The sequence below is a fragment of the Myxococcota bacterium genome, from assembly GCA_039030075.1.
Taxonomy (GTDB): Bacteria; Myxococcota_A; UBA9160; order UBA9160; family SMWR01; genus JAHEJV01.
On sequence record JBCCEW010000033.1, the window covers coordinates 1 to 55468 of the forward strand.

Sequence of the window (55468 nt, forward strand, 5' to 3'; positions counted from 1 at the left end):
CTCACCCCATCCGCGTCCGGGTCGGTGTCGAGCAGGTCGATCCGCATGGGGCTGGGGAACACCAGCTGGAGGATCCCGACCGGATCGCTCGGCACCAGGACGAGCGGCGGAAAGAGGAACGCAGGGTCGTTGAACGTGCCGCGCGTGGCCCGACAGACCCGATCGCCGTTGGGGCGGGTTTCGCATTCGGGCACGGCGAACTTCGACACGCTTTGCGCGGCGGTCGCATCCGTCGCGAGCACCAGCACTGCAGCGAGAAAACCCGCCAATCTGAATCTCGCGTCACACCGCATACGCGCTCCTTACCGAGGAACCGAGAGCCTTCGCCACTCGCCGGACCAGATCGTCAGGCTACGGCGTCGCAGGTAGCCGCTCGCGAGCAACACCGTCAGGCTCACGAGCAGCAGCAGCCCCGTGAACCCATACGACTCGACGACCGGTGACACGACGTAAGTTCGCAGCATCTCGCCCCCCGGGAGCGTTCCTACGACACCATCGAGCAAGCGGCCGAGCCAGCGAAAGACGCCGGAGATCATCCCGGTTCCGAGGATCTGCGACTCCGCGAACGCTCGGACCGGGACGCAAAGCGCGTCCGCCCAGCGCTTCCCGAGCTCGGCGAGGGGGATCAGCAGTCGCTCGATCCCACACAGCTCGAGCTTCAACACACGTCCCCGGTTCGCGCCGAGCAGGGTGATCAGGAGACCCACATAGAAGCTGTGCTGCACGACCTGGCGCCAGAAGGAAAGCCGCCGCGCCTTAGGGAACAGACTCCCCGACTCGGACCGCTGCAACACGATGTCGCCGAGCGCGGGCGCGTCTGCGGGCAATGGGCCCTCGTTGCGCGTCCCTACCACCTCGAAGCACCGCGGTAGGTTTCCCGGAGCGTAGGCGCGGGGGCGCAGTGCTGCGGCCCGATGGAGGGCGGTCCAGTGAATGCGAACCGGCGCACCGCTGCGGGAGCAGAGCCGCGGGATCGGCCGCGGCGAGAACCGGTAGATCGCGCTCGCCCCGGCACGCGAGTCATAGAGCGTGTCCGCCACGTTCTTTCGGGTCGCGATCTCCGCGAGTGCTCCGGGGCGCAGGCGAAGTCGTTCGTGGCTGGGAATGCGTTCCGGCGCAGGTCGCGTCGCCTCGCGGAGCATCCACTCGAGGGCGACGAGCGACATACCCTGCTTCGGGTACCCGCCGCCCACGTTGGAATGCACCCCGGCGAACCACACCTGCCGGATCCGCGGGTCACCCGCCGGTCTCGGCTCCTCCGACACCGCGGCTAGCTCGTCCGAATCGACCGTCTGTTCCTCCGCCCGCGGATTTGGGTTGCTCGAGTATTCATCCTCGAACATCGCGCGCACGGCGATCCAGCGATTCCCGAGCCACTCACGAACATTCCGCAGCGCACGGCCGACAGCGTGGACCGGCGTTCTGATGAGACCGCTGGGAATCTCGTCACCCGTCCCGGCTTCTTCTCGTTCGTCCCAGAGTGTTGGGTGGAAGCTGAGACGCTGGTCATCGATGGCCAGAGCATGGGCCGCCCGCTTCACCGCTTTCGAGAGCGTCCTGTCAGGGAACTTGAAGCGATAGATGAGCTCGTTCCAAAGATTCGCGACGAACGCGACGGGGAACCCGACCGCCTCGACCGTGTCCCAGACACCGATGAACTCGACCTCGCGGTCTGTGTGGAACTCTCCTGGGCAATAGTCGACCCGCGGGCACCAGATCGGAAAGAAGCTCAGGAACCACTGGACCAAGCCTTTACCAAGGTCGGTATCTCGCAAATCGCGATACGCCGCCTCAGCCCGGAGCTGAAGCTCCCGCTCCCCTAGCTCCGGAATTGCCCTTTCCTGCTCATGAGTGGACGCCGACCCCCCCAGATCCGTTTCCGCCTTGGTCGGCTCATCCACGCATCGGCGCCCACGCACGCACTTTGCGATCGGACCTCGTAGCCAAGTGGGCGTGTTCTGCGCAGAACTCTTCGTGGGAGTGCGCTTGATGATGCCCTTTCGCCCCACGAGCCCGGCAACGGTCCGAACCGTGAAGGCCCCGCGGCTGAAACCGAACAGGTAGATGCGGTCGCCGTCTTCGTAAACCCTCGCGAGCTCGATGTACAGCTGGAGTACGTTCCGTTTGAGGCCCAAGCCAAACGCGCCTGTCAGGAGCTTCGCCGGCCGCCATTTTTGCGTACCCACGCCGTCGTCGTAGATCGTGATCTGCTGCGGAGGCGTCTGCGCGTATGGGCGCGGGGTGGGCGCCTGGGTGTCGATGGCCTCGAACACCTTGAAGACGTTGGTCCCCCGCCCTTTCACGGCGGTGTTCCCGGTGCCGTCCGAACAGATGACGATGTTCTTCGGGGGCATGGGTCCTCGCTCAGGGCGCCGCGACGCAGGCGTCGAGGCAGTCGGATCCGCCGGTCTTCACGAAGCAGGTCCAGGTGGCCTCATCGACCGCGCTGCAATCGGGGCCCGGACCGTGGCGCCGCTCCGGGTTCTCAGCCTCCGACACCATCTCGAGATTCACGAGCTGGACGGCCTCCGCGGTCTCGTTGACCGTGCGCAGCGAGATCGTCGGATGTCCCTGGAACCAGCCGAAGTTCCGGACGTTCCAGTGCGGCGGCCGACCCGTCTCCCCGCTCGCCTGGAGGACGGACCGCGGCGCGTACGCGGTGACCCCCACGGGTGTCGGCACTCGTTCCGACGTGGAGTCGAGATCGAGGGCGTAGATCCGGGCCGTCGAGGTGTGACAGCTCACGCAGTCGGTCTCGAAGATGTTGGAGCGGGCCGGATCGTCGACGTGGAACACGAGGTTGGCATCGGTGCTGTCGTCGTCGAAGAGCGGCGATGTACGGATCGGCTGTTGCGGCTCGGGGATGACGTGACGTGGATCTCCGGGCTTGAAGCTGAGACGCTGGTGGAAGACGCCCCCCGCCACACCGAACGAGAAGATCGGAAGCGGCGAGAAGGCCTCGAAGCCGCCCTCCGGCTTTGCCTCCATGCGTCCTCCTAGGAAGACCCACGGCTCAGGACCAGCGCGGAGGCCCATCAGCGCCGAGGTCCGCGCCACCGACTGGGCCGGCAGCTGCAGCACGAGTTGTCGCACCGCGGTCGCCACGGCCGTCGAGCCCGCGGCGAGCCCCGGGTGCACCCCGAGCGGAACTCCATCCGTCGGGGCCCCGGCCGCTTCCGAAGCCCGCTTCACCGCCCGAAGCAGCGGCAGCACCCCGTCCGTACTCGGTAGGGTGAACACCAGGTGGGCTGCGAAATCGACGTCTCGGTTGCCCTGGAAGGGCTGCGCCACCAGCCGGAACTGGACGAGGCACGCCGCCGGCACGCCGAACTCGGTGAGCTTCGCGGTCAGCCCGGGCGAGGGATCGCGGACGGCGAGCGCCGGAGCGCAGGGGTCGAAGCGCGCCGCGACGATCCGCCAGTCGGCCCGCTCGGCCGCGCGACCCCCCGGCGCGACCTCGGGGTTGGAGCCCGGGACCCCAGGGAGGCCGTTCTGCGCGAACGCCATCAGCGCGTCGAAGTCCTGGGCTCTCCACAGACCGCCCTGCTCACCCTCCTCGACCGAGATCTCGGGGAAGGGGCGACCGCCCCGGGGAGCAAACAGGATCGACACGTCGTTGACGTCGACGAGGTCCGCTGCGGGCTCAACGGCTCGCGGAGACTCCGCGTCGCCGGGGTTCTCAGCCCGCGCCGGCGGGCTCGTTCCCCCGTTGCACGCGGCAACGGTCAGCCAACTCACGATAGTCGTAGCCAGGATCCGATTTGCCTGTGTTCTTCCCACGGTAGTCTCCGAACTCGATCGTCTTGATGAACTCGATCAGCGCGTAGCGCTCGTCGACCTCGAGGCCCCTCCCGAGGCGTCCGGCGCGGTCGGGGCCGTCCACGAACTCGTGACCGGCGTTGCTGTTGCCGGGAAGGCTCGTGTCGAACTCGAAGTACCCACGGCCGCATTCGCTCTCGAACCCCACGTCTTTGGGGTCGAAATCCTTCGAGCCCAGGCAGAAGGTCTTCTCTCGCTGTTCTGCCGGAAGGAGCAGCTGATACAGCGTCCGAACCGAGCCGTTGTGCAGGAACGGCGCCGTGGCCCAGACCCCATTCAGGGGCCTTACGCGGTAGACGGGCTTGCCCGTGTCCGCGGGGGCCCGGTCCCGAACGAGGCTGGGTCGGCGCCCGTTGAGGACCCACTTCTCCTCTTCCGAGTAGCTGCAGCCTCGCTCCTCGGCAGCGGCGTACCAGCGCTCGGCGGCAAGCTGCGTGGCGCCGTCGAGCGCTACGCCCAGCGATGCCCGTTCGGGCGCTTCCTTGCGCTGTTCTCGCGGCAGGTCGATCTGGCGGTACCAACGCTCCGCGGCTTCTGCGGTGTTCGCCCCGGCCAGTCCCTTCTGGATCCGAAGGTCGCCCAACGCGAGCATGCGCTTGCGGAAGTTGATCGCCTGGGCGGGGTCGGTACCGACCGCATCGACCTCCTTCATCGTGAGCGGCAGCATCCGGACAGGTCGCACCCCGAAGCGCGTCTCGCCGTCGATCCAGGCGTTGGAGTCGGGATCCGCGACCCGGGCGACATCCCCATGGCACTCGGCGCAGAGTTCCTCGTAGAGCTCGGCTCCCCGCTGCGCCTTGTCTCCATCGATGGCGCCGAAGTCCTCATGCCAGCGCGGCGACAGCAGCCCCTCGAAAGGCCGCTCACCCGCGAGGAACGACTCGAGCCAGAAGAGATTGTCGATCTTCACGGTCGACGCGAAGTGCGCTTCGGGCGCACCACGGAGCTGAACCGGCGCGTTCACGCCGAGGGCCTCGCCGACGTTGCGGGCCAACGGCTGGTGAATCGAGCCGTTGTACTGGACCCAGTCGAACCAATGGGTGTCCCAGATGTGCGGATAGGCCACGGGAGCGTCGAGGGGCTCGAAGTTCTGCCAGCCTTCCGCCCCTGGACCGCCCTGGGCGGCGAACACGTGGTTGCCGATCCGGCCGATCGCGTCCAGGCGCCCGAAGCCCTCTTCCTGGTTCTGGCGCGACCCATCCTCGCAACAGCCCTGGAAGCGATGCTGCTGGGCGTCGAAGTTCGAGAGCTGCTTGGCGCTCATCACCCGCAAGGCGAGCTTCAAGTCCTGGCGTTGGACCTCGGTGCAGCCATCTTCCTCCTCGCCGCAGACCGCGTCGGCGAAGTCGTTGAAGCGCCACGGAAGCACGTAGGTCGCAAGAATCGAATAGGCGAGCGCCGTGCGGAACTTCCCCAGGTCGGTCATCGCGGCGCCGCCGTCCACGCGGTAGGCCTTCCCCTCGAAGCGAAGCTCGCCCGTGTGACATGCGGCGCAGGTAAAGCCGAGCATCGGCTCGTCCTCGCCGGTCACCGGGTCCTTGAAATCGCCGTCGATCGCAAAGCCGACGGGCAAGGCGTGCGGGTTGTACGCCGTGTCCTTCGGGCTCTGGATGAAGCCGAACCGACTCAAGTAGTCCGGGTCGGCGACGCGCCCCCCGAAGAGCGCCGGCTGCCGCAGCGCGCGGAACCACTTCTCGGGCATGAGCTTCGTGCCCTGGCTGAAGTGATGGAACTTCCGGAGTTCCGCGTCGCTCTTCCACGCCTGGCCCTGTTCGAGCGGAATCGGCGGCATCGGCTCCGTCTTCGGCAGCGAGACGAAGTCGCAGCCCAGGCCGATCGCCATCACTCCCCAGACGGTCGCCCAGCGGCCCAGCCGCAGTCTGCTTCGGTGTCCCACGGAGACCCCCTCTTGACGAGTGGCGTTCCTCGTCAAGCTAGGGGCACGGCCCGAATCGCGATGTATACGGGGATACACGCGGCCGCGTCTCGCGAAAGGACTGGCTCCGCGGACTAGTGCATCACGCTCGCGCGGCGGCGCGCGGCTTCGCGTCGCAGGCGCACGATGCGCTCACCGAGCTCTTCTGCACCGATGCCTTCGAGCGGAGCAGCCGCGTCGGTCTGTCGCGCGACGTAGCCCGCGCTCCCGGCCTGGCCGCCCCCGGACAAGGGCGTGTCCCGCTCCGCTCGCTTCCGATCTTCGTAGGCCGACTCGGCCAGGAAGAGCAGCTGCTCGATGCGCTTCAGGGGCAGCGCCTCGAGTTCGTCGGCCGGCGGCAGCGGCGCGCGGGTCGCGTCCTCCAGGGTCAGCGGGGTCGCGCGACGACGACGCCCGGTGCGCGGCATCCCTACCTCGTCGCGGTTGTGGCGCTCCATCATCACCACGAAGTCGAGGTGCCGCAGCCGGCGGGTCTCGCCGCGGAAGCCGAAGAGCAGCCCCACCAGGAACGTGAGCGCCCAGAAGCCGAGGTGGAGCATGCCGTCTTCGGTCACGGCCGCGCTCCCTGCTTGCGCATCTCGACGTGCCAGTCCCGGTAGACCTTGGCGACGCGGCGATACTCCTGCTCGCGCTGGGCGACCTCGTTCGGACCCAGCTCGGCGGCGCGCGACGCGCGCGCCTGATAGCGACCGATCCGCGAGCCCAGGAAGTAGGCCGCGACGGCGGGGATCAGTGTGTAGGCGACGCCTGCCCAATCCATCCGGTCGTCCCCCCGCTCCGCGGCCCGCTCGGGGCCGAGGATCGGTTCACAACCGCCATTCTACGAGAGCCGAACGCCCGGCGGATACCCCCTGCAGGGGCACTTGGGCGGCCCGTCGCATCGCAAGCGCACTTGCGGGGGGACGCAGGCGCGTGTCGCGCCCCTAGAGCAGCCGCGCGGCGTCGTCGTAGTCCACCAGGCCGAGACGCGCGCCGAACTTCGGGGAGAACGAGCGGAAGCCCAGCAGGTACTGCACCCGCTCGGGCAGCGTCCGTGCCACCTCGAGCGGCACGGTGAGCTGGTAGTTCTCCTCTGCGCGCAGCCAGCCGCGACAGAAGCCGGCGTGGAGCCCCACGCGCCACTCGTCATCGGTGGTGTTCGCGCCGCCCCCGTGGATCACCTTGCCGCTGTAGAGCAGCGCCGAGCCCGCCGGCATCGTCGCCTGGCAGGTCTGCTCGGGCTCGACCGGAGGCAACGCGCCTTCCCAGGTGTGGGAACCCGGCGCGATCACCGTGGCACCATTGCGCTCGGTGAAGTCGGTGAGCGCGAAGATGGCGGTGACGGTGATCTCCTCTTCGCGGCAGGCCTCGGGCCAGTTGAGTTCGTCGCGGTGGAGCAGCTGCGGCGTTTCGTCGGGTCCGATGCAGATCAGCTGCCCCGTGTTGAGCCAGTACTCGTCGGGCGTGAGGTAGCGGTCGGCCATCGCCAGGTAGCGCTCGTCGCCGAGCAGCTCGACCCAAGCCGAGGACTTTCCCGGCAGCCCGGTGATGCGCTTGGTCTGCTCCCCGTGGAAGACGGTCCAGAGCCCTTCGGTGGTGCTGCCCGGCGTCTGGCTCGAGACGTGGGGACCGAGCTGCTGCTGCAGCCGCGCCAGCAGGTCCGGGGCGAGGAAGTCCTCGACGATCACGCCGCCGTCGGCGTCGAAGGCCTGCCATACGGTCTCCCAATCGAGCGGGGTCTTGGCACTGAAACGCTGGAGTTCGGGCATGGGGGAAGCTCCTGGGGGTTCGGGGTCCGCACGGGACCGCTGGCCTGGGATGTGCGTTCGATCCAACTTTCGTGTACGATCGTACACATGCCGAAACGACGCGTCAACCCGGCCCGGAACCCCAGCGCGAAACCCGCGGCGAACGAGGGCCGTCGCGAGACCATCCTCGACGCCGCCCTCGGACTGATCGCGCGCCAGGGCTTCGCCGCGGTGAGCCATCGCCGTGTGGCAGCGGCCGCGGGCGTGCCGCTCGGCTCCACCACCTACTACTTCGAATCGCGCGAGCATCTGCTGCGCGAGGCGTTCCGACGCTACCTGGCCCAGACCTCGGCCGAGCTGGCAGACGGCGCCCGCGCGCTGAAGGAGCGCCCCACCCTGGCCCGTGCCCTCGACTACCTGCTCGCCTACACCGAGCGCGAAGTCGCCGACCGGGCCGTCATCGTCACCGAGTACGAGCTGGTGCTCTTCGCGGCGCGCGACGGCTCGCTCGCCGAAGAACTTCACGCCTGGTACGACGCCATGGTCGCCGACCTGGCCGAGGTGCTCGAGCGACTGGGCGCGCGCACGCCATTCGACGCGGCACGCGCGGTCTTCCAGATGGTGCGCGGCTACGAACTCGAGGCGCTGACCCGCGGCGAGCCCCGCACCGCCGACCTGCGCCGCCGCCTCGAGACGTTGCTCACGTCCTACCTCGCGAGTTCCGGCGCCTAGGCGCGCGCTCCCCGCTCCCCGCTTCACGCCGCGCGCCTGCCGCGCACCGTGTCGGCCAGCTCGTAGAGCAGCGACTGGGTGTCGTCCCAGCCCAGGCACGCGTCGGTCATCGACTGGCCGTAGGTCAGCGGACGCGCCCTCCAATCCTGCCGCCCTGGCTCGAGATGACTCTCGAGCATCACGCCCAGGAGCGCCTGTTGGCCCGCGCGGAACTGGCCGATCACCTCCCGGCAGACACCGGGCTGGCGCTCGTGGTCCTTCCCCGAGTTGTCGTGGGAGCAGTCCACCAGGACGCCCCGGGCGCTCGGGAGCTTTTCGGCGGCAGCCGCCACGTCGCTGGCGCTGTAGTTGGTCCGGCCCCCTCCGCCGCGGAGCACTACGTGACCGTCCGTGTTGCCGCGGGTCTTGATGACGGCCGTGGCCCCGCCGCCGGTCACGCCGAGGAAGCTGTGCCGGGCGGCCGCCGCCTGCAGCGCGTCGAGGGCCACCTGAAGTCCGCCATCGGTGCCGTTCTTGAAGCCGACGGGCATCGAGAGGCCGCTCGCCATCTGTCGGTGTGGCTGACTCTCGGTAGTCCGCGCGCCGATCGCGGCCCAGGAGATGAGGTCGCCGATGTACTGGGGCGTGACCGGGTCCAGGAACTCGCTCGCGCAGGGCAGCCCCAGCGCGTGGATGTCGAGCAGGATCTGGCGTGCCAGCGCGAGCCCGGCCGGGATGTCGCAGCTGTCGTCGAGGTGGGGGTCGTTGATCAGCCCCTTCCAGCCCACCGTGGTGCGCGGCTTCTCGAAGTAGGCCCGCATCAGGATCACCAGCTGATCGCGCGTCTCCCCGGCTACCCGCGCGAGCCGCGACGCGAACTCGAGCGCGGCGTCGCGGTCGTGGAGCGAGCACGGCCCCACGATCACGGCCAGCCGCTGTCGATCGCGCCCGTGCAGGAGGTCGCGCAGGGCTTGGCGGGTCTGGGTGACGAGCGCCGCAGCCGGCTCCGGGATCGGATGCGCCTGCTTCACGTCGTCCGGGGAGACCAGCGTCCGGATCTCCACCAGGTTCCGGTCTTCGAGGGGTTCGGTCATGGCTTTGGCTCCTGGCGCCCGCCGTCGCCGCGGGGCGGCAACGCATCGGGCGAATGCGCTGTACACAAAGAAAAAGCCCCGAGAGGCCGTGCTCTCGGGGCTTGGGGATTCGCTCTTTCGTCAGGCTCTACCTGCCCGCGCGTCTCCCTGCCCCAGAGCGCCAATAGAAGCCCCAGGCAAAGAACGACCCGGCAAACCCGAAGAAGCGGGCGGCCGAATCACGCGTTGCGGTGTGAGTCTGCGGAGACATCTCGTCCAGAGTGCCCCATCTGGCTCCGGGAGGGAAGCCCTCTTCCCACCCGGAGCCGTGAATGATGTCCGCCCGTGGGCGGCCTCGAGGCCGGCTAGGGGACCGGGACGAAGTCCTCGACGATGTCCACCCAGCCCGGCTTCATGCGCACGAAATCCTCGGTCCACTCGTAGAGCGGGACGTCGTCCGCCTCGCCGATGTAGAAGAGGTCGGTCCCGAGGGCCGTGTGGCTGTCGTCCCCGCTGCGGATGAAGCGCTTGTAGCGCTCCGGATGCAGCGCGTTCACTTCGCCATGCAGCGGCACGATGATGTCGCGGTAGGCCTGCTGGGTCGGCACCTGGAGGAAGAAGCGGTTCGTCGCGTCTCCATCGGTGCTGTAGAAGGCCTCCTTCACCGTGCTGTCGTTGTCGAGGCGCCATTTCACGATCTCGGTGCCCTGGTTGTCCGCCGAGCAGTTGGTGCAGCTGCCCGGGTAGAACTGCTCGAACTGCCAGTCGGCCGCGCGCGCGGCGATCCCGGCCGTGTCGTTCGGGTTGATCGCGATCGGTCCCGCATCGTTGAAGACCCGCAGCCGCTTGTGGTTGCCGAAGATGAAGCGGGTCAGGAACGGCGCGAAGCCCGCCGCACCCACACCGCCCGCGCTGGCGCCAGACAACAGAACCGTCTGGGCGTAGGGGAACTCGTCCTTCGCCAGATCGAGGGCCGCCGTCAGGTTGCGCAGGCCGCGGTGGAAGCGGACCGGACCGAACGGGAAGTTCGGGTCGACGACGTCGTTGTCACCCGAGTGGACCGACCCGTCGCAGTAGGACACGAACATCACCGAGTAGTCGGCGAATGGGTTGTCGATCACCTCGGAGCCCGTGTCGAAGGAATCACCGAAGATCCCGGGGCTCACATCGCCCACGCTGTCCTCGGCGAGAATCGTGCAGAAGTAGAAGTCCTGCCAACACGCGCCGCCGCCGTTCAGGAAGATCAGCAGCTTGTACGGGTTCGCGGCCTTCGTGAACACCGTGAACGGCGTGCCGGCAATGCAGATCGGGCCGTCGCCGTTGTCGGTGTCGAAGGTGTGCTTCACGAAGCCGTTCGGCAGCGTCTCCGAGGTCGCCGGCGTGTAGTCGCCGATGTACTTCGTGACGCCCGCGAAGTGCAGCTCGAGCTTCGCGAAGAAATTCAGGCCCGGGCACTGAAGGCCCATCAGGGTGCAGCTCAGAAACAGCAGCGAAAGCACCGAGTACTTGCGCAGCTTCCGTTGGGTCCGCATCGATCCCTCCCCGCGACGGCTCGTCGCATAGCGCTCGCGGGGACACGCGAGCGTGGAGCGATCGTCTCACCCCGCGGACCGCGCGGTCAACGCCCCAGCGGGGCGCGGCGGGGCCGATCAGCGCGCGATCAGGCCACCGTCGATGTTGACGGTCGCGCCGGTCATGAAGCTCCCGGCGTCGCTCGCCAGGAAGAGCGCCAGCCCGACGAGTTCGTCCGGATGGGCTGCCCGGGCCATCAGCGAGGCCTTGGCCATCTGGTCCTGAGCCTCGGGCGTGTTGTTGCGGACCATGTCGGTGTCGATGGTGCCCGGCGCGATGGCGTTGATCCGGATCCCGTGGGGAGCCAGCTCGGCCGCGAGTGCGCGCGTGTAGGCCAGCAGCCCGGCCTTCCCCGCGGCGTACATGTGGGTGTAGGCCGAGAACAGGTACGCCCCGACGCTCGAAACGTTGATGACCGAGGCGCAGGGGCTGGCCTTGAGCTCCTCGAGCGCCTCCTGGATCAGGAACACCGGCCCGCGCAGGTTGACCGCGAACGACTTCTCGAAGGCCTCGGCGGTCATCTGGCCGAAGGGCTGGGCCAACGCCAGGGCGGCGTTGTTGACCAGGATATCGATGCGACCGAAGCGCTCGCGGGTCGCCGCCGCCAGGGCCGCACCCTGCTCGAGGTCGCCCATGTGGGTACCGACCGCCAGCGCCTCGCCACCGATCGCTTCGATCTCCTTCACCACCTGCTCACAGGCGTCGGCCTTGCGGCTCGCGACCACCACCTTCGCGCCGGCATGGGCGAACCCGAGCGCGATCGAGCGTCCGATGCCGCGGCTCCCGCCCGTCACGATGGCCACCCGGTCGTCCAGGCGGAAGAGCTGTTCGTAGGCTTCGGCGTTCACGGGGCGTCCTCTCTCGGTACGGATTGGGGTTGGGCGATACGGCTGAGGGTTCGGGAACCGGGTTTCAGCTCGGAGGCGCTTGCGCGCGCACGAGATCGTCGCGGAACGAACGCGCCGCCCAGAAGTAGTGCAGCGCCGACCACAGCGCTCCTCCGGTCGCGACCCACAGCAAGGCGTAGCGCACCGAAAGCTGTCCGTACTCCGGGCGCAGCAGATCGCTGAGCCAGCCCACCGCCTGCGGCCCCAGGCCCAGCCCGATCAGGTTCATGACGAAGAGCAGGATCGCTGCCACCAGCGCGCGCATCTCGGGGCGCGCGAGCCCCTGGGCCACCGCGAAGCTCGGGCCGAGGTACATGCTGCCCAGGAAGCTGGCGGGCAAGGCGAAGGCGAGTGCGACGTGGCCATCCGGCGAGAGGTACACACCGAATCCGAGCGGGACCGCCAGCAAGGTGCCGATGGCCGGCAGCCAGAGGTACCAGCGCGGATCACGCGGAGCGAGGCGGTCGCCGATCCAGCCGCCCAGGAAGGTGCCCAGGCCGCCGCCGATGAGACCGATCAGCGCCAGGTAGGTCCCGAGCTCGCCCTCGGAGAACCCGTGCACGCGGATGAAGTAGACGGGCAGGAAGAGCCCGATGCCGTAGCCGTAGAACGCATGGAGCGCGGCGGCGAAGGACATGTGTCGAAACGACGCCAACGACGCCATGCGCTCGATCACCGAGCGTAAGCTCGGCATCGCGGCGGGCGGCGCGCTGGGCGCCGCAACACCGCCGCGCGGCGGCTCGCGCAGCGTGAGCCGAACCACGACGGCGAGCAATACACCGGGCAGCCCGACCACGAAGAACGCGGTGCGCCAGTCGAAGAACTCCTTCAGCCAGCCGCCCGCGAAGGTGCCGATCGCCGATCCGATCGGAATCCCGAGCGCGTAGATGCCCAAAGCCGTCGCGCGTCGCTCGGCGGGAAACAGGTCCGAGAGCAACGAGTGCGCCGGCGGCGAACACGCCGCCTCCCCCAGCCCGACACCCACGCGCGCCAGCGCGATCTCGAGGAAGCTGCGGGTCAAGCCCGTGACCGCCGTCATCGCGCTCCACACGAAGAGCCCGAGTGCGATGATCGAACGCCGAACGCCGCGGTCGGCCCCGCGCGCAATGGGGATGCCGGCGAAGGTGTAGAAGATGGCGAACGCCAGGCCGCCGAGGAATCCGAGCTGGGTGTCGCTCAGGTCGAGATCTCGCCGGATCTCTTCCGCCAGGATGTTCAGGATCTGGCGATCGATGAAGTTGAAGATGTAGACGACGAGCAGGAGGCCCAGCGCATACCGGCGATAGGCGTCGCTGGGCTCCTCGGCCGGACGGGGGGCGCTCGCTTCCGGATCCGGCGCGGCGGGTGCGGTCACGGCCGCATGCTCCAGGGTCGAGCCCGTCGGGTCAAGCGGTGTTCGGCGCTGCGGCTGCGTCGCGGGCCACCCGCACCAGGGCTGCCCAGCTGAACGCCACGATGATGGTGACCCCGACGCCCATCACCGCGAGCGTCCCGCGCTCGCCGATGGCATCCGCCAGCCAGCCGATCGGGAGACCCACCAGCCCGAAGCCCGCGAAGGCCATCATGCTGAGGGCCATCACCCGCCCCATGTACACGGGTGCCGTGGCGCGGATCAGCACCGCGCTGTTCAAGGTCTGGAATCCGCCCGAACACACGCCCAGCGCGAACGCCCCGGCCATCGCCACGGCGTAGCTGGGAACGAAGGCCAACGCGATCAGCGACAAGCCGAACCCCATCCCGAAGCTCGAGTAGAGCGCCCGGGCCTGCTCCGAATCGGCGAAGCGCGCGACCGCAATCGAGGTGAGCAGGCCCCCGACCGCGGAACTTCCCATCAGCCAACCGATCGCTTCGGCTTCGCGGCCCAGGGCGTTCTCGACCAGGCCGGGCATCACGGTCACGTACGGGAAGCCCGCCATGATCACGAGTACGAACATCCACATCAGCAGCCGCAGGTGTCGGTCGGCGTGGACGTAGCGGACGCCCTCGGCGATGTCGGTCCACACCGATCCGATCTCACCCGTGCGGCGGCGCGACTTCGGAAGCCCGATCAACATCAGCGCGGCCACCGCGTAGCAGGCGGCCATCGCCAGATAGGCTCCCGCCGCCCCGACCGCGGGCCAGGCGAGGAAGAGCCCGGCGAGCGCCGGCCCGCCGATGCGAGACGCGCTGTTCGCGATCTGGGAGAGCGCCACCGCGTTGCCGCGGCGCTCTTCGGGGACCACGTCCACCACCAGGGCCTGGCGCGCGGGGCCGATGAACGCGAAGCACGCGCCCATTCCGAAGCCCCCCGCGGCGAGGTGCCAGAGCGCGAGCATCCCTTCGGCGAGAAGCCAGGCCGTCAGGACGAAGATGGCGCTCGTGATCCCCTGCCCGATCGCGATCACCCGGCGCTTCGGCCAGCGATCCGCATACGCGCCTCCCAGCGGCGTGAGCAGAAACATCGAGAGCGCCTGACCAAACACCACGGTGCCCACGGCGCGGTTCGTTCCCGCCAGGTCGAAGGCCACCACGCTGTTGACGACGGTGGACATGAAGAAGCCCAGGAACGAGCTGAACGAGCCCAGCCAGAGGATGCGGAAGTGGCGCAGAGAAAGCGCGGCGAAGGTCTGACCGAACCATTCGGGCATCGGCGCACGATAGCCTGCGACCGGATGGGCGCCGGACGGCAGGCGGCGCCGGGATCGGGCTAGAGTGCGGCCGGGACCCCACCCCGCCCGAGGAGAAGCCGCCATGGGAAAGATCCACGTCGATCGCGACGACCGAGGCGTCGTCACGGTCACCCTCGACTACGCCGAGAAGAAGAACGCCATCGACCAGGACATGTTCGAGGGACTGCTGGGCGTGTTCCGGGAAGCGACCGAGCGCGACGAAGACCGCGTCCTGGTGCTCACGGGCGCCAACGGCGAGTTCGCAGCGGGAGCCGACCTCTCGGGCCAGGGGCCGGGCCGCCACCAGCTGCGCATGATGGACTTCTACGGTTCGGTCGGGTTGGCGCTTCACCACCTCCCGAAGCCGGCGATCGCGAAGGTGCGCGGGCTCGCCGTCGGCGCGGGTCTCAATCTCGCGCTCGGCTGCGACCTGATCGTCGCCAGCGACACGGCGCGCTTCTCCGAGATCTTCGCGCGACGGGGGCTCTCCCTCGACGTCGGTGGCTCCTGGCTGTTGCCCCGCCTGATCGGCATGCACAAAGCGAAGGAGCTCGCGCTCTTCGCCGACATCGTCCCGGCCGAGGAAGCCGAGCGCATGGGCCTCGTGAATCGGGTGGTCCCGGACGCCGAACTGGACGCCTTCGTCGACGACTGGGCCGGGCGCCTCGCCTCGGGACCGCCGCTCGCGCTCGCGATGAACAAGAAGCTGCTGAACAACGCGTTCAACTGCGGCCTGGCCGAAGCGCTCGACGCCGAAGGGCTCGCCCAGAGCGTCAACACGGCGAGCGAGGACACCAAGGAGGGCTTCGCCGCCTTCTTCGAGAAGCGGAAGCCGGTCTTCCGCGGTCGCTGAGCGTTCGGCCGTTCCCTTTCAAAAGAGGCTTACTACCCCGATGACCGAGAAATCACTCGAGCTTCTCGACGGCTCCGCCTGGGCCGATTTCTGTGAGCGCCTCGCCGGGCTGGGAGAGGCGATCCGGGGGGAGCCCTATCCGAACGACCCGCGCAGCCGGGCCGAGGGTTACCGCGCGCTCACCCGTTGGCTCATCTACGCGCTGCAACAGGAGGTCGAGGCCGGCGACCCGCGCTTCCCGGGCTTCGTGCGCCACCAGGATCCCTGGAACCAGTGGGGCGGTCCCAACCCCGACAACGTCTACCTGCGCGCGAACATCGACCCCACCAAGACCTATCGGGTGTGGTCCGAGGACACACGCGGCCTGCGCCAGGCGATCTTCTCGCTCCACGAGGGCGACATGCATCTCAACGAGTACGGCGTCTTCGGAGAGCGCTCCTTCAGCGACTTCGAGACCGGGCCGAACGGCGAGTTCGAGCTGTGGCTCACCCCCGACGCCCACCCGGCGATCGAGGGGAACTGCATCGGCCTGCACCCCGACGCCCGCATCTTCACCATTCGGCAGTACCTCGCCGACTGGCAGAACGACGCGGCGCCGAAGTTCCACATCGCCTGCGAGGAGACCGTCGGCAAGCCGCGCGGTCCCATCGATCCGACCCAGCTCGCCAGCGGTCTCGACCGTTCGATCCGCTGGGTCGAGGCCTCGATGGAGTACTGGCACCGCTACACCAGCCGGGCCTGGTCGCGCGGCGCACCGAACGAGGCCGGGCCAGCGCAGAGCGCGCCTGGAGGCGCCGACAACATCCTCTACGGCAACTGCTTCTGGCAGCTCCTCCCCGACGAGGTGCTGTTGCTCCAGGTCGAGCGACCCGACGCCCAGTACTGGAGCTTCGTGTCGCACACCCTGCCCTGGCTCGAATCCGGCGAGTGGGACCGCCGCACCACCAGCCTCAACGACCAGCAGGTCCACGTCGACGACGACGGCATCGTGCGCCTGGTGATCTCGCACGAGGATCCGGGGGTCCCGAACTGGATCGACACCGAGGGCCGCGCGCGCGGCATGCTCGTGTACCGCTGGGTATGGGCCGAGAACAACCCCCAGCCCGAAGTCCGCTTGCTGCGACGCAACCAGCTCCGCGAAGTGCTGCCGCCCGGTCATCCGGAGGTCTCGCCCCAGGAGCGTCGTCAGCGCCTCGCCGCCCGCGCCGAGGCCGCCTGGGATCGGTTCCGGTAGGCACGATGTCGCTCTGGACCCCCCCGCCGCGGCCGCGCTGGGTCGAGCGCCTGAACGCCCATGGGGATGCCGTGGGAGGAGCGCACCACCTCGTCTCCCTCGATCCCGACGTGCTGATCGCGACCGCTCGTGCGTCGTGTGGCCTCGAGGACTTCGGGGGCGACGAATGGGAAGCGCCGTACCGGCTCTTCGTCGAGTCCCTCGAGAACGAAGCGGCCCTGCACCTCACCGGGCGCCTCATCACCCGCAGCGAGATCCTGCGCACCTTGCGCAATCGACTGCAGCTGGCCGACCTCTGGAAACGCCGACCCGAGATCCTCGAGGCCCCGCTGCTGCCGCCGGCGTTCATCGTGGGAGCCCCGCGCTCGGGCACCTCGATCCTGCTCGAGTTGCTGGCGCTCGACCCGGCGACGCGGTCGCCCGCGCTCTGGGAGATGCACCACCCGGTCGAGGCGTTGGAAGGCGACGCACTGCGGCCGATCGGCGACCAGCTCACCCAGTTCTGGCACGACGTGCAGCCCGAGTACGAGACGATGCACGCGAACTCGGGCGACCTTCCGAACGAGTGCCTCTACATCTCGGTGCACGCGTTCCTTTCGGATCACTGGGGCGGCAACCACCACGTGCCCAGCTACTCCGAGTTCCTGGCGAGAGCCGACCAGCGCCCCGCCTACCGCTATCACGCGCGGTTCCTGCGGACCCTGCAGCAACGCCAGGGCGGCGAACGCTGGCTGCTGAAGGCGCCGAGTCATCTCTTCCAGCTCCGCGCGCTCTTCGACGTCTACCCCGAGGCGCGGATCCTGAGAACCCACCGCGACCCGCTGAAGACGATTCCCTCGACGCTCAGCCTGATGGCCACCCTGCTCTGGATGCGCGGCGACATCGCGGACCCGGTCGGAACCGCCGAGCTCACCACCGCGGGCTACGCGGCGGTCTTCGCCCAGGAGATCGCACGCCGCGCCGACGGCCGGCTTCCCGACGACCAGTTCATCGACGTCCAGTACGCCCAGCTGCTCGACGACCCGGTCGGCGCGATCGAGGCGGTCTACGCGCAAGCCGAGTGGCGCTTCCCGTCCGGCCTCGCCGACGACATCCGCGGCTACCTCGACGCGCGCCCGCGCGGTGCCCATGGCGCGCACCGCTACTCGCTGGAAGGAATGGGCCTCGACCCCGAGAAAGAGCGCGCCCGCTTCGCCGACTACTGCGCCCACTACGGCGTCGCCGAAGAAGCCTGATCGGCTCGAGCGAAACCGAATGGCCGCGTCCGACAGCTACGACCCCACGGCCGCGGGCGCAGGTACCCTCCCCGCGCGCTGGGCGCGTCACTTTCGGACGCAGCCCGACGCCCCGTGCGCCTCGCTGTACGGCGGAGGCGCGCTCCGCTACGGCGATCTCGAAGCCGCCAGCGCCCGGGCCGCGGGCCGACTGGCGCGGGCCGGGCTCCGGTCCGGGGATCGCCTGCTGATCTCCGCCGAAGCGAGCCTCGACCTGGTCGTGGCCCACGTCGCCGCGCTGCGCTCGGGTCTCACGGTGGTGCCCGCGAACACCGCCTACGGCCCGGACGAACTCGCCCACTTGATCCGCGACGCCCGCCCGAAGGTCGCGCTCTTCGACGCGGGGGAGCGCGCCGACTGGGCACGCGCGGCGGATCCCGCGATCGAGGTCTGGACGCCGGCGCTGGCGCTGCCCGACGGCGACACGCCCGCACTCGACGCCGTCGATCCCGCGGCAGCGGGTCTGATCGGATACACCTCGGGCACCACCGGCCGCCCGAAGGGCGCCGTGCTCTCCCACGCCAACCTGCTCGCCGGGCTCGAAGCGCTGCGCGTCGCCTGGGGCTGGACCCGGTCCGACCACCTGCTCCTCTGCCTGCCACTCTTCCACATGCACGGCCTGGGCGTGGGGCTCTACGGCACCCTCCACGCCGGCGCGGCGCTCACATCGTTGCCGCGCTTCGACCCGGACACCGTGCTCGCGATCGCGAAGGACGGCGACGCGACCCTGTTCTTCGGCGTACCGACGCTCTATCACCGGCTAGTGTCGCACCCGGAGGTAGCGGCTCTCGGTCGGCTGCGGCTCTGCGTGTCGGGGTCGGCGCCCCTGGCCGCCGAGCTCCACGACCGCTTTGCGGCCGCGACGGGCCAGCGGATCCTCGAGCGTTACGGCATGAGCGAGACGCTGATGCTCGCCTCGAACCCCCTGGACGGCGAGCGGCGCCCCGGCAGCGTCGGGTTTCCCCTGCCCGGGGTCTCCCTGCGGCTTTCCGAGGGCGCAGCGGTCGAGGTGCGCGGACCGAGCGTGTTCGCCGGCTACTGGGAACGCCCCGAGGCCAACGCGGACGCATTTACCGGCGACGGCTGGTTTCGTACCGGGGATCTCGGGCGCTTCGACCCGGAGGGCTACCTCGTCCTCGATGGGCGGGCGAAGGAACTCATCATCAGCGGTGGCTACAACGTCTATCCTCGCGAGGTGGAGGAAGCGTTGCGCACCCACCCGGAAGTCGATGACGCAGCGGTCGTGGGCACCGCGTCCCCCGAGTGGGGAGAGGAAGTCACCGCCTACATCGTGTCCGCGTCTCCGCCGAGTCTGAAAGCACTGCGCGCGCACGTCGCCCCACTGCTCGCGGGCTACAAGCAACCGCGTCGGGTGCATGTGGTGGCGGCCCTCCCCCGCAACGCGCTCGGCAAGCTCCAGAAGCACCGGCTGCGGGACGGCCAGGTGATCCCCGAGGCGCCGTGATCCGGCGCTTTGCCGACGTCGAGCTCGATGCCGCGCTCTACCAGGTGCGCCGCCGCGGTCGCCCCGTGCGCATCGAGCCGAAGGTCTTCGACGTCCTCGCCTATCTCATCGAGCACTGCGACCGGGTCGTCTCGAAACAGGAGCTCCTCGACACGCTCTGGCCCGGCGAAGCCGTCAGCGACTCGGTGCTTCCGCGCTGCATCGCCGCCGCGCGCCGCGCCGTAGGAGACACCCGGGGGCGACAGGCCCTGATCGCCACGGTGCACGGACGGGGCTATCGCTTCGTGGGCGAACTCGAACCCGCCTCAGAGCCGACGGCGCCCACGTCGCGCAGCGACGCCGCGTCGGCAACCGAAGCGGCCGTCGGCGACACCCGCGCCGACTTCGTCGGGCGCGGGAGCGTGCTGAAGCGGATCGACGAAGCGCTCCAGGACGCGCGTGGGGGAGCGACCCGCACCGTGTTCCTGGTGGGTGAACCGGGGATCGGGAAGACCCGCACCTGCGAAGAGGTCGCGCGGCGGGCCGCGGCGGCGGGTATGGGCGTGCTGCACGGTCGCTGCTTCGAAGGGGAAGGCGCTCCCGCCTACTGGCCCTGGGTTCAGGTCCTGCGCGGCTGGACCCAGCAGGGCGGCAGCGAAGCGCTGCCCACCGCTCTGCGAGACGCCGCCGCGGAGGCCGCCGCGTTCTGTCCGGACGTGGCCGCGCGCTTCCCCGACCTCCCCACCGTGGCGCCGGGGTCCGACGAACAGACGCGCTTCCGCCTCTTCGACAGCGTCACACGACTTCTCGCCTTCGCGGCTTCCCAGCAACCGCTGCTCGTGCTGGTCGACGACCTCCACTGGGCCGACCGCGACTCGCTGCGGCTGCTGCGCTTCCTGGCGCGCTCTCCGGATGCGGGTTCCATGCTGCTGCTCGCCACCTACCGCGACGTCGAGGTGCGTCGGCAGCACCCCCTCTCGACCGTGCTCGGCGAGATGGCGCGGGAGACCCGCTGCGATCGGATCGAGCTGGCGGGGCTCAGTGCGGCGGAGGTCGAAGCGTTGCTCGAGGCGCACTCCTCGGAAGACGTGTCGGCGGGCTGGGTCGAGGCGGTTCACGGGCTCACGAATGGCAACCCGTTCTTCGTGCAGGAGATGGCCCGGCTGCTCGAGGATCGCGGAGAGTTCGAGCGCGTCGAGGTGCCGGCCTCGCTCGAGCTGCCCCAGGGCGTCCGGGACGCGATCGGACGTCGACTCTCGCTCGTGTCCGAGGAGTGCAACCGCGCGCTCCAGGCGGCTGCCGTGCTCGGACGCGGCTTCGAGACGGCGCTGCTGGCGGAGGTCACCGAGGTTCCGAACGAGGAACTGCTGGAACTGCTGGGCGAGGCGTTGGCCGCCCAGCTGCTCGTGGAAGCGGGCATCGCCGGTTATGAGTTCGCGCACGCGCTGACCCGGCAGGTCCTGCACGAAGAGCTCTCGGTTCCCCAGCGCGTCCGTCTCCACGCGCGGGCCGGCGACGCACTCGCGCGCAAGCGCAGCCAGGGCCGGGACGACCTGGCGGCCGAAGTCGCGCATCACCACTACATGTCCGCCTCCGGTGGCGGCGAAGAGCGCGCGATCGCGAGCTGCATCGAAGCCGCCCGACAGGCCGAGCGCGTCCGCGCACACGACGAAGCCGCAGGGTTCTGGGAACGTGCCCTCGAGGTCTTCGATCTCGCGGGTCTCGGGGATCCGGCGCGACGCGTCGAGCTGCTGCTCGCCCTCGGTGACGCCCAGGCCGCCGCGGGGCTGCGCGAGCCGAGTCGTGCGCGCTTCCTCGAGGCGGCGCGCGGCGCCGAGAGCCTCGGTCGGAGCGACCTGATCGCGGAAGCCGCGGTCGGCGCGCGCGGCTTCGGAGAATCGGGCTCGCCGCCCCACCCCGGGGCGCTGGCGCTCCTCGAATCGGTGGAAGCGACCGGGGAGCGCACGCCTCCCGCATTGCGCGCGCGCGTCCTGGCGCGACTCACCGGTTCCGCTCCCCACTCCGACACGATGGCCCGGCGCGACGCCCTCGCCGCGGAAGCCTGGTCGCTCGCCCAGCAGACGGGCGACCCCACGGCCCTCGCCGACGCGTTGGCAGCGCGCTTCTGGGCCTCCCTTGGACCCGACCGGATCCCCGAGCGCGCGAAGGTGGCCGAAGAGGCGCTGACGCTGGGACGCCAGGGCGACCTCCGCTTCGAAACGCTCGGCTACGACGCACGCTACGGCTACCACGCGATCCTCGGCGACGGCGACGGAGCGGACCGCGACGCCAAGGGCTACCTCGCTACGGCGGAGCAGCTGCGGATGCCGATCTTCCGCTTCCTCGCCCGACTCATGCGCGGCGGACACGAGATGAGTCTCGGACACTTCGGTGCGGCCGAGCGCGACTTCGAGGAGGCCCGCCAGATCGGTCGCGGCACGGTCGGATTCTCCGAGCCGCTGTACATCGGCCAGCGCATCTGGTTGGCCGGGATGCGCGGGGAGTCCTTTGCCGACGCGGGCACCCTCGATGGCTTCGCGAGCCTGCGCGAGGCCGGCTTCCTCGGCATCGGCTCGCTGATCCGCACCGCCACCTCGATGGAACACATCGACCGGGGCGACGCGGCTCCCGGGCAAGACGTGATGCGCGACATCCGCGACACGGGTCTCGCTTCCCTCGAGCCCGACGAGCACTGGCTGACCCACGTGCAGGTGCTGGTGGCACTCGCGTGCCGCCTGGGCGATCGCGAGGCCGGCACCCGGATCGGCGAGGCGCTGCTCCCGAAGCGCGGCCTCGTGGTGATGCACGATCTCGTGCGCGTGAGCATCGGGACCGTCGAAACCCTGCTCGCGATGCTGGCGATCCTCGACCGACGACCGGACGAGGCACGCACCCATCTCGCCGCGGGGATGGCCCTCGAGCGGCGCGCCGGCCTGATGCCCGCGACCCTCGAGTCCGAGGCCCTGGGAGCCTCCCTCGACGCAGCGGCCGGGGACACCGCGGCGGCGCAGGCCGCCTGCGAGCGCCTGTCGGCGCGCGCCCGTGAGATCGGCACGGCCCGCCGCTACGACGCACCGCGGCCGTGGGTGCTCGAGGCGCTCGGGTAGCGCGTCGTCCGCGCTTTTCGCTCCTGAAATCAGGGGCTTCCGCACCACCCGAAGCCTCAGAAAACCATCAGGCTTCCGTTGGGACTCACCTTCGCGTCGGGCCGAGACTCCGGTTCGCGCGTGCATGGAGCACGCGAAATTGGAGGAACCCACATGTCGTCCGTCCAGCCGACCCTTTCTCTGACGCCCGCCGCCGCAGCGCCTCCGGTGGCGTCCGACGCCCCCCTCGAGGTCGGGCCGCCCCTGCCGAACCGCCCCATCGCCTGGCGTGATACGGCCCGGGGCCTCGCGCGGCTGCTCTCGAACCCAGAGCGGACCGAGAGCGTCTTCGAGCTGATGCGGGCGATCGGCGGTCGCGGCAGCGAGCCGACCTTCCAGGCCTTCCGTTCGATCGGGGGCAGCGGCAGACTGCTCCATCACGCGCCGGACCTGATCGCCGCGCTGGCCGATCGCGACAGCCTCGCGCGCTTGCCCGAGGGCAGCCTCGGCCGCGGCTATCTCGCGTTCGCGGAACGCAACCACGTGTCGGCCGACGGGTTGATCCAGGCCCGCGACAACACGGGACTGCGGGAGCTCCAGCCTTCCCTCGACCCTGCGCGCGCCTGGTTCTTCGACCGCCTGAACCCGATCCACGATCTCTGGCACGTGCTCACCGGCTACGAGACCGACCCCGTCGGCGAAGTCGGACTGCTCGCTTTCACGATCGGACAGGGCTGCTCGGACCGGACCTTCAAGCTGCTGTTTGCCGTCGCGATTCTGCGGGGTTCCTGGAAGGACCGCTTTGCCTTCCACCGCTTCCTGTGGCGCGCTTGGCGCAGCGGCCGCCGGGCCCAGCCCCTGCTCGCCCTGCCGTACGAGGAGCTCCTCCGTCGACCGCTCGAGCCGCGGCGCGATCGGCTCGGCATCAAACGACTCGCGCTCGTGCACCCGCACGGCGTGCCCGCGCCGGTGGTCTCCCCCCAGGCCGCCACGGGTGCCGCATGAGCGCTCCCACCCAGGAGACCCCCCTGCAGACACCGTTGGGTGTCCAGACTCTGGTGCTGTACGCGATGCCTTCGGCCGGGCTCCAGGCCTTGCTCTGGCTCGTGATCTTCTACGCGCTGAAGTACGGCAGCGACGTCCTCGGCGTCGCCCCGGCGATCGTGGGCGGGGTCTTCGCACTCGGTCGGGTCTGGGACGCCGTGTCGGATCCGATCGTCGGCCACTGGAGCGACCGCGCGCGCACCCGTTGGGGCCGACGCCGCCCCTGGCTCCTCGCAGGTGCCGTGCCGCTCGCGGTGGGGTTCTGGGCCTTCTGGCTGCCGATCTTTCCCGTCGGCAGCCTCGGCGCCACGCTGTGGATGGCTGCCGCCCTGCTCCTCTACCACACGGCGTACACGGCCGTGAGTATCCCGCACGCGGCCTGGGGCACCGAGATCGCGCCGACGGCACAGGCGCGTACCCGACTCTACGCAGCGCGCGGTGTCGGTGAGCTCGCGGGGATCTTCGTCGCGATCGGAGCGCTGCATCAGATCGAGAATGCGCCCACCTCGGCGCCGGGCATTGCCGCGGCGCTCGGCGCGCTGGCCGCGACGTGTGCGGGCATCGCGGCCCTTCGTCTCCGCGAACCCGCACAGCCAGAGGGTGATGGCGGGAGCAGCCCGTGGCAGGCCATGCGCGACGTGCTCGCGAACCCGATCGCGCGTACGGTCCTCGCCGCGGTGTTCCTGGCGGACGTCGGAACTGCGGCGATGGGTGCAGTCCTTCCCTTCTTGACCGAGTACGTGATGGACCGCCCGGGCACTTCGGCCCAGTTCCTCGCCGCCTTCGTGCTCCCGACCTGCGCTTCGATCCCGCTGTGGGTCGCTCTCGCCGGACGCATCGGGGCGTGGCGCACCTGGCAGTTCTCGTGCGCGCTCTCGGCATGCGCGTTCGGCGGCTACCTGTTCGTCGACGACCAGACCCCGTTGGCATGGCTCTTGGCAATCGGGGGCTGTGTCGGTCTCGGCCAGGCCGCGGCGCGCATCCTGCCCCCCGCCGTCCTCGGCGATGCCATCGAACGCGACCGGGCGCGTACGGGAGAGAACAAGGAAGGCGCCTATTTCGCTGCGTTCCATCTCGTTCAGAAGATCGGTGCGGCGGTGGCGGTGGGGATCGCCGGCCTCGTGCTGCAGTGGAGTGGCATCGGTGCGGGCGTCGCGCCGGGCCCGCGCGGCGAACTCGGCATCCGCTTCTTGATGTGCGTGCTCCCGACCCTCGCGATGGCGCTCTCCGTCGGGCTGTTGGCGTGGCGCCGACCGCGCGGGCAGCGGACGGAGCGGGCCGGCGCGGCCGCGCCCTCGGAGTCCTGGGCGGGGAGCGAGTGCTGACCCGCCTCACCGAGTGCCCCGACCGCGCCCCGTGCCCTCAAGCCGGCGCCAGTCCCCTCCGAAGAAGCCGGCATGCGGCGTGTGGTTCTCGTGGTAATCGCCGCAGGCGCCCTCCTGGCCTGTGCTCATGCGGAAAGCGATCCGGCACCGTCGGTTTCGCCGGCCGCTGACTCGGTCCGCCAGCTCCTCGACCAATCCGAGTTCTCTTTCGCGGATCCGGAATTGCTCGTGCGCTACCGGGCTTCGGGCCCTTACTTGCTCGTCGACGAGGGGCCGGATCGGATGCGGTTCGAGGCGTCTGCGGGCGCCGGGGCGCCGGCGGCCCTCGTCACCGTGGAGCGTCGGGGCGACCAGCTCTGGGCGTCGTTCCGGTTCTCCGAGCGCGAGTTCCTGACCCGCCTCCAGTAGGCCCCCGCCGGCCTCCCGCTCGGGAGGGCCGATCCGGGCCCCGTTCGGCCCTTTCCGCGTCGTGACGAATCGCGGCCCGAGGGCATTGCACCGTGTGCAGTTGACGAGCAAAATCCCGCCGATGTCCGCGTGGATCCAGGATCCTTGCGGTCGGGGAGTGCTGCGAGCGCGGCGGGGCGCTCGAAAATCCATATACAGAACGGAGATTTCGGATGAAGACCGCATGGATCATCAGCTCGATGGCCGCCCTCGGCATGACCGCCGGGGCTGTCCAAGCGCAGAACGCGGTGGATCTGCCGCCCAACGCCAAGGCCGGCCAGTGCTACGCCCGGGTCCACGTGCCGGCGTCCTACGAGACCGACCAGCAGAAGGTGGTTCGCCGTGAGGCTTCCACCCGCATCGAGACCGTGGCCCCGGTCTACGAGTGGGTGGAGCAGAAGGTGCTCGTGAAGGAAGCCACCGAGAAGCTCGAGATCGTGCCGGCTGCCTACGAGTGGAAGCAGGAAGAGGTGACCGTGAAGCCCGCCTCCTTCAAGCTCGTTCCGGTGCCCGCGAAGTACGAGATGGTCGAGGAAAAGATCGAAGTGCGGCCCGCGCGCACCGAGTGGAAGAAGGGCCGCGGCCCGGTGGAGAAGGTCAACCACTCGACGGGCGAGATCATGTGCCTGGTCGAAGTGCCGGCCGAGTACAAGACGGTGAAGAAGCGGGTGCTGAAGAGCGCTGCGACCACCCAGCGCGTCGAGATCCCGGCCGTGAAGAAGAACGTGCGCAAGCGGGTCGTGAAGACGCCGTCCAGCACGAAGAAGGTCACGATCCCGGCGGAGTACCGCACCGTCCGCGTGCAGAAGCTCGTGCAGCCGGCCCAGGAGAAGAAGATCGAGATCCCGGCCGAATACGAGACCGTCACGAAGCGCCGCCTCGTCAGCGACTCGAAGACCGAGTGGCGTGAGGTGCTCTGCGAGACGAACATCCGGCCCGACACGATCCAGGCCCTGCAGCGCGCGCTGAAGAACGCCGGTCACGACCCGGGCCCGATCGACGGTGTCGTGGGCCGCGAGACCCTCGAGGCCGTGAACACCTACCAGAAGGCGAAGGGCCTGCCGACCGGCGGCTTGACGATCGCCGTCCTGAACTCGCTCGGCGTCAAGATTCGCTGAGCCGAGGGATCCGAGCGGGCGCCCCTGCCCGCTCTGCGTCCACGAGCGCCCCTGGGCTTCGGCCCGGGGGCGTTTTCGTTTCGGGGTGGCCCGGCGCTAGCGGCGCGCGCGCAGCCGCAGCATGAATTGGGCGTCGAAGCTGCGATCGCCGGACACGTGTCCCAGCTCCTGGAGCCGACCGAGGCTCTCGAGGGTCAGCCCGGCCCGGTTCGCCTGCTCGGCGTACCAGTCGAGCGGTCGCGCCAGGATCGGGAATCCCGCCCAGTTTCCGAGTCGCCCGTCTCCGAGGTGGACGTTCGCGTAGAACACGCCCTCCGCGGCCAGGTGACGGGCCACGAACGCGAGCGCGACGGCGAGCTCTTCGTCCTCCAGGTGCGGCAGCAGCCCGAAGGCCCAGACGAACGCAAAGACCCGCCGCAGCTCGAGCCCGTCGAGGCTCTCGACGTGATCGATCCTCGGGTAGCGCTCGGCGAGCCCCGCCTCTTCGAGCTCGTGGCGGGCTTCGGCGATCACGTCCTTGCGGATGTCGATGCCCGTGTAGTGGCCGGCCGCCAGGAAGCCGATCAGCGGCAGGCCGCCGCGCAGCGTGCCGCAGCCCAGATCGAGCAGGCTGTCTCCGGGCGCGAGCCCCATGCGCTGCAGGAAGTCGATCTGGAAGTGGCGTTGCATGCGCCACAGGTGGGGCGCTCCCGCACGCCCATGCCGCCACTCGGCGGCTCCCGGACCGAAACGGGTCGGGAAGAGCCGGGAGAGCCAGCGATCGGCCTGTTCGGAGAACGACGGACTGGGCATGCCGTCGCTATCGGCCGGCCCCCCTTCAGGCTTGAGCAAGTGGGTGGCAGATTCGGCAGGAACTCCCTGCCCCGGCTGGGAAAGCTCGGAAGGCCCCGCTAGCGCTTCGTGGCCGCGAACAGGTAGCGGTTGATGCTGAAGAAGTACCGGCCGGCGGCCGCCAGCGCGCGCAGCTCGTCGCCCCAGGCAGCCGCCTCTTCCGGGCCCACCTCCTCCCGACCCGCGACGAACGCCTGGATCGCGACCAGGATGCCGTGGCTGTAGCAGTTGGGATGCAGGTGGGGATTCAGCAGCGGGATGACGTCGCGGCGCTGCACGGTGAGCCCGGCCGCATCGAGCCGGGGCCCCAGCGTGCGCGGCAGACAGGGATCGTGGAGGTGGGCCTCCCAGGCATCGAGCACCCGCCGCATCCGCGCGCGGTCCTCGGTCTGCCAGACCGCAGTATCCCAGTCGGTATCGAGGATCACCGCCCGGCCCCCGACGCGCAGCACGCGGGCGATCTCGGCGAGCGCGCCGTCGAGGTCGGGCACGTACTCGAGCACCTGGGTGGAGACGACGGCATCGAAGGCGCCCGCGTCGAAGGGCAACGCCGTTGCATCGGCCGTGCGCAGGTCCACGCCCTCGCCACAGCGGGCGCGCGCCATTGCCAGCATCGGCTCACTCGTGTCGATGCCCGCGACGTGACCGTCCGCTCCGACGATGCGCGCCATGTCATCGGCCAGGAATCCCGGCCCGACGCCGATGTCGAGGACCCGCTCGCCCGGCGCCAGACCGAGCGCGACGAGGGTCTGACTGCGCTGGGCGGCGACGTCGGGCGTGCGGTAGATGGCCTCGACACCGCGTGCCGCGCCGTCGTCGAAGGTGAGTCCCACGCCGGAAGCCTCTCGCATCGCGCAGCCCGGAGCAAGCGCGCCTGCATCGGGAACCTGGCCTACCCTACGCGCTCGCGAAGGAGGAGCCACGTGGCCCAGGAATTCCACAGCGCCGAAGCCTTGGAACAGGCGGTCGGTCAGAGCCTCGGTACCAGTGACTGGGTGTCGATCGCCCAGTCGCGCATCAACCAGTTCGCCGAGGCCACGGATGATCACCAGTGGATCCACGTCGATGTCGAACGCGCCAAGGCGGGCCCGTTCGGAGCGCCGATCGCCCACGGCTACCTCACGCTCTCGCTCGTCAACAAGTTCCTGCCCGAGTTGATCGTGGTGCCCACGGCGACCATGGGTGTCAACTACGGCTGCAACAAGGTGCGCTTCCCGGCACCGGTGCCCGTCGACTCGCGAATCCGTGCCCACGGTGAGATCGCCGGCGTCGACAAGGTGCCCGGCGGCGTCCAGGTGGTCGTTCGCGTGAGTGTCGAGATCGAGGGCGGTTCGAAGCCCGCGTGTGTGGCCGAGACCGTCAGCCGCTTCTTGTTCGAATGAACCGCGAATGAACCGCGCATGATCCACACGCCTTCCGAAACCCTCGTAGCGCCCTCCCGACGGGAGTCCCCTTGAGCCATCCCTCGAATTCGAACTCACTGGCCCTCTACGAGCGCGACGCAGATCGCTTCGTTCCCACGCGCCTCGCGCGCGGGCCCTGGCACAACGATTCCCAACACGGCGGCCCGGTGCAGGGTCTGCTCGCCCGCTGCGTGCAGGAGCACCCCTCCGAGCGCCCGATGCAGGTGGTTCGCTTCACCTGCGACCTGTGGCGAGCGGCGGCATTCGAGCCGCTGACCGTCTCGGTGCGCACCTTGCGCGACGGCAAGGCCGCGGAGTGGCTCGAAGCCGAGCTCCGCCACGGCGACCAGGTCGCCGCTCGCGCCACCGCCCTGCGCCTGCGCGAAGAGGACGTGCCCGCGACGCCCGACAGCACGCCGCACCCGCTCGGCGACCTCGAAGACGCGAGCTCCCCGATCCGCTGGCTCGGCACGAGCGGCGAGCGCGACGAGATCACCGACTTCGTGAACGCCATCGAGTTGCGCCCGGTCGAGGACTTCATTCGCCCGGCCGCATGGCTCCGCCTGCGGGTGCCGCTGGTCGCCGGCGAGGACACCACCCCCTTCGTCGCCGCCGCGACGCTCTGCGACATGGTCTATGGGCTCCCGATCGTGCGCGATGTGCAACGCGGCAATCCGATCGTCGCAGCCCAGCCCTTCGTGGCGATCAACGTCGACACGTCGCTCCAGTTCCACCGTTCCCCCCGCGGCGAGTGGATCGGCTTCGATGCCGAGGTCCGCTACGGACCCCACGGCGCCGGGCTCGGGCGTGCCGCCCTTTGCGACGAAGACGGCGCGCTCGGCTACGCCCAGCAATCTCTGCTGCTACGCGACAAGCAGGCACCGCCCGCCTGGGAATCGCGGCTGCGCCGCGACGCCGAAGAAGTCGGCTGACCGGTTAGCCCGACCGCTTCGGCGCTCGCAAGAGCTGACGCTCGAACTCGGCCGGGTCTGGGGTCGGGAACCGGCAGGTGCGGTTCTCGCACACGTAGGCGGTGGCGCGACCATCCCGTGCGGTCTTCCCGCCCAACAGAGACACGAGGGCGCGGTTCGCCTCGAGCGCCTCCCCTTCGCGAACGATCACCTGGACGCGCTGGGGCTGATGGACCCGACGCAGCACCGCCAGTAGTGCCTCGGCTCCCCCGGCGTCCGCCCCGGCTTCGGGAAGCACCACGATCACTTCCTGATGCGCACCCTGCAGCCAGGCGAGCGCCTCGAGCAGCGCGGGCATGCGGTCCGGGGTCTTCCGCAGGAGATCGCCGAAAGCGCGGAAGCTCTGCTCCGCCGCCTCGAGATAAGCCTCGTCTCCCGTGAGCGCGGCCAGCCGCAGCAGGTTCTGGGCCGCGACGCCATTGCCCGAGGGCAGCGCGGTCCCGTCGAGCACGGGTTTCTCGCGGACGAGCGGCGAGGCGCCCGCCCGCGCCGTGCGGAAGTAGCCGCCGGCGGGATCCGCGTACTCCGCATCGAGCCGCCGCTGCAAGTCGAGGGCGTCGCGCAGCCAGCGCGGCTCCGCGCTGACCTCGTACAAGTCGAGCAGCCCGGCCACCAGGAAGGCGTAGTCGTCGAGGAACGCGGGCCCGGAGCGCGCTACGTCGAGCTGCACGCGCGTCAACGCCCCGCGCTCGGTGCGTCCGGACAAGACGCGGTTCGCCGCAGCGGCCGCGGCGTCGACCCAGGAAGGTCGATCGAGAGCGAAGCCAGCCCGTGCAAACGCGGAGATCGCCAATCCGTTCCACGCCGTGACGAGCTTTGCATCGCGCAGCGGACGGCGCCGCGCCGAGCGCTCCCGCAACAGACGCGCCCGACCCTCCGCGATCTCCTTCGCCAGCCGTTCCGGCGGGATCGCGAGTTCGTCCGCCCACGCGGCGATGCGTCGCCTCGGTTGCAGGATGTGTCGGTCCCCGATCGCGAATGCCGCGTTCCCGATCCCCCAATAGGGGGTGAGACCCGCTCGCGCATCGGACCCCACCGCGGCGCGGAAATCTCGAGCGGTCCAGGTAAAGAAGCGCCCTGCCTCGGAGGCACTGGTTCGCCCCTCGTTGGCGGCGTCCGTCGCCGATGCGAAACCGCCGCCCGCGAGCGCGAAGTCGCGGAGCAGCGCCTCGCCCGTGTCGCGCGCCACCTCCGCGAAGAACGGGTCACCGCTCGCCTGCCAGGCCTCGAGGTAATCGAGACAAAGCCGGGCGTTGTCCGTGAGCGACTTCTCGAACTCGGGCACACGCCAAGCGGCATCGCGTGTCGCGCGATGGAACCCGCCCCCCACCTGATCGCGCAGCCCGCTGAGCGCCATCGTCTCGAGGCTGCGCAGCACGGCGCTCGTCAGCGCGTCGTCCCCGTGCTGGGGGGCGCGCAGCAGAAAGCGATGGGGCAAGGCGTTCGGGAGCTTGCGGCCGGTTCCCACCCCGCCGTGGCGAGGATCGATTCGACGCTGCCAGGTCTTCGCGGCACGCAGGAGAACGGCGGGCTCGGGCAGCGTCGCGTCGGCCGGGGGCGCCGCTTCCAGAGCCTCGCGCACACGGTCGGTCCATCGGCGAGCGTCCTCGGCGACCCGCTCCGGGTCCTCATAGAGGGCCGTCACCGTCTCCAGCACCCGCGGCAGTCCCGGCTGACCGCGCCGATCGCGCGGCGGGTAGTAGCTCCCCCCGAAGAACGGCTCGCCCTCTGACGTCACCCACACGTGAACCGGCCACCCCACCGGTCGCCCGAGCGCTTCGAGGGCCGCGAGGTACACGGCGTCGACGTCCGGCCGCAGATCCCGATCGACCTTGATCGCGACGAAGTCGCGGTTCAGCTGTTCGGCGATCGCCAGATCATCGAAGGACTCCTTCTCCATCACGTGACACCAGTGACAGGTCGCGTACCCGATGCTCACCAGCACCGGACGCCCGAGTTCCCGGGCGGCGGCGAAGGCCTCGTCTCCCCACGCGTACCAGTTCACCGGGTTGTGGGCGTGCTGCAGTAGATACGGACTCGACTCGAGCACCAGGCGGTTCGTGAAGAGCGGACGTCCGTCGGGCGCACGATGCTGGCTGCGGATCGCCGACGTCGGACGCGCGTCCGCTGCCGCGACGAGCCGCGTCGCGAGGCTCGTCTCGAGCTCCGTTGCTCCCGGCAGGGGATCGGCGCCCGCCAACGCAGCCAGGCCGAGCGTGACGACGGCGAGCGCCGCCTGCTTCCCTCTCATCGGCCGCGGAAGACGGGCTCCCGCTTCTCCATGAACGCCCGCGGACCCTCGCGCGCATCCTCCGAGGCCATCACGACGGCAGAGCACTCGTTCTCGATCTCGTACGCCTCGGCGAGCGGTACACCGCTGGTGCGAAGGACCGCTTCCTTCACCTTCTGCACCGCCAGCGGACCGTTCTTCGCGAGGCGCGCGGCGATCTCCTGTACCCGCGGCAGCAGCGCCTCGGGCGCCACCACCTCGTTGACCAGCCCGATGCGCAGCGCCTCTTCGGCGGGCATGCGGTCGCCGAGCAACAGGATCTCCATCGCCTTGCAGTGGGGCACCTGCCGGGCGAGCCGCACCATCGAGCCCCCACCCGGCACCAGGCCGCGCTGGACCTCGCTCAGGCCAAAGCTCGCGTTCGTCGAGGCGATCCGGATGTCCGTGGCCTGGAGCAGCTCACAGCCTCCCGCCAGGGCATAGCCGTTCACGGCCGCGATGATCGGCTTGTAGAGCTCGAAGGGCTTGAGCAATGCGACCGGCACCTTGTCGAGGTTCTCCAGCAGCCGGCGATCCCACTCGTCCTCGGGTGCGCGCGCCCCGGTGAACAAGGGCATCAATAGTTGGAGGTCGCCGCCGGCACAGAACGCGGTGTCGCCCGCTCCCGTGAGCACCGCGACCCGAGCGTCGGGGTCGTCGCGGAAGTCGAGCCAGGCGTCGGCGAGCTGCACCATCAGCTGGGGACTGATCGCGTTGCGGCGTTCGGGGCGATTGAAGGTGAGCGTCGCGACGCCGTCGCGCTTCTCGTAGAGCAGGTCGGGCATCGGGACTCCGGTCAGGTGTTCTGGACGCGCAGACCGCCGTCTACCGGGATCACCGCGCCGTTGACGTAGGACGCCGCCGGCAGCACCAGGGAGAGGGTCATGTGCGCGACCTCTTCGGGGTCTGCGTAGCGCCGAGCCGGCACGCGACGGCGCGCGAACTTGCGCTTCGCCTCGTCGGGAATCACCGACGTCATCCCCGTGTGAATCGGTCCCGGACAGATGCAGTTCACCGTCGTACCGGAGGCGCCGAGTTCGACGGCGAGCGAGCGGGTCAGCCCGACCACGCCGTGCTTGCTGGCGGTGTAGGGGCTCCCGGCGGCCGTCGCGCCGAGCCCCTCGGTCGAGGCGATGTTCACGATGCGGCCCGCCCCTTCTCTCCCGAGCTGAGGCAGACCCGCCCGAATCAGATGGACCTGGGCGTCGAGGTTGACGGCGAAGGTTTGCTGCCAGCGCTCGAGGTAGTCCTCGGCATCGATCGGAGAGAACGTGGCCACGCCCGCGTTGTTGACCAGGATGTCGAGGGGGCCGAGGTCGTTCGGGATCTGCTCGACCATGCGGCCCACTTCGCCCACGTCGGTGATGTCGAAGGGATACGCGGCGACCTTCCCGCCGGCGTCAGCGATCTCCCGCTCCACCCGGGCGAGGCCCTCGGCGTCGCGGTCGGTGATCGCGACCTGGGCGCCCTCGTCGCTGAAGAGGTGGGCGGTCGCGCGCCCCATGCCGCTCGCGGCACCCGTGACGAGTGCGGTGCGACCGGCGATCGAGCGGGACAACTGGGTCAAGCGGGCCATGCATCCTCCGACGGGCGGCCGAGTCTATCACCGAGCCCCGACGCCCCCTACTCTCCCCGCGATGCCCGACCCCTCTCGCTCCGCCGCGCCCCTCGACCTCGAGGCCCAGATCGCGGCGGTCGACGAAGTGCTCTCGACCACGCGCTCGATTCGGCGGCGGCTCGACTTCGAGCGACCGGTGGAACCCGAGGTGCTCGAAGCCTGTATCGATGTGGCTGTGCAGGCGCCGACGGGCATCCCGCCCGAGAGCTGGCGCTTCCTGGTGGTCGATGCTCCCGAGCGGAAACGCGCCGTCGCCGACTGCTACCGCGCGGCCCTCGACGACCTCGTGGCCCGCCGCGGCGGGGAGCCGCCGAAAGCCGGGATCCGCGCCCTCGCCGACCGCCTTCACGAGGTGCCCGCCCTGGTCCTGGTCTGCGCCGAGGGGCGCCCGCCGGCCGACGACCCGGCCTTTCAATTGGCCTTCTACGGCTCGGTGCTGCCCGCCGCCTGGTCGCTGATGCTCGCCCTGCGCGCGCGAGGCCTCGGCAGCACCTGGACGACCCTCCTGGTCCAACGCGAGCGTGAAGTCGCGGAGCTCCTCGACATCCCCGCTGGAGTCAGTCTCACGGTGCTCCTGCCCGTGGGCTACATGCGCGACGCAGTGCTGCGACCGGCCGCGCGCGCGCCGGCACAGCAGGTCTCGTTCTGGAACACCTGGGGCGCCCGACGCGGCGACGCTGGCACGCCCGAGAGCCCTGGGGCAGCCTGAGCCCGTGCGAATCTGGGTCAGCGGCGCGGCAGGTTTCGTCGGCAGCCGTCTGCGACCGCGTCTGGAGGCCGCGGGCCACACCGTGATCGGCGTGGACCGGGAGGTCGAGATCACCGACCCCGAAGCCGTCCGCGAGAGCCTGACCTCGGCCCGTCCGGATGCGATCCTGCACCTCGCCGCCCAGAGTTCGAGCACCCGCTCGGCCGCCGCGCCCGAACGCGCCGCCCAGATCAACTACGGCGGCACGGCCAACGTCCTCCAGCTGGCACGAGAACATCATTCGCAGTGCCGAGTTGTACTCGTCAGTTCGAGTGAAATCTACGGGAGTCGCTCACCCGGGGCGGAACCCTTCCGGGAGACCGACGGGCTCGCGCCGCGGACTCCCTATGCCCGGACCAAGGCGGCCGCAGACCTGCTCGCCGCCCGCTACGCCGCCGACGGCCTCGACGTCGTCCGCGCGCGCCCCTTCAACCACACGGGGCCCGGCCAGTCGCCCGACGCCTTCGTGGTCCCGAGCTTCGCCCGCCAAGTGGCCCAGATCGCCTCTGGGGAACGCCCCGCTGCGCTCCAGGTCGGCAACCTGGCCTCGGTGCGCGACTTCCTCGACGTGGACGACGTCATCGAGGCCTACCTGCGCTTGCTCGACCGCGACGTTCCGCCCGGGGCCTACAACATCGCGAGCGGCCAGGGGCGCCGGATCGGCGACCTCCTCGACGATCTGATCGCGCTCGCCGAAACCGAGGCCACGATCGAGGTCGACCCCGAACGCTTCCGACCGACCGACGACTCGGTGGGCGACGCGTCGAAGCTGCGGGCGGCGACGGGCTGGGAACCGAAGATCCCCTGGCGCGACACCCTCAGCCGCGTGCTGGAGTCGGTCGCCTCCACAGAAGCGCCACCCACGTGACGCCACTCGCATCGACGGCCTCGACGCGTCCGTCGGCTTCCAACCCGGCTGCTTCGGCCCAGGCCGCGACGCGCGGCGCATCGCTGTCGAGCAATCCCGAGAGCACCAGCGGGGCCCCGGGATCCAGGCGCGCCGCCACGTCGGCGAAGATCGGCTCGAGCTCGCGGCGCAGCAGATTGGCGACGACCGCATCGAACCGGCGCTGCGGAGCCAGCGCTTCGAGGGGTCCCGTGAACCAGACTGCGCCAGCCGCGAGACCGTTCTCGAGCGCATTCTCGCGACACGCCGGTGCGGCAAGTGGGTCGAGGTCGAAGCCCACCGCCGACACCGCGCCGAGACGCAACGCTGCCAGGGCCAGGACGCCGGTGCCGGCGCCGACATCGAGAACGTGGGCGGGTCCCGTCCCTTCGGCGTACAGGCGGTCGAGGGCGGCGAGCGCGAGGGCGGTCGACTCGTGGCCGCCGGTCCCGAACGCCTGGCCCGGGTCGATCACGAGTTCCTGCTGCCCCGGTGCCGGCGGGCTCGTCTCGAAGGAGCTGCGGATCCGCAGGCGCGGGGACACGTCGATCGGGGCCAGCCCTTCCTTCCAGGCCTCGGACCAGTCGCGCTCCTGCAGCTCTTCGGCCGACCCCACGATCACCTCGGGCACCTGGTTGCGCAGGGCGTCCTGGACGGCACCGACACAGGACGCGGGGACGTAGAGTCGCAGCATGCAGCCGTCCTCGTCCTCCTCGGCTCCGGCCGCGCCCTCGGCGAACGCCTCGGCCAACGCCCGCTCGGCACACGCGCGGTCGGGCGCGCGCACCGAGAACACCTGGACCCGCGCGCTCGCGGTGTTCGGACTCGTCGTCTGCTCCTCCATGACGAGCGGATGCTACCTGGCCCACCTCGCGGACGGACAGATGCGGCTGCTGCTCGGCCGTGAACCCGTCGCGAAGCTGCTCGACGACCCGACCACGCCCGAGGACTGGCGCGCACGGCTCACGCGCATCGAGGAAGTGCGCGAGGAAGCCCGCGCCCTCGGCCTCAACGTCGGCGAGCGCTACACCGCCTTCTCGGATTGGCCCGGGGACGCCGTGGTCACCAGCGTCGTCTCGACCCGCCCCGGCGAGCTCGAACCCACCACCCGCTGGTACCCGATCGTGGGCAGCGTGCCCTACCAGGGTTACTTCGACCCGGATCGCGCGGAGGCCGAAGCCCAACGTCGCCGGGAGGACGGTCTCGACGTCTGCGTGGTCCCGGTGCCCGCCTATTCCACCCTGGGCTGGTTCGACGACCCCCTCACCGGTCCGATGCTTCGCATGCCCGAGGCGCGTCTCGTGGAGACGGTCTTTCATGAACTGGTGCACGCGACGCTGTTCCTGCCCGGCGAAGCCGACTTCAACGAAGGCTTCGCGACCTTCGTCGGTCAGGAAGCGCGGGTGCGCTTCTACGCGAACCGCGGCGAGGAAACCCGCGAACGCGCCGCGGTCGAGCGTGCGCGCGCACTGCGCGGCGAGATGTTGGCGTTGCGGCGCGCCATCGAATCGCTCTACGCCGAGGCCGCGGACCCGGAAGCCCGGGCCGAGCGGCGGCGCCAGCTCGAGGCCGCCGCGCGCGCACGCCTGACCGTGCTCTCCGGTCTCCCCCCAGACGAGGCCGCGGCGTGGGCCGAGCGGATCCGGTTGAACGATGCCTGCCTCGCACTCACCGGGACCTACCACGCCGACCTGCCGCGCTGGTCCGAGCTGCTCCGAGCGTCCGGCGATGACCTCCGCCGCATGATCGATCGGGTCGCCGCGACCACCGAAGCCGACGATCCACGCGCGGCACTCTTCGGCGCGAGCGCGCCCGGGGACGATGAGGCGACCGACCCGCCCTGAGACCGCTGCCGTGGACCCGGCTCTTGCCGGCGCGTGAACACGCAGGCGACCGGCTGCGGCTCCAGCAGACGCGCTTTCCGGCCGAAGCAAGCCCGGTGGGCGATGCGATGAGCGACCAGGGGGGCGGCGCAGCCGTTCTGACGACCGAAGCGGCGGCCCAGAAGGCCCAGTCGCTCTGCGACGGCGTCGCGCGGGCGGTGCGCGGGAAGCCCGATGTGGTGCGCCGCGCCGTCGAGACCTTGATCGCCGGCGGCCACCTGCTGCTCGAAGACGTGCCCGGGGTCGGGAAGACGACCCTCGCCCAGGCTTTGGCGCGCTCGATCGATGGTGAGTTCCGGCGCGTCCAGTTCACGAGCGATCTGTTGCCCGCGGACCTGCTCGGGAGCGCGCTCCCCGAGTTTCGCGACGGCGTTCCCACCGGCGAGCTGCGCTTCTCGCCGGGTCCGGTGTTCGGCCACGTGCTGCTCGCCGACGAGATCAACCGGGCGAGCCCAAAGGTGCAGTCGGCCCTGCTCGAGGCGATGGCCGAGGGCTCTGTGACGGCGGATGGACGCACGACTTCGCTGCCCCGCCCGTTCTTCGTGATCGCGACCCAGAACCCCCTCGATCATCACGGCACCCACCCGCTCCCCGAGTCCCAGCTGGATCGCTTCCTGATGCGTTCGGCCATCGGCTATCCCGACCCCGAGGACGAAGCCGCCGTGCTTCGCGAGGACCCGGCCGCGACCGCCCTGCCCCACCTGACCCCGGTGCTCCACCACAGCGAGGTTCTGGAGCTCCAGCGCGTGGCCAGCCAGATCAAGTTCCACGACACGCTCGTTGGCTATCTGCTTGCCCTGCTCACCGAGACCCGCGAACACGAGGCGATTTCGATCGGTGCGTCGCCCCGCGCTGGGATCGCCCTGCGGCGTGCCGCCCAGGCCCGTGCGCTGCTCGATGGTCGCGACTACTGCATCCCGGAAGATGTCCAGGGGCTCGCCGTCGACGTGTTGGCCCATCGGCTCAGCGTCGACGGTCGCGCCGGACAGCCCCTCGCTGCGGAGGAGACCGCGTGCATCCTACGCGAGATCCTGGAACGGACGAGCGTCCCGCTGTAGCGAAGCGGGCACTGGCCCCGCGCTCGTACTTCCAACGCGCGCGCCGGTGGCTCGAACCGCCGCGCCGGCTGCGTCCGACGCGCGCGGGCTGGACCTTCTTCGCGCTGACCTTCGGGATCGGCTTCGCGGCGCTGAACACGGGCAACAACCTGCTCTACCTGGTGCTGGCGCTCATGCTCGCCTTCCTGGTGCTCTCCGGCGTGCTCTCCGAGTCGGCGCTGCGCGGGGTCGCGGTACGCCGCATCCTGCCCCGCGAACTCGGCGCCGAGGCCGATGCCTGGGTGCGCCTCGAGATCCACAACCAACAGAAGCGCGTCGCGGCCTACGCGCTGGCCGTCGAAGACCGGGTTCGTACCGAGACCGGCGAAGAGACCGCCGGCCGCTGCTTCGCCCTGCGCGTCGACCCGGGCACCCACGAAGTCCGCAGCTACCGGCTGCGTCCCGAGCAGCGCGGCGAGCTCGAGTTCCTCGGCTTCGTGGTCTTCACGCGCTTCCCCTTCGGCCTGTTCTCGAAGGCGCTCACCCTCGACGCCCCGGAGCGTGCCCTGGTCTATCCCGCCGTCGACCCGGTGCAGCTGCCCGCGCGGAGGATCGGAGTGGCCGAGAGCGGCGAGCACGCGATGCCCCGCACCGGCGCCGGCGACGAGGTCGAAGGACTGCGCGAGTTCGCGGCCGGCGACGCCTTGCGACGGATCGAATGGCGCACCTCGCTCCGCTCACGCGCGCTATGGGTCCGCGACGCCCAGGAACGCGATGCGGGCGAGGTCGAGGTGCGACTCCATACCGCCTCGCGCGCGCCGGGCGACGCCTTCGAGCGTGACGTGCGCAGCTCGGCCTCGGAGATCTGCGCGCTCCTCGAGGACGGGTTGCGCGTCGGGCTGCGCACCGACCACGACCGCCTCGACGCCGCCGAGGGGCCGGGCCAGCGCCAGCGCTTGCTGGCCTTTCTGGCGCGCGTGTCGCCGGCGGGGGCTTCGGCGTGAGTCGCACCGACTTCCGCGTCGCCGTCCACGAACCGCGCCCGCCCTCGGCCTGGGTGATGGTCACCGTCGCGAGCGCCACGCTGTGGATCACCGAGCAACTCGAACCCTGGGCGATCGCGGCGCAGACGGCCGCGATCCTGCTCTCGCTCTGGCGGCGCAAGAATCCGTTCGCTTGGCAAAGCAACCCATGGCTCCTGAACGTCGGGATGATCGCGATCGTCACCGGCACGATCGCCGTTGCGCTCGGTGGCGGCCCCTCGACGATCGCCTTGGCGAACTTCGCCGCGAGCACCCAGGGCCTGCAGCTGATCGACGCGCGCCCGCGGCGCACCGAGTTCCTGTTGGTCGTGCTCGCGCTCTTCCAGGTCGTCCTGGCCGCGAACCTGACCGACAGCGTGTTCTTCACGCCCCTGCTGGTCCTCTTCGTGTTCGCGACGGTCTGGACGCTGGTGGTCCACACCCTGCGCAGCGAGGCCCTCGAGGCGGGACAGTCCGCCGAGCTCTCGCGTGCCTTCACGCCGGGGCTGCTCCGCACGACCCTGTGGGCATCGGCGTTGAGCGTGATCCTCGCGATGCTGCTCTTCGTGATGCTGCCGCGCCTGCGCTCGAGCGTGGTGCAGGGCCCGGTCGGAGGCCCCAGCGTGGCGACCGCCGGGTTCTCGGACCGGGTGGAGTTCGGGGCCCTCGGCCGCATCCGTCAGGATCCCCGGGTCGTGCTCCGGGTCGAGACCCTCGAAGGCGATCCGGTCCCGATCACCGAGGCCTACTACCGCGGGCTGGCCTTCGATCACTTCGACGGCAAGAGCTGGTCGATCACGCCGCCGAACCGCACGCGGGTGCCGGGCACCGCGGAAGGCGGCGTCAGCCTGGGACCCACCCCCGAAACCGTGGACCTCGTGCAGCGCATCGTGCGGGAGCCCGTAGAGGCGGGGGTACTCTTCCGCGTGGGCGAGCCCCGCGGCGTCCAGGGAACCATCCGAAGACTCGAACGAGACGTGTCGGGCGGGCTCTACGCGGCCAACCAGAGTCAGTCGCGGGTGCGCTACACGGTGCGCAGCTGGCGGACGCGTCCCAGCCTCGACGCCCTGCGCGAGGATCGCGCGGTCGCGCCGCGGGGTCGCGCCGCGCGCCTGCTCTCGCTGCCGCCGCTCGCTCCCGAGGTCGAGGCGCTGGCCCGGCGCATCGTCGCGGAAGCGGCGACCGACGCCGACCGTGCCCGCGCGATCGAGTCCTACCTCGTGCGCGAGGGTCTCTACACCGACGATCCGCCCGAGAGCCAGCCCGAACGCCAGGACGACCCGCGCTCGCCGGTCGAACGCTTCCTGCTCGGAGAACTCGCCGGGCACTGTGAGTACTTCGCTTCGGGCATGGTGCTCCTCGCGCGCGAACTGGAGCTGCCCGCGCGGCTGGTCAACGGCTTCGCCGGCGGCCGCACCAACGCGATCGGAGGGTTCGTCGAGCTCACCCAGAGCGACGCCCATGCCTGGGTGGAGATCCACTACGCCGACGCGGGCTGGGTCCGCTACGACCCGACGCCGCCCGATCTCCGTGCTGCCCCGATCGCGGAACTCTCCCTTCGCGAGCGCATGCGCGACCTCGCCAGCGCCATGGAGCTCTGGTGGTTCCAGCGCGTGGTCGGTTTCGACCGCTCGGATCAGATGAACGCGATGCGACGCGCCTGGCTCGCCTGGCGGGCCCGCTCTAAGGACGGGAGCCGCCCCAAAGCGCGCGCGAAGGGTCAGGCAAACGCTTGGCGCGACGTCTTCGAGCGCCGCGAGGGGCTGGTCGCGGCGGGAGCCCTGGCCGGGATCCTGGCCTGCGGCGTCTGGCTCTGGCGCCGTCGACAGCGCCAGCACCGCGGTCCCCACGCGCGCTACGAACGCGCCCTGCGTCTGCTCGCCCGACGCGGTGTCGTGCGTGCTCCCGAGCAGAGCGCGCGGGCGTACGCCGAGACCGTGACCGTCGCCTTCCCGCGCGAGGTGGCCGACGCCTTCGCTCGCCTGACCGAGGAGTACCTCGCCGAGCGCTTCGGCGAACGCCCGGACGCCGCTGCCGACACCCTGCAGCGCTTCGAAGCGGCGTTGGGACAGGCGCCCCGGACCGCGCGCTCGACCAACGCGCCAAGGGCATCCTGATCCGAGGCCTCAGTCGTCGTCGACGGTCAGGATCTTCCAGCCGCGCCCGACCCGGGCCAGCGCACGCTCGCGCGCGACGTCGAGGGACTCGGCCTCGACCTCGATGCGTCGCGAACGACACCCCGCCACCTCGCGGACGCGGATCCGGAAGCGCGGTGCCGCCGCTGCGCCCTGCGCATCCGAGTCCGACGCGACGGCATCCTCCGCCCCACGGGCCGCGATCTCCTGCAGGAACTGGAAGTAGCGCTCGGGCGCGTTCGAGATCCGTACGCCCACGCCCGCTTTCTCGATCGCCTTCAGGCGGGCGGGCACGTGCTTCTGACGGGCGACTTCGACCTCGAGTTCGACGGACTTGCCGCGCTCGGTCTGCAGCTGCAGCGAGAGACGCTGGCGCAGCTCGGTCTGGGCCGTCGTCTGTACGAACAGCCCGCTCGGCGAGAGGTCGAGCACCATCCCGGTGTAGGACCCCTCGGCGTTCCGCAGCTGACACGGCACGCGTCGCTTGGTTCGGTTCTCCACCCACGGCTGCCCCGGCATGCGTTTCGCCCCCCTGCGCCCCGCCCTGCCACTCGGTTTCGACGGCCTTCGCCGCCGCCTTGAGGATTCAGGCGAGTCCGATCGTCTTGTGGGTCTGGGGGATCGAGCGAACGTCCCGCAGCCCGCCGCGCTCCAGCCGGCGGTGCCACGCCAGCACCTGGTCCGGACGCGGCGCCGCGCGCACGGGCCCGGTGGGCGTCACGGGCTGGAGGATCACGGGGACCGAGGCATCGACCCCGACCACGGCTTCCAGCATGGCATCCAGCTCCGCGTTTTCCGTGGCGGGCGTCACGACCACCTTCACCACCGCCTCGGCAGAGCCGAGGGCCTCACGCAGGAAGGCGGCGTGGGTCGCGTGAAACGCCTCGCGCGCGTCGCGATGCGAGGCGCCTTCGCGTCGCACCTCGCTGGCGAGCTTCCAATCCATCGAGACCACGTCGATCTCCGGGAGCACCTCGGCCAGACCCTCTCGCGCGAGCCCGTGGGTCTCGAGGAATCGCCGCGGGCCCCGGCCCCGCAGGCCGGCCGCCAGCGCCGCGACCGCCTTCGACTGCAAGAGCGGCTCGCCGCCGGTGAAGCTCACGAAGCGGTGCTGCTCGAGCTCGAACCGCTCCAGCCAAGCGAGCACCGTGTCGACCGGGACCGGGTTCTCGAAGGGGTGCTCGGACCCGTCCAGCTCCGTCACGCTTCCGGCGTCGGCGGGCTTCCAGGTGTGCGGGGAGTCGCACCAGCGGCAGCGGAGGTCGCAGCGGCCGAAGCGGACGAACACGGTCGAGGCGCCGACGTGGATGCCCTCCCCCTGGATCGAGGAGAACACCTCGACGAGATTCGCCGTCGCAGCCAAGCGGTCAGCCTTCGACGATGGAGCGCCCCATCGCGATCTCCGTGATCAGCTCATCGAAGCGACCGCTCTCGCCGTGGAGTCCGTGCACACGCATGCGGGCCACGTGGTCGTCGTCAGCGAGGCCTTCGATCCAGGCATGCTTCGACGACAGATGCGCCGTCATCGACCCGAGGTCGAGGCCGCGCTTCGCCCGCGAGTCGTCCCCGGACAGGATCACCAGATCCTGCTCGGGGCGCGTCACCAGCGAGAGCTGCGACTCGTAGCGCTCGCGCGCGATCCGCGCGGCCAGGTGCAGATCGAGAGGCTCGGGCACCTCGAGCACGACCATCGACAGGCCACCGAAGTGCACCAGCCGGAAGTCGCGCTCGGAGACGTACGCCAGCTCGGGCGGCAGCGGCGGTTCCGGGTTGTCGGCCACGACCTTCGCGAGGTCCGACGGTCGACCCGCCAGCAGCGGCTCGATCTCGGCCCTGCGGTCGCCCGGGCGCGCGGCGATGTCCTGGGCGCGCTGCCACCACCAGCGGCCCCAACGCTCGTAGTCGTGCTGGGTGAACCGGCCGGTGATGAGCTCGACCAGCTTGTCCGAGAAGCGGCTGCGTCGGGTCCGCCCCGAGATCACCGCCGACAGCGACGAGTCGCTGCCCGGCTCCACGTGGACATGGTCCTCACCGAGCGCCGCACGCAGCGACACGAGGTCTTCCGGCGGCCAATCGTGATGGTCGTACCAGTCGAGCCGTCCGCGGTAGAGGCTCACCGTCTGGATCGTGTCCCGGGTCGGCGGCGATGCCGCGAAGCCCACCAGGAAGATCGGCGTCTGGTCCTTCAGCTCCGTTGCCGTCCCGCGGAAGAAGGTCATCAGGTCGGACTGGGGATAGACCCAGAAGCTCTCGACCAGGCGGACGTCCCGGGCCAGCACCACCGCCGTGAGCACCGACACCGGATCCGCGTGCGCCAGGAACGCGGCCCGGCGTCGCGGAGCCGGCGGCGGCTCCTCGGGCTTCGCCGTGCGGGCGCGCCGGCGCTGCTCGCGCTGCTGCCGTGCACGGTCGGCTTCGTCGTCGCCCTCCTCGGCGTCGTCCTCGTCCTCGTAGGCCGCGGTGACCGCCTCTTCGGGATCGGGCGCTTCCTCGTCGAGGGGCGCCAGCGTCTCGTCGTCGTCGGTCTCTACGACTTCTTCATCGTCGGGTTCGCTTGGGGCGGTTCGAGGACCCGAGTCGTCGCGACCGTCGTCGCCCCCTTCGCGGGAGCGTTCACCCCGCGCGCTCTCTCCGCCGCGTCCGCGCCGTCCACGGCGCCGGCCCCGGCTCCGGCGACGCCGGCCGTCGCCGTCTTCCCGCGCCTCTGCCGGAGAGCCACCCTCGTCGTCGAGGTCGAAGAGCGAGACTTCCTCGAAGCGGCCGCCTTCGCGTTCGGAAGCACCGTCCGCCTCCGAGGCGGCGGGCGCGTCGCCATCGCTGGCCGCGGCGGCGGCTGCGCCGTCGCCCGCGCGCGAGCGTCCTCCGCGCGACCCGCGCGAGCGACGCGACCGACCCCGCGGCCGCTCCTCGCGATCGTCGCGGTTTTCACGCGAGCGTTCCTCGCGCGCTTCGCGCGGCGGCTGGGGTGCCTCGGCGATGGCCTCGCCGAGCACCGGCCGCGGGCGCGGCTCCAGGGTCCACTCGCCCCCGCGACGCGTGCGCGCGTCGAAGAAGGCGATCTCGGTGCCGAGCGCGGCGCTCGCTTCGAGGGCAATCGGTTCGAACTCCTGCGCGGCCAGCACCAGACGCGGCGGACCCGCCGACAAAGCCAGGCCGGCTTCGCGGGCGAGATGGGCCGCCACCTCGGGTGCGAGCGCGGCGCCGTCGAGGATCTCCGCGAGCTCGGTCAGGCCGAGCCGCTCCCGGGAGGCGCCGATGGTGATGCGCCCCTCGGCGTCGATCCCCACCCAGTCGATGGGCTCGCCCTCGAGCTGGGCAATCGGCCACAGGGCGCGGGCCACGACGGGCTGGGCCCGCTCGAGGATCGGCGCGAGGGCCGAACGGATCGCCGCTTCAGAGCCCCGCAAACGCCGGTCGTTCAGGAGCTTGCGGATCAACCCTTCGAGTCGATCCAGAGCGGTGGCGAGGTTCTCACCCGCACCCACCGGCAGGGAGGCGCGTTCGGGCTGGTAGACCTCGATGTTGACGCCGCCCGGCTCGGCCACGAGCGACGCACAGCGCCGCGCCAGGACCACCAGGTCCACCTGGCCGTCGGCGCCGCGGAGCGCCCCACCGTGCTTCGCCGCGAGCCCCTCGAGGCCCGCCAGCGCACGCCCGAAGGCCTCGCGGTCCCCACCGCGCTCGAGGCGCTGGGCCACCTGGGCCGGTGTCTGCAGCGGCGCGCCGGCCGTTTCCGGCGCCACCGACACCGGTTCCGTCGCGAGCGCGCTCGCGGTCAGGGACGTAAGCGGGAGCGGTGATTCCAGCAGTGCCAGCCGACGGCGATCGGCCACGCTCCAATCGGGAGCGACCGCGAACAGCCGGGGGGCCGGAGCGTCTTCCTGGCTTCGGCGCGATCCGAGCGCCAGGGCCGCGAGCGCCGCGTCCGCGCCGCGTTCGGGGGCGAAGGCGACACCGATTGCCTGGCCCGACGTGTCCTCGCCCACACCGAGTGCGGCGAAGTGTTCCGGCAGCCCCTCGATCTCGAGGGGTTCGAGATTCGCGGCGGGCACGGCCCCGACCTCGACGATCCGCGCCATCCAGTGGGCCGCGTCGATCGGCTGGGGAGTTCCTTCCGAGTTGCCGCGGCGTCGACCGCGACCGAAGCGTCGCTTCATGATCCATCCTCAGCGCGCTCCGCCAGGCAGCAGGCGGGAGCGCAGCGCAGCGCCGGCCACCGGGGCGAGCGGGCGCTGGCAAGCGCGCGGCGACTCGGTCCTCGGGGCGGCGACAGTGGGACGCCCTGCCACCGACGCGAGCGAGCTGCGAGCGCGGTGATCGGGCGGTTCAGGGGGGAACGCGAGTCCGTCATGCGGACTCTCCGGAGCTGGGCGACGCGTCGTCCGCGTCTTCGCCCTCACGCGCCCGCTGGAGGGCGGGCGCGAGGAGTCGTTCGAGCAAGCGGCGCGCCGTGGCACGCTGCGGAAAGGCGTCGTCCCGAAAGCCGGCGGCGACGGCCAGCGCGATGCGGGCGTCGTCGGTCTCGCCCTGCTTCCACCAGACGTAGGCCGTCTCGTCGAAGCGATGCGCCATGCGTTCGCGCTCGTCGGCATCGTAGATCTCGTCGAGCCCGCGCTCGAGCGCCGCATCGATCTGTTCTTCGCGTGCCGCTTCACTGACCACCACGACGCCCTTGCCGATCTCGCTGAGCGCGTCGATCAGCGACTGCACCCGCTCGAGACGCGGCGGCCACGGGCCGACCTGTCCGGTCTCGATCCAACCGTCGAGGGTCTCGCGATCGACGGACTCCGCGGCGTCGAGGGCGGCCACGGCCTGGGCGCCGGGTGTCGCCGTGTCCGCGGGCACGTCGGTCAACCGACTCCGCCATTCGGCGAAGGTGCGCGGCGCGGGACGCTCACCCGACTGCTGGCCGGCCACCCGTCCGATCAAGGCCTGGAGCGAAGCGCGCTCCACCTCGATCGTGGCCCACGGCTTGCGGCGCTCGCTGTCGCGGAGGAACTTGCGCGCGCGCGAACGGCCGGTCTCGTAGACATCGAAGTCGACGACCCCCCGAGCCTCGTCGAGCGCCAGCTCGAAGAGCCGCACGCCGCCGCCGGGCCGATCGGTCGCCAGGTAGGCCAGGCGGACCCCCTGCGGGTCGAGGGCGGTGATCCGCGCTTCGTCGACCGCGTCTTCGACGGGCGCCAACGTCGCGACCGTCTTCTTCGTCTCGGCCGGCGCCGCGACGGCTACGCCCTGGGATCGCAAGCGGTGGAGCACGCGACGCAGCGCCTTTCGCGCCGGCTTGGGCAGCGCGGCCGGGTCGAACGAGAGTACGGTCGACGCCAGCTCGGGCTCTTCCGCCCATGCCAGCGCGAGTTCGGCGCCCGCCTCGGGCTCCTGACTGAGCAGCCAACCGAGGAGCTCCTGTGCCTGGTCCGCGCTCAGGTTGTGCGCCAACTGGCCGGGATCGCCGTTCGCCGGACGAATCACGTCAGCGAGCGCGCCGAGCTCACTCGCCGCGCGCTCGAGGGCTTCGGGAAGCCCGATGTCGCTGCCGCTCATCCGGTCGATTCCGTTCTGATCCAGTCGAGATAGCCTGCGCTGCCCCCCTCGATGGGGAGCGCGATCACCTCGGGTAGCTCGTAAGGATGGAGGTCCTTCACCCGGGCCGCCACCGCGTCCACCTGGGCCGCCGTGGTCTTCAGGATCAGCAGGACCTCCGCGTCCACCTGGACCTCTCCCTCCCAGCGATAGATGGATTCCAGCCCCGGAACGACGTTTGCGCAGGCGATCCGGGCCTCGGACACCAGGGTGCGGGCGAGCTGGCGCGCCACCTCCAGATCGGGCGCGGTGACGAGCACCACGCGGGCGTCCGAGGGGGTCGTCACGCGCCACCCCCCAGTCGGGCGTGCTCCTCGAGCGCGAACCGATCCGTCATGCCCGCGATGTAGTCCGACACGCAACGGTGTTCCCCGTCGAGCGTGAACCGGGCGCGCACCCCACCGGGGAGCTGATTCCCGTCGGCCGTGTAGGCCGCGAACAGGTGACGCATCACCGGCTCGGCAGTCGCGTTGCGTTCCCGAACGTGCGCGTGGTGATAGAGGTGCTCCCGGAGGTAGTTCTTGAGCGCCGCGAACGCGTGCGCCAAGCCGGTTCCGAGGCCCACCCAGCGCGACTCGGTCGCGCGCACGGCGTCGACGTTCTGGGGCGGATGCTCCGACAGCCGCCCTCCGGTGCTCTCGATCAGGTCGGTCGACAGCTGGTTGATGAGTCCGCCGATCGTGAGCGAGCGCAACACGCCCGCAGGAGCGTCCGGGTGCGCGCGGCGCATCTCCGCGGCCATCTCCTTCCAGAGCGGCACCGCATCCAGCGCGTCGACGGTCAAGATTCCCGAGCGCAGCCCATCGTCGAGATCGTGTCCGGTGTAGGCGATCTCGTCGGAGTGGTCGGCGATCTGCGCCTCGAGACACGGCTGCCGCGTGGCGTCGGGCACCTCGACGGGGTGCTCCCAGTGACAGCCATGCTTGAGGATGCCCTCGCGGGTCTCGTAGCTCAGGTTGAGACCCGGGAAGCTCGCGTAGCGCGCCTCGAGCCAATCGACGATGCGGAGACTCTGGCGGTTGTGGTCGAAGCCCCCGTGATCCGTCATCAACTCGGCGAGCACGCGCTCACCGGCGTGACCGAAGGGCGTGTGGCCGAGGTCGTGGGCCAGCACGATCGCCTCGGCGAGTTCCTCGTTCAGGCGCAGGGCGCGGGCGATCGTCCGCGAGATCTGGCTCGCTTCGAGAGTGTGGGTGAGGCGATTGCGCAGGTGATCGCCCTCGTGGAAGACGAACACCTGGGTCTTGTACTCGAGCCGTCGGAACGCGCGCGAATGGACGATGCGATCACGGTCGCGCGCGAAGGCCGTCCGGTAGGGGTGCTCCGACTCGACATGCAGACGTCCGCGCGACGCGGCGCTGTGAACGGCCCAGGGCGCGAGCCGATCGCGCTCCTCCCGCTCGTAGGCCAGTCGGTCGCGGAGCGCCGTCACCGCGCTGCCGACTCGTTGTCGGCCTCGCGCAGGACGGCGTCGAGACGTTCGCGCGAAGCGGCGTCGATGTCGTCGAGAGGCGGACCTTCGGGGCCACCCGAGCCGGTACCGAGGGCCCAGAGGGCGACCCCGAGCGCCACCGCGCCCAGGCCCCAGGCCGCCCAACGCGGGAAACCGGATCGGTCGTTTCCAGATTGGCGAGCGCGCGGCATGCCTTCCTTCTTGCGCCCAGCTCCACTGCGCCCGGAGCGTCCCGCACCACCGCACCGCGGTGCGACGCCCGAGGGTTCGAGGGCCGCGCGTGGGTCGGTCGGAGATCGAGCCGAGGCTGGAGCTGCGGTCGGAACCGGGGGGCAAGAGCGAAGGTGTCCTAGCCCCGGAAGCGTGTCAAACCCCTGCCAGCGCGACGAATTATCGCGCCCCGCGCACGACCGTCACGGCTAGACTGCCGCCATGAGCGCCCGCCTCCCCCGACGCTTGCTGCTCGGCCCCGGCCCCTCGAACGTGCACCCGCGGGTCCTCGAAGCGATGTCGCAGCCGCTGGTCGGCCACCTCGACCCCGCCTTCCTCGGGCTGCTCGATCAGGTGCAGGCCGATCTGCGCCTGCTCTTCGGCACCGAGAACCCGTTCACGCTCCCGCTTTCCGCGACCGGAAGCGCGGGGATGGAAGCCTGTCTCGTGAATCTGCTCGAACGCGGAGATCGGCTGCTCGTGGGCGTCTCTGGCGTCTTCGGCGAGCGCATGTGCGAGGTCGCCCGACGCGCAGGAGCCGAGGTCTCACGCGTCGACGCCGAGCCCGGCACGCCCCTGGATCCAGACGCCATGGCCGAGGCCCTGCGGCGCGTCCGGCCGAAGGTCGTCGCCTTCGTCCACGCGGAGACCTCCACCGGGGTGTGCCAGCCGGTGGAACCGATCGCCGACGCCGCCCGCGAAGTGGGGGCGCTCGTCGTGCTCGACTGCGTGACGTCGCTGGCCGGGCTGCCGGTCGAGCTCGACCGCTGGGGCGTCGCCGCCGCGTACTCCGGCACCCAGAAGTGTCTCTCCTGCCCGCCTGGGCTGTCTCCCGTGAGCTTCAGCGACGCGGCCCTCGAGGTGGTTCGCGAGCGGCAGCAACCGGTCCAGAGCTGGTTCCTCGACACGGGTCTTTTGGCCGGGTACTTCGGGGGCGAGCGCGTCTACCACCACACCGCGCCCGTGACCGCGGTGATGGGCCTCGCCGAGGGCCTGCGCCTCGTACTCGAGGAGGGGCTCGATGCGCGCACGGCGCGACACCGAACGGCGGCGGAGCAGCTGATCGACGGTGTCGGCGAGCTCGGCTTCGAGCCCCTCGTCGACGAGGACTACCGACTGCCGATGCTCACCACCCTGCGCCTGCCCGCGGCCGTGCGAAAGGCGGGTGAGGCCGAGCTCCGCCGCAGCCTCCTCGACCGCTACGGCATCGAGGTCGGCGGTGGGCTCGGGAAGCTCGCCGGGCAGATCTGGCGAGTCGGCCTGATGGGCGAAAACGCCCGTGTGATCAACGTCGAAGCCCTGCTCTTCGCGCTTCGGCGCGAGCTCGGCTAGCGCACCGCTTCCTCGCCTCGCAGGACGCCCTGGTTGACTGGCTCTGGCCTCCTGGGGTATCAAGCTCCGCACAATCGAATAGAACTCGGAGAGGGTGTTCTCCCTGCGACACGCGGGTGCGTGAAGCAAGGGGACGGCGCTCCCCGCCGGGCTCGGGACCTTCGGGTATACGGGCCATGGCAGAGGGCGCTGCGGGAAGCCGGTGAGAATCCGGCGCGAGCCCGTCGCTGTGACCGGGGACGAACGTCGCACGATGCCACTGGCCATTCCGGCCGGGAAGGCGCGGCGCTCGGCTGATCCGGGAGCCAGAAGACCGGCCCTCTCCGCTGGCCTGCTCTTCTTCGGGGCACGAGAAGACTCGCCGCGCGTGGCAACAGCCGCGCGCGCCGTTCTCTCGCCCACGTTCCGGATGGAGCGGGCCTCCCGAACCGGCGCTCGACTGCAGCGCCACGGAGGATCCGATGCTGTCCAAGTACCTGGGAACCGTTGTCACGTTCGTTGCCCTGTTGCCCCTCACCGCGAGCGCTGTAGGCGTCATCGACTTCGAGGACGTCGGCGGCGGCTTGGCCCCTCAGAGCTTCTACAACGGCTCGGATGGCGCGGGCGGCTTCAGCAGTGGTGGAGCGGACTTCACCAACTCCTTCACCGATTTCGGGGGCGGTTTCGTCGGCTGGGACGGCTTTGCCTACTCGAACGTGGTGGATACGACCACGCCAGGCCTTGCGAACCAGTACGCCGCCTTCCCCGGCTCCGGGGTCGGGTCCAGCGCGAGCTACGGCGTCGCGTTCCCGAGTGGCTCGGGCTTGCCCGGCGTGTCGACGATTACCCTCTCGAGTCCGCAGCCGGTCTCGGGCGGCTATTTCACCAACACCACCTACGCCGCCCTCTCGATGATGACCGGAGACACGTTCGCGAAGCAGTTCGGGGGACCGAGCGGGAACGATCCGGACTTCTTCCTGCTCGAGATCCTGGGCTACGACGCCGCGGACCAGCAGACGGGCAGCGTGCCGTTCTACCTGGCCGACTATCGGTTCGCGGACAATGCGCTCGACTACATCGTCGACGAGTGGGTCTGGGTGGACCTGGCGGGCCTCGGCAACGTCTCGCGCCTCGAGTTCGTGGTGAGCGGCAGCGACGTCGGGGGCTTCGGGCTGAACACCCCTGCGTACTTCGCCCTCGATGACCTCACGTTCGTGCCCGAGCCCAGCACCGCCGCCCTGCTCGGTCTCGGCCTGGCGTTGCTCGCGGCGCGCCGGCGCTCCTCGTGACCGGGGCAAGGTTCCTGGCGGCGAGCCTCGCGCTCGCCGCCGCGGGCGGTCCGTCATCCCCGGCGCACGCCGGCTTCGACGATCCCGGGCTCCTGCCCTCGGAGATGGTCGCGTGGGCGACGGGTGTCGACGAGACCGTGCGCGGTCCCCAGGACATCGCCAACCCCACCGGCCCACTCGCCAGTCTGGGCATGCCCGTGATGGCGCTCGGGCCGGCGGCCTTCGACAACATGGATGTCGTCTCCCTGGGAGACGGTGGCCACATCACCGTCACCTTCGATGAGCCCATCGTCGACCTCGAGGGCGACGACTTCGCGGTGTTCGAGAACGGCTTCTTCTCGGGGCCGGGGCTCTTCGCGGAGTTCGCTTTCATCGAGGTCTCGAGCGACGGCGTCTCCTTCGCGCGTTTCCCCTCGGAGACGCTGAACATGACGCCGGTGCCGTCCTTCGCAGTCATCGATCCCTTCGACTACGACTTCGCAGGCGACCAGCCGCTGGGTCTCGGCACGGGCTTCGACCTGGCCGACCTGGCGGGAGATCCGCTGGTCGTCGCCGGGACGGTGGACCTCTTCGACGTGGCCTTCGTGCGGGTGGTCGATGTCGTCGGCAACGGATCGACCGTCGACGCGTTCGGGGCCCCGGTCTACGACCCTTACCCGACGGCGTTCCCGTCGGGCGGGTTCGACCTGGACGCGGTGGGCGTCGTCCACCCGCTGCCCGAGCCCGGCGCCGCAACGGGGCTCGCTGCGAGCGGGCTGGTCCTGCTCGTGCTGCATGGGCGGCGTCGCATCCGCGGGTGCTAGCGCGCGTCCGGCGCCGGCTCCGGGACGGGCCTCTCGTCGTCCTCCTCCTCGGGCTGCCTCTCGCAGGCACGGCCCAGGCGCCCGAGGAGGAGCTCCGCGACGAAGAGCCCGTCGGTGAGATCGTGGTACGGGGCGTGCGGCCCGGCGCGCTCCCCCGCGTTCCCACGGCGTCGAGCGACATCGTGGAGACCGACGACTTCGAGGCCGAGAACAAGACCCTCGCCGAGCTGCTCGACGGGCTGAGTGGCGTTCGGGTACGGCGCTTCGGCGGACGCGGCGAGGCGGCCGAGCTCTCGATCCGGGGATCGACCGCGAACCAGGTGGTCCTCACCCTGGACGGCGTGCCCGTCAACAACGCCCTCACGGGCCTCGCCGACCCGAACGACTATTGCCTGCCGCAGGTGGAGAGGGTCGCGGTGACACGAGGCGCGGGATCCTCTCAGGTCGGGAGTGGCGCGATCGGCGGCGTGATCGATCTCACCACCCGGTCGACGAGCGATGCGCCCACGACGGCGGTCACCTTCTCGGGAGGCGCCTTCGACACCTACGAGGGTTCGATCCGCCACGCGCGACCCCTCGGCGAGCTGGGGCTCCAGCTCGGCTACTGCGGCCTCACGACCGAGGGCGACTTCGAGTTCGCGCGGCCGACCCAGGTGGTGGCCGGTATCCCCATCGAATTCGAACCCGACGTCGCGACCCGGCTGAACAACGACCGGGTCCGCCACGGCGGGAACCTGGCACTCTCACATCCGCTCGGCATCGGCGAGCTTCGCCTGCGCAGCCTGTTCTCCTACGTCGACGGGGGGGCACCCGGCATCGACTCGGGGAATGGCCCCACCGCAGGGCAGGCGCTGGAAGCGCGCCGGCGCAACTGGTCCGCGCTGACCATCGCCGATTGGGAGGGCGTCGGCTTCCTGGAGGACACGCCGCTCCTCCGCGCGCATCACCGCTTCGAGGAACTGCGCTTCGAGAACCCCATGCCGGCACTCGGTGCCCCCATCGACACCCGCGCGCGCGTGCAGACCTACGGCGTCCAGGCGAGGGACGAGTGGGAGCCCCGGGTGCTCGGCAACGCACAGCACTTCCGCATCTTCGCCGACGGGACCCGGGACGAGCTGCGCGACGCCGACCAACGCAACCGACAACGCAACCGCGGCGGCGTCGGCACAGAGTCGACGCTGCGGGCGCTGAAGGAGCGTGTCGTCCTGTCCGCGAGTGTCCGCCTCGATGGCGCCGACGGCTTCCGCAGGGCTTGGCTCCCGAGCGGAGGCCTCGCTGTGACGCCCGTGCCTTGGCTCCGCCTGCGCGGAAACGTGTCTCGTGCGTACCGCGTGCCGAACTTCAACGAGCTCTTCCTGCCGGATCAGGGGTTCATCCGAGGCAACCCGAACCTCGAGCCCGAGGACGCGATCAACGCCGACGTCGGCGCGGAGTTCCTGCTCGAAGCGCTCGGTCCGCTGCGCCGGGTGCGTCTCCGTGCGGCGCTCTTCCGGCGCGAGATCGAGGAGTCGATCGTGTGGGTGCTGGTGAGTCCGTTCACCGTGGCGCCCATCAACACGGGCGATGCCACGGTCGAGGGAATCGAACTCTCCGGTTCGGTCTCCCTGTCACGTTTTCTCACGGTCTCAGCCCAGCACACGCACATCGATTCGGAGCGGGACGAGACCGGCAAGGAGCTCCCCGGACAACCCGAGTTCGAGACCTTCGGCCGGGTCGAGGTCGGCTTCCCGGACGTGGTGAAGCTCGTGGGCGAAGTGCAGGACACGGGCGAAATCCTCGTGAACGAGGGCGGCGGACGTCGCCTGCCCGCGCGCACGGTCTGGAACGCCAGTGTCTCGCTGAACCTCGCCGCCTGGTCTCCCCTGCAACGCTTCACGCGCGCACGCAGCCTGTGGGTCTTCTTCGAGATCGACAACATCGGCGACGTCGCCGTGCGCGACAGCCTCTCGTTTCCCCAGCCCGGACGGAACGCGAGCGCCGGCTTCGAGGCCCGCTGGTGAGGTGGGCCCTCCTCCAGCGCGCGCGGCCCGGCGCCGCCCTCGCCCTCGCTGCGCTCGTCGCACTCGGTTGTGAGGGATCCGGCAGCAGCGGCGGCGGACTCGAGGTCTCGAACGAGCCGATCGCGCCGAACTGCACCCCCTTTGCCTCCCAGTTCCCTTCCGGCATGGTGCTGCTCGCGTCGGGTCGCGCGATCGCCTCTCAAGATCGGCCGGAGGCACTGCTCTCCTTCGACCTCGAGGGCAATGCCCCGGCGCTCCGCGCTGTCGACACGATTGGACCCGACAGCGACCTCGACGGGGTGGACGACCGCCTTGGGAACCCGATCGGGCTGCCCATCGCCCCGCGCCTGGGAGAGCTCAATCTCGCGCCCGACGGCACCGCCCTGCTGTCGACCAGCAACTATGAGCAGGTGCTGCTGCGCTGGACGTCTCCACTCGGTCCGCGCCTGATCGAGATTGCGACGCCTCTGGGCCTCGACGTGTTCTACCCCGGACTCCCGGCGCCAGGCGGCTCCTCCATGCGCGCCGGGGTCTCGACCCTCGCCTGCGTGTCGCCGCCGGACCCCTTCGACTCCGGCGGCCAGGCGATCGGTGCCAGCTGCAATCCCAGCGCGCCGAGTTTCCTCACGAGCTTCACCGCGGGAGCGGCGGTCGTCGGCGGGCACCTGTTCGTCGCCACCTCGAACCTGGACGTCTTCGTGGACCGCTTCCGCCCCGGGACCGTGCTCGTCTACGACTGGGACGACACCGGTCCGCTGCTGCGCGTCGCGCCCGACGCGGCAACGCCCGTGCTCTTCACTACCGCGTTCAACCCCACGAGCGTCGCCCCCTTCACCACGCCCGGCGGACGCAACCTCGCGCTGGTGACCGCCACGGGGTCGATCGGCGCCGGCGTGGGAACCTCCAACGTGCGCACGGAAGGAGCCGTCGACGTGATCGACGCCGACACACTGCGCATCGTGGCCACCATTCCGCTCGGATTCGCCGGGCCCTCCTACGATCCGGTGGCGATCGACCCGAGTGGCTCGGTCGCGCTCCTCGGGGCGACCTCGACCCGCCATCTCTTCGCCATCGATCTGCGCCCACTCGACGATCCAAACCTGTATCTCGGCGGGCCACCGGTCGTGCTCGATGGGCTGAGCGTCGGCTTCCCCGACGCGCGCATCTTCGACGCCGACCGACCCCTCGTGCTGCCGGACCGCCCCGATGGTGCGCCGGCCGTGGAATGCGACGGCTTCACCTTCACCGCCTGGAACGACGCGGGCGACGCGGCCTTCGCGACGGACTGGTGCGACGGCACGATCAGCACCCTGCGCGTCACGATCGCGCCGAGCGATCCCGTGCCCTTCCCGCGCGACCGGTTCGAAGTGACCGGACGGCTCGACTCCTTCGCGACGAGGCTGTCGCTGGGGCTGCTCCGGGCGCCGTCGCGTCCGCGCGTACGTCCCGGCATGCCGGGCATCGACTACCGCGGACCCGACGTCTTCGTGCTGATCGGCGACCCAGACGCGCAGATCTGTGCGCTGCGGATCGAGTCGCCGTAGCGAGAAGCAGCGCGCGATCGCCTAGAGCGCCTCGCCGAACAGCGCCTTCACCCGCGTCCACGCATCCGCCGCGGCTTCCTTCTGATAGGTGCCGCGCTGGTCACAGAAAAAGCCGTGATCGGCGCCGGGGTAGACGACCACCTCGGAGTCCACGTTCCCCGAGCCCAGGGCCGACTTGATCGTGGCGACCTGGTCTTCGGGGATCATGCCGTCCTCGGCGCCGAACAGGCAGACGATCTTGCCGCGGATCTTCGGCGTGCGGCTCACCGTCGAC

The 55468-nt window shown here is 70.4% G+C and carries 49 protein-coding genes and 1 riboswitch; of the genes, 23 read left to right on the forward strand and 26 right to left on the reverse strand.

Features of this window, described 5'->3' with window-relative positions:
- The 7 genes from AAF430_23825 to AAF430_23855 all read right to left on the reverse strand — a co-directional run.
- Positions 1-269: hypothetical protein (locus AAF430_23825; GenBank protein MEM7413281.1), on the reverse strand; the 269-nt coding region annotated here is incomplete at its 3' end.
- A 33-nt stretch (positions 270-302) separates the two neighbouring features.
- Positions 303-2354: a DUF2235 domain-containing protein gene (locus AAF430_23830; GenBank protein MEM7413282.1), complete on the reverse strand. Its 2052-nt coding sequence runs from the start codon at positions 2352-2354 to the stop codon at positions 303-305.
- Positions 2355-2364: 10 nt separating this feature from the next.
- Positions 2365-3738, reverse strand: a complete 1374-nt coding sequence (locus AAF430_23835) for a hypothetical protein (protein MEM7413283.1) — start codon at positions 3736-3738, stop codon at positions 2365-2367.
- Positions 3680-5716, reverse strand: a complete 2037-nt coding sequence (locus tag AAF430_23840) for a di-heme-cytochrome C peroxidase (protein MEM7413284.1) — start codon at positions 5714-5716, stop codon at positions 3680-3682. Before AAF430_23840 ends, AAF430_23835 begins: the two co-directional genes overlap by 59 nt.
- A gap of 113 nt (positions 5717-5829) precedes the next feature.
- On the reverse strand, positions 5830-6309 hold the full coding sequence (locus AAF430_23845; GenBank protein MEM7413285.1) for a hypothetical protein: 480 nt from the start codon (positions 6307-6309) through the stop codon (positions 5830-5832).
- Positions 6306-6515: a hypothetical protein gene (locus AAF430_23850; GenBank protein MEM7413286.1), complete on the reverse strand. Its 210-nt coding sequence runs from the start codon at positions 6513-6515 to the stop codon at positions 6306-6308. Before AAF430_23850 ends, AAF430_23845 begins: the two co-directional genes overlap by 4 nt.
- A gap of 163 nt (positions 6516-6678) precedes the next feature.
- Positions 6679-7503: a phytanoyl-CoA dioxygenase family protein gene (locus AAF430_23855; GenBank protein MEM7413287.1), complete on the reverse strand. Its 825-nt coding sequence runs from the start codon at positions 7501-7503 to the stop codon at positions 6679-6681.
- Positions 7504-7590: 87 nt separating this feature from the next.
- Here AAF430_23855 and AAF430_23860 point away from each other — a divergent pair, with 87 nt between their 5' ends.
- Positions 7591-8214, forward strand: coding sequence for a TetR family transcriptional regulator (locus tag AAF430_23860; GenBank protein MEM7413288.1), 624 nt, complete (start codon positions 7591-7593; stop codon positions 8212-8214).
- A gap of 23 nt (positions 8215-8237) precedes the next feature.
- Here the strand turns inward: AAF430_23860 and AAF430_23865 are convergent, their stop codons facing one another.
- The 5 genes from AAF430_23865 to AAF430_23885 form a co-directional block, all read right to left on the reverse strand.
- Positions 8238-9287 carry a 3-deoxy-7-phosphoheptulonate synthase gene (locus tag AAF430_23865; protein ID MEM7413289.1) on the reverse strand — a complete coding sequence of 350 codons (1050 nt, stop codon included), beginning with the start codon at positions 9285-9287 and terminating at the stop codon, positions 8238-8240.
- Between the two features lie 344 nt (positions 9288-9631).
- Positions 9632-10798 carry a pectin acetylesterase-family hydrolase gene (locus AAF430_23870; GenBank protein ID MEM7413290.1) on the reverse strand — a complete coding sequence of 389 codons (1167 nt, stop codon included), beginning with the start codon at positions 10796-10798 and terminating at the stop codon, positions 9632-9634.
- 117 nt (positions 10799-10915) lie between these two features.
- The gene (locus AAF430_23875) at positions 10916-11686 is read right to left on the reverse strand and encodes a glucose 1-dehydrogenase (protein ID MEM7413291.1); all 771 of its coding nucleotides are present in this window, start codon (positions 11684-11686) and stop codon (positions 10916-10918) included.
- Between the two features lie 64 nt (positions 11687-11750).
- A complete protein-coding gene (locus AAF430_23880; protein ID MEM7413292.1) occupies positions 11751-13079 on the reverse strand; it encodes an MFS transporter in 1329 nt (442 codons plus the stop codon).
- 31 nt (positions 13080-13110) lie between these two features.
- Positions 13111-14352 carry an MFS transporter gene (locus AAF430_23885; GenBank protein ID MEM7413293.1) on the reverse strand — a complete coding sequence of 414 codons (1242 nt, stop codon included), beginning with the start codon at positions 14350-14352 and terminating at the stop codon, positions 13111-13113.
- Between the two features lie 103 nt (positions 14353-14455).
- On the opposite strand from AAF430_23885, the gene AAF430_23890 reads away from it, so the two are divergent.
- From AAF430_23890 to AAF430_23930, 9 genes are all read left to right on the forward strand, one after another.
- Entirely contained in the window at positions 14456-15226 is a 771-nt protein-coding gene (locus tag AAF430_23890) for an enoyl-CoA hydratase (protein ID MEM7413294.1), read from the forward strand.
- A gap of 40 nt (positions 15227-15266) precedes the next feature.
- Positions 15267-16460, forward strand: coding sequence for a hypothetical protein (locus AAF430_23895; protein ID MEM7413295.1), 1194 nt, complete (start codon positions 15267-15269; stop codon positions 16458-16460).
- Between the two features lie 5 nt (positions 16461-16465).
- Positions 16466-17695 (forward strand): sulfotransferase, encoded by a 1230-nt coding sequence (locus AAF430_23900; protein MEM7413296.1) that lies wholly within the window; start codon positions 16466-16468, stop codon positions 17693-17695.
- A gap of 19 nt (positions 17696-17714) precedes the next feature.
- Positions 17715-19199, forward strand: a complete 1485-nt coding sequence (locus AAF430_23905; GenBank protein MEM7413297.1) for an AMP-binding protein — start codon at positions 17715-17717, stop codon at positions 19197-19199.
- On the forward strand, positions 19196-22285 hold the full coding sequence (locus AAF430_23910) for an AAA family ATPase (protein ID MEM7413298.1): 3090 nt from the start codon (positions 19196-19198) through the stop codon (positions 22283-22285). The genes AAF430_23905 and AAF430_23910 overlap by 4 nt, the downstream gene beginning before the upstream one ends.
- A gap of 153 nt (positions 22286-22438) precedes the next feature.
- On the forward strand, positions 22439-23269 hold the full coding sequence (locus AAF430_23915) for a Coq4 family protein (protein MEM7413299.1): 831 nt from the start codon (positions 22439-22441) through the stop codon (positions 23267-23269).
- Positions 23266-24633: an MFS transporter gene (locus AAF430_23920; GenBank protein MEM7413300.1), complete on the forward strand. Its 1368-nt coding sequence runs from the start codon at positions 23266-23268 to the stop codon at positions 24631-24633. The genes AAF430_23915 and AAF430_23920 overlap by 4 nt, the downstream gene beginning before the upstream one ends.
- A gap of 72 nt (positions 24634-24705) precedes the next feature.
- A complete protein-coding gene (locus AAF430_23925) occupies positions 24706-25041 on the forward strand; it encodes a hypothetical protein (protein ID MEM7413301.1) in 336 nt (111 codons plus the stop codon).
- Between the two features lie 212 nt (positions 25042-25253).
- Positions 25254-26198: a peptidoglycan-binding domain-containing protein gene (locus AAF430_23930; protein MEM7413302.1), complete on the forward strand. Its 945-nt coding sequence runs from the start codon at positions 25254-25256 to the stop codon at positions 26196-26198.
- Positions 26199-26294: 96 nt separating this feature from the next.
- Here AAF430_23930 and AAF430_23935 read toward each other — a convergent pair whose 3' ends face one another.
- Together AAF430_23935 and AAF430_23940 are read right to left on the reverse strand one after the other, a co-directional pair.
- A complete protein-coding gene (locus tag AAF430_23935; GenBank protein ID MEM7413303.1) occupies positions 26295-26990 on the reverse strand; it encodes a class I SAM-dependent methyltransferase in 696 nt (231 codons plus the stop codon).
- Between the two features lie 98 nt (positions 26991-27088).
- Positions 27089-27862 carry a methyltransferase domain-containing protein gene (locus AAF430_23940; GenBank protein ID MEM7413304.1) on the reverse strand — a complete coding sequence of 258 codons (774 nt, stop codon included), beginning with the start codon at positions 27860-27862 and terminating at the stop codon, positions 27089-27091.
- A gap of 90 nt (positions 27863-27952) precedes the next feature.
- Here AAF430_23940 and AAF430_23945 point away from each other — a divergent pair, with 90 nt between their 5' ends.
- On the forward strand, positions 27953-28411 hold the full coding sequence (locus AAF430_23945) for a MaoC family dehydratase (protein MEM7413305.1): 459 nt from the start codon (positions 27953-27955) through the stop codon (positions 28409-28411).
- 71 nt (positions 28412-28482) lie between these two features.
- A complete protein-coding gene (locus AAF430_23950; protein ID MEM7413306.1) occupies positions 28483-29364 on the forward strand; it encodes a thioesterase family protein in 882 nt (293 codons plus the stop codon).
- A 4-nt stretch (positions 29365-29368) separates the two neighbouring features.
- Here the strand turns inward: AAF430_23950 and AAF430_23955 are convergent, their stop codons facing one another.
- Genes AAF430_23955 through AAF430_23965 form a run of 3 tightly spaced genes read right to left on the reverse strand, consistent with a single transcriptional unit; the run spans position 29369 to position 33248 of the window.
- Positions 29369-31654 (reverse strand): thioredoxin domain-containing protein, encoded by a 2286-nt coding sequence (locus tag AAF430_23955; protein ID MEM7413307.1) that lies wholly within the window; start codon positions 31652-31654, stop codon positions 29369-29371.
- The gene (locus tag AAF430_23960) at positions 31651-32457 is read right to left on the reverse strand and encodes an enoyl-CoA hydratase-related protein (protein ID MEM7413308.1); all 807 of its coding nucleotides are present in this window, start codon (positions 32455-32457) and stop codon (positions 31651-31653) included. The genes AAF430_23955 and AAF430_23960 overlap by 4 nt, the downstream gene beginning before the upstream one ends.
- Before the next feature lie 11 nt (positions 32458-32468).
- Positions 32469-33248, reverse strand: a complete 780-nt coding sequence (locus tag AAF430_23965; protein ID MEM7413309.1) for an SDR family NAD(P)-dependent oxidoreductase — start codon at positions 33246-33248, stop codon at positions 32469-32471.
- Positions 33249-33309: 61 nt separating this feature from the next.
- Between AAF430_23965 and AAF430_23970 the strand changes: the two genes are divergently transcribed.
- Together AAF430_23970 and AAF430_23975 are read left to right on the forward strand one after the other, a co-directional pair.
- Positions 33310-33999: a nitroreductase family protein gene (locus AAF430_23970; GenBank protein ID MEM7413310.1), complete on the forward strand. Its 690-nt coding sequence runs from the start codon at positions 33310-33312 to the stop codon at positions 33997-33999.
- A 4-nt stretch (positions 34000-34003) separates the two neighbouring features.
- A complete protein-coding gene (locus AAF430_23975; GenBank protein MEM7413311.1) occupies positions 34004-34906 on the forward strand; it encodes a GDP-mannose 4,6-dehydratase in 903 nt (300 codons plus the stop codon).
- Here the strand turns inward: AAF430_23975 and AAF430_23980 are convergent.
- A complete protein-coding gene (locus AAF430_23980) occupies positions 34857-35768 on the reverse strand; it encodes a 50S ribosomal protein L11 methyltransferase (protein MEM7413312.1) in 912 nt (303 codons plus the stop codon). The two genes, AAF430_23975 and AAF430_23980, sit on opposite strands and share 50 nt — an antisense overlap.
- Between AAF430_23980 and AAF430_23985 the strand changes: the two genes are divergently transcribed.
- Genes AAF430_23985 through AAF430_24000 form a run of 4 tightly spaced genes read left to right on the forward strand, consistent with a single transcriptional unit; the run spans position 35767 to position 40983 of the window.
- Positions 35767-36768, forward strand: a complete 1002-nt coding sequence (locus tag AAF430_23985) for an aminopeptidase (GenBank protein ID MEM7413313.1) — start codon at positions 35767-35769, stop codon at positions 36766-36768. The two genes, AAF430_23980 and AAF430_23985, sit on opposite strands and share 2 nt — an antisense overlap.
- A gap of 23 nt (positions 36769-36791) precedes the next feature.
- Positions 36792-37865: a MoxR family ATPase gene (locus AAF430_23990; GenBank protein ID MEM7413314.1), complete on the forward strand. Its 1074-nt coding sequence runs from the start codon at positions 36792-36794 to the stop codon at positions 37863-37865.
- Entirely contained in the window at positions 37820-38848 is a 1029-nt protein-coding gene (locus AAF430_23995) for a DUF58 domain-containing protein (protein ID MEM7413315.1), read from the forward strand. The genes AAF430_23990 and AAF430_23995 overlap by 46 nt, the downstream gene beginning before the upstream one ends.
- Positions 38845-40983 (forward strand): DUF3488 and transglutaminase-like domain-containing protein, encoded by a 2139-nt coding sequence (locus AAF430_24000; protein MEM7413316.1) that lies wholly within the window; start codon positions 38845-38847, stop codon positions 40981-40983. Before AAF430_23995 ends, AAF430_24000 begins: the two co-directional genes overlap by 4 nt.
- 9 nt (positions 40984-40992) lie before the next feature.
- Here the strand turns inward: AAF430_24000 and AAF430_24005 are convergent, their stop codons facing one another.
- The 7 genes from AAF430_24005 to AAF430_24035 form a co-directional block, all read right to left on the reverse strand.
- Entirely contained in the window at positions 40993-41502 is a 510-nt protein-coding gene (locus AAF430_24005; GenBank protein MEM7413317.1) for a PilZ domain-containing protein, read from the reverse strand.
- A gap of 85 nt (positions 41503-41587) precedes the next feature.
- On the reverse strand, positions 41588-42364 hold the full coding sequence (locus tag AAF430_24010; protein MEM7413318.1) for a 7-carboxy-7-deazaguanine synthase QueE: 777 nt from the start codon (positions 42362-42364) through the stop codon (positions 41588-41590).
- A 4-nt stretch (positions 42365-42368) separates the two neighbouring features.
- Complete coding sequence (locus AAF430_24015) at positions 42369-45158, reverse strand: hypothetical protein (GenBank protein MEM7413319.1); 2790 nt, start codon at positions 45156-45158, stop codon at positions 42369-42371.
- Between the two features lie 190 nt (positions 45159-45348).
- Positions 45349-46545, reverse strand: coding sequence for a hypothetical protein (locus tag AAF430_24020; GenBank protein ID MEM7413320.1), 1197 nt, complete (start codon positions 46543-46545; stop codon positions 45349-45351).
- Positions 46542-46871, reverse strand: a complete 330-nt coding sequence (gene cutA / locus AAF430_24025; protein MEM7413321.1) for a divalent-cation tolerance protein CutA — start codon at positions 46869-46871, stop codon at positions 46542-46544. Before cutA ends, AAF430_24020 begins: the two co-directional genes overlap by 4 nt.
- Positions 46868-48016, reverse strand: coding sequence for a deoxyguanosinetriphosphate triphosphohydrolase (locus AAF430_24030; GenBank protein ID MEM7413322.1), 1149 nt, complete (start codon positions 48014-48016; stop codon positions 46868-46870). Before AAF430_24030 ends, cutA begins: the two co-directional genes overlap by 4 nt.
- Positions 48013-48228: a hypothetical protein gene (locus tag AAF430_24035; protein ID MEM7413323.1), complete on the reverse strand. Its 216-nt coding sequence runs from the start codon at positions 48226-48228 to the stop codon at positions 48013-48015. The genes AAF430_24030 and AAF430_24035 overlap by 4 nt, the downstream gene beginning before the upstream one ends.
- A 241-nt stretch (positions 48229-48469) precedes the next feature.
- On the opposite strand from AAF430_24035, the gene AAF430_24040 reads away from it, so the two are divergent.
- The 5 genes from AAF430_24040 (at position 48470) to AAF430_24060 (ending at position 55194) form a co-directional block, all read left to right on the forward strand.
- A complete protein-coding gene (locus AAF430_24040; protein ID MEM7413324.1) occupies positions 48470-49579 on the forward strand; it encodes an alanine--glyoxylate aminotransferase family protein in 1110 nt (369 codons plus the stop codon).
- Positions 49580-49746: 167 nt separating this feature from the next.
- Positions 49747-49916, forward strand: a riboswitch (cobalamin riboswitch).
- Between the two features lie 124 nt (positions 49917-50040).
- Positions 50041-50847 (forward strand): DUF4465 domain-containing protein, encoded by an 807-nt coding sequence (locus tag AAF430_24045; GenBank protein ID MEM7413325.1) that lies wholly within the window; start codon positions 50041-50043, stop codon positions 50845-50847.
- Positions 50844-51650, forward strand: a complete 807-nt coding sequence (locus AAF430_24050) for a PEP-CTERM sorting domain-containing protein (GenBank protein MEM7413326.1) — start codon at positions 50844-50846, stop codon at positions 51648-51650. Before AAF430_24045 ends, AAF430_24050 begins: the two co-directional genes overlap by 4 nt.
- Positions 51644-53650 (forward strand): TonB-dependent receptor, encoded by a 2007-nt coding sequence (locus AAF430_24055; protein MEM7413327.1) that lies wholly within the window; start codon positions 51644-51646, stop codon positions 53648-53650. Before AAF430_24050 ends, AAF430_24055 begins: the two co-directional genes overlap by 7 nt.
- Positions 53647-55194, forward strand: a complete 1548-nt coding sequence (locus AAF430_24060; GenBank protein ID MEM7413328.1) for a hypothetical protein — start codon at positions 53647-53649, stop codon at positions 55192-55194. The genes AAF430_24055 and AAF430_24060 overlap by 4 nt, the downstream gene beginning before the upstream one ends.
- 21 nt (positions 55195-55215) lie before the next feature.
- Here the strand turns inward: AAF430_24060 and AAF430_24065 are convergent.
- A partial coding sequence (locus AAF430_24065) for a dienelactone hydrolase family protein (protein ID MEM7413329.1) occupies positions 55216-55468 on the reverse strand: 253 nt, incomplete at its 5' end.

Excerpts from the sequence above, each read along its gene's own strand:
- AAF430_24015 (MEM7413319.1), bottom strand. The coding sequence starts at position 45,158 with ATGAAGCGACGCTTCGGTCGCGGTCGACGCCGCGGCAACTCGGAAGGA.
- AAF430_23860 (MEM7413288.1), top strand. The coding sequence starts at position 7,591 with ATGCCGAAACGACGCGTCAACCCGGCCCGGAACCCCAGCGCGAAACCC.
- AAF430_23955 (MEM7413307.1), bottom strand. The coding sequence starts at position 31,654 with ATGAGAGGGAAGCAGGCGGCGCTCGCCGTCGTCACGCTCGGCCTGGCT.
- AAF430_23960 (MEM7413308.1), bottom strand. The coding sequence starts at position 32,457 with ATGCCCGACCTGCTCTACGAGAAGCGCGACGGCGTCGCGACGCTCACC.
- AAF430_23855 (MEM7413287.1), bottom strand. The coding sequence starts at position 7,503 with ATGCCCGAACTCCAGCGTTTCAGTGCCAAGACCCCGCTCGATTGGGAG.
- AAF430_23970 (MEM7413310.1), top strand. The coding sequence starts at position 33,310 with ATGCCCGACCCCTCTCGCTCCGCCGCGCCCCTCGACCTCGAGGCCCAG.
- AAF430_23930 (MEM7413302.1), top strand. The coding sequence starts at position 25,254 with ATGAAGACCGCATGGATCATCAGCTCGATGGCCGCCCTCGGCATGACC.
- AAF430_23905 (MEM7413297.1), top strand. The coding sequence starts at position 17,715 with ATGGCCGCGTCCGACAGCTACGACCCCACGGCCGCGGGCGCAGGTACC.
- AAF430_23980 (MEM7413312.1), bottom strand. The coding sequence starts at position 35,768 with ATGGAGGAGCAGACGACGAGTCCGAACACCGCGAGCGCGCGGGTCCAG.
- AAF430_24035 (MEM7413323.1), bottom strand. The coding sequence starts at position 48,228 with ATGCCGCGCGCTCGCCAATCTGGAAACGACCGATCCGGTTTCCCGCGT.
- AAF430_23850 (MEM7413286.1), bottom strand. The coding sequence starts at position 6,515 with ATGGATTGGGCAGGCGTCGCCTACACACTGATCCCCGCCGTCGCGGCC.
- AAF430_23890 (MEM7413294.1), top strand. The coding sequence starts at position 14,456 with ATGGGAAAGATCCACGTCGATCGCGACGACCGAGGCGTCGTCACGGTC.
- AAF430_23895 (MEM7413295.1), top strand. The coding sequence starts at position 15,267 with ATGACCGAGAAATCACTCGAGCTTCTCGACGGCTCCGCCTGGGCCGAT.
- AAF430_24045 (MEM7413325.1), top strand. The coding sequence starts at position 50,041 with ATGCTGTCCAAGTACCTGGGAACCGTTGTCACGTTCGTTGCCCTGTTG.
- AAF430_23915 (MEM7413299.1), top strand. The coding sequence starts at position 22,439 with ATGTCGTCCGTCCAGCCGACCCTTTCTCTGACGCCCGCCGCCGCAGCG.
- AAF430_24020 (MEM7413320.1), bottom strand. The coding sequence starts at position 46,545 with ATGAGCGGCAGCGACATCGGGCTTCCCGAAGCCCTCGAGCGCGCGGCG.
- AAF430_24040 (MEM7413324.1), top strand. The coding sequence starts at position 48,470 with ATGAGCGCCCGCCTCCCCCGACGCTTGCTGCTCGGCCCCGGCCCCTCG.
- AAF430_23985 (MEM7413313.1), top strand. The coding sequence starts at position 35,767 with ATGACGAGCGGATGCTACCTGGCCCACCTCGCGGACGGACAGATGCGG.
- AAF430_23870 (MEM7413290.1), bottom strand. The coding sequence starts at position 10,798 with ATGCGGACCCAACGGAAGCTGCGCAAGTACTCGGTGCTTTCGCTGCTG.
- AAF430_23965 (MEM7413309.1), bottom strand. The coding sequence starts at position 33,248 with ATGGCCCGCTTGACCCAGTTGTCCCGCTCGATCGCCGGTCGCACCGCA.
- AAF430_23935 (MEM7413303.1), bottom strand. The coding sequence starts at position 26,990 with ATGCCCAGTCCGTCGTTCTCCGAACAGGCCGATCGCTGGCTCTCCCGG.
- AAF430_23920 (MEM7413300.1), top strand. The coding sequence starts at position 23,266 with ATGAGCGCTCCCACCCAGGAGACCCCCCTGCAGACACCGTTGGGTGTC.
- AAF430_23900 (MEM7413296.1), top strand. The coding sequence starts at position 16,466 with ATGTCGCTCTGGACCCCCCCGCCGCGGCCGCGCTGGGTCGAGCGCCTG.
- AAF430_23925 (MEM7413301.1), top strand. The coding sequence starts at position 24,706 with ATGCGGCGTGTGGTTCTCGTGGTAATCGCCGCAGGCGCCCTCCTGGCC.
- AAF430_23830 (MEM7413282.1), bottom strand. The coding sequence starts at position 2,354 with ATGCCCCCGAAGAACATCGTCATCTGTTCGGACGGCACCGGGAACACC.
- AAF430_23865 (MEM7413289.1), bottom strand. The coding sequence starts at position 9,287 with ATGACCGAACCCCTCGAAGACCGGAACCTGGTGGAGATCCGGACGCTG.
- AAF430_23885 (MEM7413293.1), bottom strand. The coding sequence starts at position 14,352 with ATGCCCGAATGGTTCGGTCAGACCTTCGCCGCGCTTTCTCTGCGCCAC.